47 protein-coding genes and 1 tRNA gene are annotated in these 57671 nt (G+C 58.8%); 22 read left to right on the top strand and 26 right to left on the bottom strand.

From position 1 onward, the window contains the following. Window positions 1–23 precede the first annotated feature (23 nt). Complete coding sequence (locus ACR0CA_RS11480; protein WP_480899127.1) at window positions 24–1601, top strand: DUF5928 domain-containing protein; 1578 nt, start codon at window positions 24–26, stop codon at window positions 1599–1601. A gap of 37 nt (window positions 1602–1638) precedes the next feature. Here ACR0CA_RS11480 and amaB read toward each other — a convergent pair whose 3' ends face one another. Beyond that, a complete protein-coding gene (amaB, locus tag ACR0CA_RS11475) occupies window positions 1639–3135 on the bottom strand; it encodes an L-piperidine-6-carboxylate dehydrogenase (RefSeq protein WP_480899125.1) in 1497 nt (498 codons plus the stop codon). An 18-nt stretch (window positions 3136–3153) separates the two neighbouring features. Next, entirely contained in the window at window positions 3154–4260 is a 1107-nt protein-coding gene (locus ACR0CA_RS11470; protein WP_480899123.1) for a saccharopine dehydrogenase family protein, read from the bottom strand. 357 nt (window positions 4261–4617) lie between these two features. On the opposite strand from ACR0CA_RS11470, the gene ACR0CA_RS11465 reads away from it, so the two are divergent. After that, on the top strand, window positions 4618–8247 hold the full coding sequence (locus tag ACR0CA_RS11465; RefSeq protein WP_480899121.1) for a flavoprotein: 3630 nt from the start codon (window positions 4618–4620) through the stop codon (window positions 8245–8247). Here ACR0CA_RS11465 and ACR0CA_RS11460 read toward each other — a convergent pair. From ACR0CA_RS11460 to ACR0CA_RS11425, 8 genes are all read right to left on the bottom strand, one after another. Beyond that, a complete protein-coding gene (locus tag ACR0CA_RS11460) occupies window positions 8240–9403 on the bottom strand; it encodes a hypothetical protein (protein ID WP_170771131.1) in 1164 nt (387 codons plus the stop codon). The genes ACR0CA_RS11465 and ACR0CA_RS11460 overlap by 8 nt on opposite strands. A 12-nt stretch (window positions 9404–9415) precedes the next feature. Beyond that, window positions 9416–12682, bottom strand: a complete 3267-nt coding sequence (locus ACR0CA_RS11455) for an adenylate/guanylate cyclase domain-containing protein (protein ID WP_480899119.1) — start codon at window positions 12680–12682, stop codon at window positions 9416–9418. Between the two features lie 117 nt (window positions 12683–12799). Beyond that, a complete protein-coding gene (locus tag ACR0CA_RS11450) occupies window positions 12800–14509 on the bottom strand; it encodes an ABC transporter ATP-binding protein (protein WP_480504229.1) in 1710 nt (569 codons plus the stop codon). Window positions 14510–14513: 4 nt separating this feature from the next. Further along, window positions 14514–15464 carry an ABC transporter permease gene (locus tag ACR0CA_RS11445; protein WP_170790138.1) on the bottom strand — a complete coding sequence of 317 codons (951 nt, stop codon included), beginning with the start codon at window positions 15462–15464 and terminating at the stop codon, window positions 14514–14516. Beyond that, window positions 15461–16438: an ABC transporter permease gene (locus ACR0CA_RS11440; RefSeq protein WP_170790139.1), complete on the bottom strand. Its 978-nt coding sequence runs from the start codon at window positions 16436–16438 to the stop codon at window positions 15461–15463. The genes ACR0CA_RS11445 and ACR0CA_RS11440 overlap by 4 nt, the downstream gene beginning before the upstream one ends. Window positions 16439–16486: 48 nt before the next feature. Beyond that, window positions 16487–17434: a glutathione S-transferase family protein gene (locus tag ACR0CA_RS11435; RefSeq protein WP_480899116.1), complete on the bottom strand. Its 948-nt coding sequence runs from the start codon at window positions 17432–17434 to the stop codon at window positions 16487–16489. A 4-nt stretch (window positions 17435–17438) separates the two neighbouring features. After that, complete coding sequence (locus tag ACR0CA_RS11430) at window positions 17439–19004, bottom strand: ABC transporter substrate-binding protein (RefSeq protein ID WP_480899114.1); 1566 nt, start codon at window positions 19002–19004, stop codon at window positions 17439–17441. Between the two features lie 127 nt (window positions 19005–19131). After that, the gene (locus tag ACR0CA_RS11425) at window positions 19132–20712 is read right to left on the bottom strand and encodes an ABC transporter substrate-binding protein (protein ID WP_480899113.1); all 1581 of its coding nucleotides are present in this window, start codon (window positions 20710–20712) and stop codon (window positions 19132–19134) included. Window positions 20713–21069: 357 nt separating this feature from the next. On the opposite strand from ACR0CA_RS11425, the gene ACR0CA_RS11420 reads away from it, so the two are divergent. The 7 genes from ACR0CA_RS11420 (at window position 21070) to ACR0CA_RS11390 (ending at window position 28340) form a co-directional block, all read left to right on the top strand. Then, on the top strand, window positions 21070–22026 hold the full coding sequence (locus tag ACR0CA_RS11420; RefSeq protein ID WP_480899111.1) for an alpha/beta fold hydrolase: 957 nt from the start codon (window positions 21070–21072) through the stop codon (window positions 22024–22026). Beyond that, a complete protein-coding gene (locus ACR0CA_RS11415) occupies window positions 22023–23510 on the top strand; it encodes an FAD-binding oxidoreductase (protein ID WP_480899109.1) in 1488 nt (495 codons plus the stop codon). The genes ACR0CA_RS11420 and ACR0CA_RS11415 overlap by 4 nt, the downstream gene beginning before the upstream one ends. Further along, window positions 23507–23917, top strand: a complete 411-nt coding sequence (locus ACR0CA_RS11410; RefSeq protein WP_170771151.1) for a hypothetical protein — start codon at window positions 23507–23509, stop codon at window positions 23915–23917. Before ACR0CA_RS11415 ends, ACR0CA_RS11410 begins: the two co-directional genes overlap by 4 nt. Further along, complete coding sequence (locus ACR0CA_RS11405) at window positions 23914–24960, top strand: hypothetical protein (protein ID WP_480899107.1); 1047 nt, start codon at window positions 23914–23916, stop codon at window positions 24958–24960. The genes ACR0CA_RS11410 and ACR0CA_RS11405 overlap by 4 nt, the downstream gene beginning before the upstream one ends. Beyond that, the gene (locus ACR0CA_RS11400) at window positions 24950–25240 is read left to right on the top strand and encodes a hypothetical protein (protein WP_170771156.1); all 291 of its coding nucleotides are present in this window, start codon (window positions 24950–24952) and stop codon (window positions 25238–25240) included. Before ACR0CA_RS11405 ends, ACR0CA_RS11400 begins: the two co-directional genes overlap by 11 nt. 205 nt (window positions 25241–25445) lie before the next feature. Next, window positions 25446–26132: a sugar transferase gene (locus tag ACR0CA_RS11395; RefSeq protein ID WP_170771160.1), complete on the top strand. Its 687-nt coding sequence runs from the start codon at window positions 25446–25448 to the stop codon at window positions 26130–26132. 90 nt (window positions 26133–26222) lie between these two features. After that, window positions 26223–28340, top strand: coding sequence for a polysaccharide biosynthesis tyrosine autokinase (locus ACR0CA_RS11390; RefSeq protein WP_480899105.1), 2118 nt, complete (start codon window positions 26223–26225; stop codon window positions 28338–28340). 27 nt (window positions 28341–28367) lie between these two features. Here the strand turns inward: ACR0CA_RS11390 and ACR0CA_RS11385 are convergent, their stop codons facing one another. Continuing rightward, entirely contained in the window at window positions 28368–28619 is a 252-nt protein-coding gene (locus ACR0CA_RS11385; RefSeq protein WP_170771165.1) for a hypothetical protein, read from the bottom strand. 311 nt (window positions 28620–28930) lie between these two features. Here ACR0CA_RS11385 and ACR0CA_RS11380 point away from each other — a divergent pair, with 311 nt between their 5' ends. From ACR0CA_RS11380 to ACR0CA_RS11355, 6 genes are read left to right on the top strand one after another with little or no spacing between them, the layout of a single operon-like run. Beyond that, complete coding sequence (locus ACR0CA_RS11380; RefSeq protein ID WP_480899103.1) at window positions 28931–31000, top strand: YjbH domain-containing protein; 2070 nt, start codon at window positions 28931–28933, stop codon at window positions 30998–31000. Then, on the top strand, window positions 30997–31638 hold the full coding sequence (locus ACR0CA_RS11375) for a YjbF family lipoprotein (RefSeq protein ID WP_170790150.1): 642 nt from the start codon (window positions 30997–30999) through the stop codon (window positions 31636–31638). The genes ACR0CA_RS11380 and ACR0CA_RS11375 overlap by 4 nt, the downstream gene beginning before the upstream one ends. Before the next feature lie 25 nt (window positions 31639–31663). Further along, window positions 31664–33043, top strand: a complete 1380-nt coding sequence (locus tag ACR0CA_RS11370) for a polysaccharide biosynthesis/export family protein (protein WP_480899101.1) — start codon at window positions 31664–31666, stop codon at window positions 33041–33043. A 57-nt stretch (window positions 33044–33100) separates the two neighbouring features. Then, window positions 33101–34381: a lipopolysaccharide biosynthesis protein gene (locus ACR0CA_RS11365; RefSeq protein ID WP_480899099.1), complete on the top strand. Its 1281-nt coding sequence runs from the start codon at window positions 33101–33103 to the stop codon at window positions 34379–34381. Next, complete coding sequence (locus ACR0CA_RS11360; protein ID WP_480899097.1) at window positions 34378–35580, top strand: glycosyltransferase; 1203 nt, start codon at window positions 34378–34380, stop codon at window positions 35578–35580. Before ACR0CA_RS11365 ends, ACR0CA_RS11360 begins: the two co-directional genes overlap by 4 nt. Continuing rightward, complete coding sequence (locus ACR0CA_RS11355) at window positions 35573–36463, top strand: sulfotransferase (RefSeq protein ID WP_170790154.1); 891 nt, start codon at window positions 35573–35575, stop codon at window positions 36461–36463. Before ACR0CA_RS11360 ends, ACR0CA_RS11355 begins: the two co-directional genes overlap by 8 nt. Here ACR0CA_RS11355 and ACR0CA_RS11350 read toward each other — a convergent pair. The 7 genes from ACR0CA_RS11350 to ACR0CA_RS11320 form a co-directional block, all read right to left on the bottom strand. Further along, a complete protein-coding gene (locus tag ACR0CA_RS11350) occupies window positions 36414–37730 on the bottom strand; it encodes a hypothetical protein (protein ID WP_480899095.1) in 1317 nt (438 codons plus the stop codon). The genes ACR0CA_RS11355 and ACR0CA_RS11350 overlap by 50 nt on opposite strands. A gap of 151 nt (window positions 37731–37881) precedes the next feature. Further along, entirely contained in the window at window positions 37882–38769 is an 888-nt protein-coding gene (locus ACR0CA_RS11345; RefSeq protein WP_480899093.1) for a phage head spike fiber domain-containing protein, read from the bottom strand. Beyond that, a complete protein-coding gene (locus ACR0CA_RS11340) occupies window positions 38766–39035 on the bottom strand; it encodes a spike base protein, RCAP_Rcc01079 family (RefSeq protein WP_170771188.1) in 270 nt (89 codons plus the stop codon). The genes ACR0CA_RS11345 and ACR0CA_RS11340 overlap by 4 nt, the downstream gene beginning before the upstream one ends. A gap of 90 nt (window positions 39036–39125) precedes the next feature. Continuing rightward, window positions 39126–40184 (bottom strand): glycosyltransferase, encoded by a 1059-nt coding sequence (locus ACR0CA_RS11335; protein ID WP_480899091.1) that lies wholly within the window; start codon window positions 40182–40184, stop codon window positions 39126–39128. A 302-nt stretch (window positions 40185–40486) separates the two neighbouring features. Then, window positions 40487–41218, bottom strand: coding sequence for a metallophosphoesterase (locus tag ACR0CA_RS11330; RefSeq protein WP_480899089.1), 732 nt, complete (start codon window positions 41216–41218; stop codon window positions 40487–40489). A gap of 103 nt (window positions 41219–41321) precedes the next feature. Beyond that, window positions 41322–41810: a hypothetical protein gene (locus ACR0CA_RS11325; RefSeq protein ID WP_480899087.1), complete on the bottom strand. Its 489-nt coding sequence runs from the start codon at window positions 41808–41810 to the stop codon at window positions 41322–41324. 417 nt (window positions 41811–42227) lie between these two features. Beyond that, window positions 42228–42304: transfer RNA gene (locus tag ACR0CA_RS11320), tRNA-Arg, on the bottom strand. A gap of 114 nt (window positions 42305–42418) precedes the next feature. Here ACR0CA_RS11320 and ACR0CA_RS11315 point away from each other — a divergent pair. After that, the gene (locus ACR0CA_RS11315; RefSeq protein ID WP_170790159.1) at window positions 42419–43444 is read left to right on the top strand and encodes a LacI family DNA-binding transcriptional regulator; all 1026 of its coding nucleotides are present in this window, start codon (window positions 42419–42421) and stop codon (window positions 43442–43444) included. Window positions 43445–43448: 4 nt separating this feature from the next. Then, the gene (locus ACR0CA_RS11310) at window positions 43449–44660 is read left to right on the top strand and encodes a winged helix-turn-helix domain-containing protein (protein WP_480899086.1); all 1212 of its coding nucleotides are present in this window, start codon (window positions 43449–43451) and stop codon (window positions 44658–44660) included. Window positions 44661–44663: 3 nt separating this feature from the next. On the opposite strand, the gene ACR0CA_RS11305 is transcribed toward ACR0CA_RS11310, so the two are convergent. Together ACR0CA_RS11305 and hpaR are read right to left on the bottom strand one after the other, a co-directional pair. Further along, the gene (locus ACR0CA_RS11305) at window positions 44664–45362 is read right to left on the bottom strand and encodes a fumarylacetoacetate hydrolase family protein (RefSeq protein ID WP_480551512.1); all 699 of its coding nucleotides are present in this window, start codon (window positions 45360–45362) and stop codon (window positions 44664–44666) included. A 458-nt stretch (window positions 45363–45820) separates the two neighbouring features. Further along, on the bottom strand, window positions 45821–46255 hold the full coding sequence (hpaR, locus tag ACR0CA_RS11300) for a homoprotocatechuate degradation operon regulator HpaR (RefSeq protein WP_170771204.1): 435 nt from the start codon (window positions 46253–46255) through the stop codon (window positions 45821–45823). A gap of 205 nt (window positions 46256–46460) precedes the next feature. Here hpaR and ACR0CA_RS11295 point away from each other — a divergent pair, with 205 nt between their 5' ends. Then, window positions 46461–47873: a pyridoxal phosphate-dependent decarboxylase family protein gene (locus tag ACR0CA_RS11295; RefSeq protein ID WP_480551832.1), complete on the top strand. Its 1413-nt coding sequence runs from the start codon at window positions 46461–46463 to the stop codon at window positions 47871–47873. A 10-nt stretch (window positions 47874–47883) separates the two neighbouring features. Then, a complete protein-coding gene (locus ACR0CA_RS11290) occupies window positions 47884–48654 on the top strand; it encodes an HpcH/HpaI aldolase family protein (protein WP_480899083.1) in 771 nt (256 codons plus the stop codon). 4 nt (window positions 48655–48658) lie between these two features. Here ACR0CA_RS11290 and ACR0CA_RS11285 read toward each other — a convergent pair whose 3' ends face one another. Continuing rightward, complete coding sequence (locus ACR0CA_RS11285; protein WP_170771209.1) at window positions 48659–49801, bottom strand: DUF3095 domain-containing protein; 1143 nt, start codon at window positions 49799–49801, stop codon at window positions 48659–48661. 141 nt (window positions 49802–49942) lie between these two features. On the opposite strand from ACR0CA_RS11285, the gene ACR0CA_RS11280 reads away from it, so the two are divergent. The 3 genes from ACR0CA_RS11280 to ACR0CA_RS11270 all read left to right on the top strand — a co-directional run bounded on the left by ACR0CA_RS11280 (window position 49943) and on the right by ACR0CA_RS11270 (window position 53306). Continuing rightward, the gene (locus tag ACR0CA_RS11280) at window positions 49943–51115 is read left to right on the top strand and encodes an MFS transporter (RefSeq protein WP_170790163.1); all 1173 of its coding nucleotides are present in this window, start codon (window positions 49943–49945) and stop codon (window positions 51113–51115) included. A 22-nt stretch (window positions 51116–51137) separates the two neighbouring features. Beyond that, on the top strand, window positions 51138–52172 hold the full coding sequence (locus ACR0CA_RS11275; RefSeq protein ID WP_480899081.1) for a glycosyltransferase family 4 protein: 1035 nt from the start codon (window positions 51138–51140) through the stop codon (window positions 52170–52172). 111 nt (window positions 52173–52283) lie between these two features. Next, complete coding sequence (locus ACR0CA_RS11270; protein WP_170771216.1) at window positions 52284–53306, top strand: aspartate-semialdehyde dehydrogenase; 1023 nt, start codon at window positions 52284–52286, stop codon at window positions 53304–53306. 72 nt (window positions 53307–53378) lie between these two features. Here ACR0CA_RS11270 and ACR0CA_RS11265 read toward each other — a convergent pair whose 3' ends face one another. The 5 genes from ACR0CA_RS11265 to ACR0CA_RS11245 all read right to left on the bottom strand — a co-directional run bounded on the left by ACR0CA_RS11265 (window position 53379) and on the right by ACR0CA_RS11245 (window position 57612). After that, window positions 53379–53987, bottom strand: coding sequence for an imm11 family protein (locus ACR0CA_RS11265; protein ID WP_480899079.1), 609 nt, complete (start codon window positions 53985–53987; stop codon window positions 53379–53381). A 232-nt stretch (window positions 53988–54219) separates the two neighbouring features. Beyond that, window positions 54220–54672: an SRPBCC family protein gene (locus tag ACR0CA_RS11260; RefSeq protein ID WP_480899078.1), complete on the bottom strand. Its 453-nt coding sequence runs from the start codon at window positions 54670–54672 to the stop codon at window positions 54220–54222. A gap of 97 nt (window positions 54673–54769) precedes the next feature. Beyond that, a complete protein-coding gene (locus ACR0CA_RS11255; RefSeq protein ID WP_480899076.1) occupies window positions 54770–55546 on the bottom strand; it encodes an XdhC family protein in 777 nt (258 codons plus the stop codon). Window positions 55547–55558: 12 nt separating this feature from the next. Continuing rightward, window positions 55559–56698, bottom strand: a complete 1140-nt coding sequence (locus ACR0CA_RS11250; protein WP_480899075.1) for a vWA domain-containing protein — start codon at window positions 56696–56698, stop codon at window positions 55559–55561. A 47-nt stretch (window positions 56699–56745) separates the two neighbouring features. Further along, window positions 56746–57612, bottom strand: coding sequence for an AAA family ATPase (locus ACR0CA_RS11245; protein ID WP_480899243.1), 867 nt, complete (start codon window positions 57610–57612; stop codon window positions 56746–56748). Window positions 57613–57671 lie beyond the last annotated feature (59 nt).

Genomic DNA, 57671 nt, shown 5'->3' with positions numbered 1-57671 from the left:
CAGAAACGGAAATTGTGAAACAAATGGCAAAGATTGCCTATATTTTGCTGTGCCACAAAGACCCTGATGCGATCATCGCGCAGGCTGAACAACTGACGGCCGCAGGCGATTGCATGGCGATCCATTTCGACGCGCGCGCCAGCAAGGACGCCTTTCAGCGCATTCAAGACGCGTTAAAGGGCAACCCGAACGTCACCTTTGCCAAAAAGCGCATCAAATGCGGCTGGGGGGAATGGTCGTTGGTTCAAGCCACCCTCAATGCGATCGAAGCCGCCGTTACAGCCTTTCCACGCGTCACGCATTTCTACATGGTCTCGGGCGATTGCATGGCGATCAAGACGGCCGAGTACACGCACAACTTTCTGGACGAACGCGACCACGACTTTGTTGAAAGTCACGATTTCTTTGACAGCAACTGGATCAAGACCGGGATGAAGGAAGACCGGCTGATCTATCGTCATTTCTTCAACGAACGCACGCAAAGCTGGTCGTTCTACACCTCATACGAATTGCAGAAACGCTTTGGCCTGACCCGCGATGTTCCGGCAGACATCCAAGTGATGATCGGCAGTCAATGGTGGTGCCTGCGCCGCCGCACGATTGAGATGATCCTGGAATTCCTGCGCCAGCGGCCGGACGTGAAACGGTTCTTCTCGACCACATGGATTCCGGATGAGACCTTCTTTCAGACCCTCGTCCGCCACCTGGTTCCCCGCGACGAGATCGAGAACAGAACGCCCACTTTCCTGATGTTTTCGGACTACGGGATGCCGGTCACGTTCTACAACGACCACTATGACATGTTGCTGGGGCAGGATTACCTGTTTGCCCGCAAAATTAGCCCCGAGGCGCATGAGCTGAAGGACCGGCTTGGCGCGCTCTACGCGGCTGAGGGGGTGGAGTTTCAGATCTCGGATGAGGGGCGCAATCTCTACGGCTTCCTGACCGGGCGTGGCCGGGTCGGACGCCGCCACGGCCAAAGGTTCTGGGAGGCCGCCAATACGCTAGGCCCGGATCGTGACCTGTACCTGGTGGTGTGCAAAAAGTGGCACGTGGCCAAGCGGTTGATTGATCAGATCGCCTCGGAAACTGACATGGCCTGCGTCGAATATCTGTTCAACGAACAAGACACTGCGTTACCTGATCTGGGCGGGATCGAGACCACTTTGCTGAAACGCTCTCGCCACAGGAGGGCGGTTGTGGGTATGCTGTTCGACAGTTTCGACACTGACAGGCTGGTTCTGTGTGTTGACCCAGCCAATCTGGACATCGTTCAGGACTTCTGCGCCGATCAAGCGCGTACCCATGTGCTTGAGGTCGAGTGCGAGTATTCCAACGATTACTTGATCGGGCACGCCCGTCGGGTCGGTTTGGCAGGCGCGCAAAGCCCCGAACAGACGGTCGCGCCCCTGATCCCCACTCTGCGCCATTCGCTGGCCTACGAATCCGAAATGATCCGCGCGGCTGCCTCGGACGATTATTTCCGCATTCGTGAAACCAATACAAAAGACGAGAATGCGGTGGCTGTTGCCGGGTTTTTGAACGCCACGACGGACATTGCGGAACGCATTCTGCGTCTGGACTACCTGTTTGCAGATTAATCCCGGCGACACTCCGAAAAGGCCGCCGGGACAACGATCAGATGTCGAATTTCACACCCTGCGCCAGCGGCAGTTCGGCCGAGTAATTCACCGTATTGGTCTGGCGCCGCATATAGGCCTTCCACGCGTCCGATCCGCTTTCACGCCCGCCGCCGGTTTCTTTTTCACCACCAAAGGCTCCGCCAATCTCGGCCCCAGACGGACCGATATTGACGTTGGCAATACCGCAATCTGATCCGGCTGCGGTCAGGAACTGTTCCGCTTCGCGCATGTTCAGGGTGAACACGCAAGACGACAGGCCTTGCGGCACATCGTTCTGGATCTCGATGGCGTTATCAAAATCGTCGTAGCCCATCACATAGAGGATCGGCGCAAAGGTCTCGGTCTTTACGGTGGCCGTCTGGTCGGGCATCTCAACAATGGCGGGCTGCATATAGACGCCATCCGGCACGCCCTCGGTGACGCGCTGACCGCCAAAGACCGCGCCGCCCTCGGCCTCAGCTGCCTTCAGCGCGGCAGTCATAGCTGCGCCCGAGGCCTCATCGACCAGCGGGCCAATCAGCGTGCCCTCGGTCAGCGGGTTGCCGATGGGCAGACCGGCATAGGCCTTTTTCAAGCGACCCACCAGTTCCTCACGGATCGAGTTATGCACGATCAGGCGGCGCAGCGTGGTGCAGCGTTGACCGGCTGTTCCCACGGCTGAGAAGACAATTGCGCGAACCGCCATTTCCAGATCGGCCGAGGGGCCAACGATCATCGCGTTGTTGCCGCCCAGTTCCAGAATACACTTGCCAAAGCGGGATGCCACCACAGGAGCCACTGCGCGACCCATGCGGGTGGAACCGGTCGCCGAGATCACCGGCACATCTTCGCTGGCCACCAACGCCTCGCCCAGCGCGGCACCGCCGACCAGGGTTTGCAGCAGGTGATCCGGCGCATCACCGAACCGGGCCAGTGCCCGTTCGAAAATCTTCTGGCAAGCCATCGCGGTCAGAGGTGTCTTTTCGGATGGTTTCCAGATCACCGTATCGCCACAAACCAGCGCGATCGCCGCGTTCCACGACCAAACCGCAACCGGGAAGTTGAAGGCCGAGATCACGCCGACTGGCCCCGCCGGGTGCCATGTCTCCATCATCCGGTGTCCGGGGCGCTCGGATGCGATGGTCAGACCGTATAGCTGGCGCGACAGGCCCACGGCAAAGTCGCAGATGTCGATCATCTCTTGCACTTCGCCCAGCCCTTCGGAGGTGATCTTGCCCGCCTCCCAACTCACTAGCGCGCCCAGATCTTCTTTGGCGGCGCGTAGTTCCTCGCCAAGCAGACGGATCAATTCACCCCGGCGCGGAGCGGGTACGGTGCGCCAGGCATTGAATGCCGTTTTGGCATTGGCAAACACAGTCTCCATGTCGCCCGCCGGGGTTTCATGCACCTCGGCCAGCAGGCTGCCGTCGATGGGCGAGCGCACGGTCAGCGAGCCGCCGGTCAGCTCAGCCGCTGTCAGGTCCAGATTGGCAAGGGTGGTTTGCGCAGTCATCACGATGTCTTTCATATCTTAGGCCGCCTTGTTTTGTTGGGTTGCATCGCCAGCGCGAAAAAGCTGGCCAAATTCGGTGTTCAGGAAATCGGACAGGGCCACTTGTTCCTGCCGGACAAAGCCCTTGGCAGGCAGCGCACCGGTGCGCATCAGATCGACCACGCCCAATACGCCTGCAGCAGTGGTGACTTGAATGGCGCTCCAGACCTGTCCGTTGATCTTGCGGGCATAGCTTTTGTTGATCAGGGATTTCTCGCGGAAGCTTCCTTCGATCATGCCTTTGGCTGTGCAATAGACCAGCACTACGTCTTGATCCGTGCGCGGAAGGGCGGTCTCGAAAATATCCTTGAGCAGATCGCGCCGGCGTTCCAGCCCCAGATCCTTGAGCAGCAGCTTCAGGATATCGCAATGGCCGGGATACCGGATCGAGCGATAGGACACCGCGCGCGCCTTGCCCTCCAGCGTTTCGGGCAAAGTGCCCAAGCCGCCCGAGGTGTTGAAACACTCATATTCCACCCCGTCGTGGCCCAGCAGTTCGTAATCTTCCAGCGGCGCGGTCTTGATCCGCTCACCATTCACGATGGCGTCGCAAGGGTTGCAATACTCGTTGATCAACCCGTCGGTGGACCATGTGAGGTTATATTTCAACGCATTGGTCGGGAACAGAGGCAACGCCCCCACCCGCATATGCAAACTGTCCAGCGTGTCGAATTCGGCCGCCAGTGCAGCCCCAGCGATGCCGACAAAACCGGGTGCCAGACCACATTGCGGCATGAACGCGGTTTCGCTGCCGTCGGCCAGTTCGCGCACGGCATTGGTGGCCGCCACATCCTCGGTCAAGTCAAAGTAATGCACCCCTGCCGCTTTGGCCGCCTTGGCGATCTGCGGGGTCAAAAAAAACGGCGCGGCCGAGATCACGGCATCAATCCCCGCCAAGCCCTGCGCCAATTGCGTTTCATCGCCGACGTCGATCTGCCGGGTCGAGATACCTTGTCTGTTCAGCACCGAAAGGGCCGACAAGTCGCGGTCGGCCACGGTGACCGAATAGTTGGATGACGATTTCAGCAGGGCGGCGATCATATGACCGATCTTGCCTGCTCCGATGACACAGATATTCCAGCTCATAGTGCGCCTCCTCAAGTGTTTTGGAAAAGTATGAAGGCGCGGTTGTTCGATCCGCAGAGGCAATCTTGACGAAATAGCCAATTGATCCGTCATAATGTCGGTTTTTTCGTCTTTTAGACGGACCACACGAATACCGAGTAGATATGCAACTATCCAAATACTTCCGTGATTTTCCACCTTACCTGAGGTAAAGTGCAGGTTATTGGGCCATTTTGTCCGCGCCAATTCCGCGTCACGCGTGGCCCTGACCCTGTCGGGAAACGCATTGCGCCCAATTACCGGACCAATGCGCCTGTTTTGGTTGATCCCGACATCGGTCCTGAAATGCATTGAAGCCAACGTTCAGGGGGGACAGGCGTGCCTAAAGATCCGATTGAGAATTTCCGTACATTCAATCCATCCGAGTCCGACTGGTCAGTGATCTATGCGATCCTGTCCGCATCGGAAGACAAACCCATCAAACCGCATTTCGAGTGCTTCGAGGTTGAGGCCGACACCATCCTGCCACCCGAAGGCATGTATGTGGTTCTGTCCGGTCTGGTCCAGTTGCAGCAGGATGAGGTGGTTTTGGCCACAGCTGACGCCGGTGACTATTTCTATGAAGAACATCTTGAGATTTTCGATATCCCCGTCAGCCTTCAGGCACTGGCGACGGCGGGGACCAAGCTGGCCTATTTGTCCAGCAGCCAATGGCTGGAAATCCCGATTGCGATCCGCAAGCACTGTTACGACACCCTGTTTGGGGATCTGGTCAGCGTGCATCTTCACAACTTTCAGCAACCCATCAACTGTTGCAGCGTGACAGCCGCAGCGCTGAGCATGTCGGCGTTGGGGTTCAGCTACGAGGTCAACGACATCTTCCGCGAATGCGCCTTGCCCACATCCTTTGTGGTCAATGACGGGATTTCGCTGGGCGAGCTTTACGACGTCGCTTGCACATTCATCAACACGCAGGACCTGCGTGAGAAGATACAGGTTCAGGCCTATTTCATGGATGAGGCCACAACCTCGGTCGAGTTGCTGTTGCAGGCGATTGATGAATCCAACCGGGTGGGCGGCGACAACGACATTCTGGTGGCCAATTTTCAGGTTGGCGTGGCCCATGGCAAACAGAACATGCCGGGCGGGCATTTTGCGATCATCGCCAAATGCAACCCCAGCACCGGTCTGGTGCATATGATGGATGTCCACCCCGAGAAATACGGCAAGCTTTGGGTCACGACGATTGACCGACTATGGGCGGGCATGTCCGACCGTGACGGAACCTCGATGCGGTCACGGGGGATTTTGCGGTTCTCGGCGCTTGAGGCTGTGAAGACAACGCTGCAAACGCTGCAACAGGATTGCAACTATGTGGACAGCACCGAATATCTGGCGAAAGATCCCAAGAAACGCCGCAACCTGTTCCGCCGGGCCAGCCCGAACATGAACTCGCTGGGTGTGCTGGCGGAAAGCCTCAACATCCTAGGCGACGAGCAGGTGGATGAAGACAAGCTGTTGATCGCCACGCAGACCAATCTGACCGACAAACTCAACCGGGTGTCCACGGCCAAGGAAATGCACTTGCTGGCGCAGCGCTATCTGGGACAATCCCCCGATGTGCATTTGGGCAGCACTTTCCGCAGCTTTGCCGAACACCCCGGAAAGGGGAACCCAACGCCGGAAGAGTGGTTTCGCGCTCAATTGCATAGTCTGAACATCGAAAAAGACCGGCATTTGATGATCAATATCGACTTCAACCGCGTGCTGGGGTTCGAAGTGATCCGCCCCCCTGCGAATGTGTATCGCGAGACCGCGCTGCTGGAAGAATTCTGGTGCCTGTGCATCGCCTATGATGAGGCAACCGATCTGGTGACCGTGGTGGATATGAGCCCAGCGACCTCGCAAGTCTGGCAAGCGCCGCGCGGGCATTTGTTCCGCGGCCTACGCGACCTGTCAAACCCTGCGATGCTGGTGATCGAGGAACACGAGCCGCCCGAGGACCCCACTGATGTGGAACGGATCGTACGGGAGAATCCGATCGTCCTGTTCTACGCGGATGAGGACCCGTGGTCCTATATGCTGCGCAGTATGCTGGCCAATATCGGCATCACCACTGCCCGTCTGATCGACATCGAAGGCCACGGAGCCAACGTGATGAAGATGCGGCGGCAATTGACGATGATGACCGGCAAGGAAACCGCGCCCTACCTGTTCTTTCAGGGCGAATGTCTGGGGCGGCGCAAGGATATCGTCGATGTTGTTCTGGATGGCAGTTTTCAGCAAAGCGTCAAAGATGCCGGGCTGCCGGTGTTGCTGCGCCATGAATCCCCCAGCCTCGACAAGAATATCTTCGGCTATCCCAAAGGCGGGCTGACCGATGCGCCCAGCGAAAAGCGCAATGTACTGCTGTGTGCCTGCGGGTCCTCGGCGGCGGATAAGGTGCCGGATCTGGTCAAACGGATCAAGGATGCGGGCCATAACGTCAAGCTGATCCCATCCGTCTCGGCCGAGAAATTCTTTCGCGATATCGAGGTCGAGGACGAAACAGACGGCCCCAGAACCATGCGCCCCAAAACGATCGAGGATTACATCTCGCATCATGATTACTACCGCGACGATGATGAGTGGAATTTCCGCTATACCGAGTTCGGAATGCCCCTGCGGGCCTCGCATCTGGCGCTGTGCGACTGGGCAGATTGCGTGATCGTGGCGCCGGTGACGTGCAACACGATGGGCAAGATCGCTAATGGTATTGCTGACAATCTGCTGACCTCGGTCTTTGTGGCGTGGCAGTACCGGAACAAGCCGGTGATCCTCTGCCCTGCTTGCAACACGAATATGTGGAACAATGTCACAACCCAGAACAATGTCGAAAAGTTGCGGGATCTGGGGGTCGATATCGTCGGACCGCGCCGGGGACGGCTTTCGAACGGCATGATGGGGATCGGCATGATGGCCACCCCGGATCAGATCATGGAGGTCCTGGACGAAGCCTTCGAAGAACTAGCCGATCAGGAGCACAATATCTGCAAATGGGCGCAGGAGGCCGCAGCCTCGGACGAGTTCGCCCAATGGGGGCGCGTCTTTGATGCCATCGACCGAGGCATGGCTGGGATAGACATCGTCGATGACAGCAATGGCGACACGCTGCTGCACTATGCGGCCGGTGGTGAGGGCGAGTTGCACGAGAACGGGCAAGACCTTGGCAAGCCCGACCTTGAAGCAGCGCAAGAGCTGATAGATCGCGGGATCGACGTCAACGCCACCAACGATCACGGCTTTACCAGCCTACATGTGGCGGTAATGAACAACTCGGCCAAGATGGTGAAGGTTCTACTGGGCGCGCCGGGGATCGACGCCAGTTCCTGCATCAATTTCCTGCGCGATCCCAAGAACGCAAGGGACGTGCGGAAGGTAAAGCCCGAGATTGCGGCGATGCTGGACGATTGGGCCAATGCGCACACGGTCATCGCCCCCGAAGAGGTGGACGAAGACGATCTGATCGACGACCGCGAGCGGACTTATCTGTATTTCACCTACGGGTCGCTGAAGAAAGGCTTCCCCAACCACGACGCCCATGCCGAAGTGCTGGATGATTTCGTCGGGCAGGCGGTGACGCGGCAACGGATGCCACTGATCGTTCCGCACGAACCCCATTGCGACAATCCCAATTGCGGCTATCTGCACCGGATGGCCACGCTGGTCGATCAGAAAGGCCGAGGCGAACCGATCCAGGGCGAAGTTTATCGCGTGTCATCCTCGGGGTTGAAGGATCTGGACAAGCTCGAAGGCTATCACGGCCCCGGCTCGCCCGAGAATGTCTATGTCCGCAAGCGGATCAATGTGCTGCTGGATGGGGTGAAGAAACCCGCCTATGTCTATGTGATCGCGCATCCGACCAAATATCTGGACCAATGGGCCGATGGGTCTGCCGGGGTGGTGGCGGAATACACGCTGGATATGGCGACCGGCACGCCAAAGCCGGGTTTTACGCCCCCTAGTTAAGCATCTCGATCACGGCCTCATCCTCGGGGTCCGCCTTGAGGCTGAGGTTGTAGGCCGTGATCGCCACCATGCACAGCAGAACAAAGGGCCAGAACGCGGCCTTGGGGATCAGGTTGTCCTTGTAGTGAATGAACCGCAGGGATGGCACGGCCTCGGACGCAAACAGATAGGTGTTCACCGACACGGCCAGCAGCAGGAAATACATCAGGAAAAAGAACGACTCCATGTAGATTACCGGCGAACCGGCAAAGCCTTCGCGTAGTTGCACATGGGCCAGCAGGATCACGAAGAACAGAACCGAGCAGGTACCGATCACGCTGGAGGTACTGAAATCATGCCTCTCGACCAATTCGGGGCGACGGGTCACGGTCATCACCGCGCCAAACAGCAGCATCGTCACCACGATCAGCGGTATCATATGCACGATGAACGCGTTGCCGAAATTGCGCTTGATGACAAAGTTATAATGCAGCTCGGGCAGGTTGGTCTGAAAGTCGATATCCTTCAGGCCCATCGTGGTGCCCAGATCGGACAGGCGATAATCGAAATAGGTATTCTCACGCTCCCACGTGCCCATGACGATGCGCTTGTCGATGCCGAAAATATCCCTGGGCCCTGTGGCGGGATAGGCGTCGAAATCGGGGATTAGCGCCACGGCAGTGTCGAAACTGGCGGGCCAGAACCGCACCCAGACGGTTTTGTGGTCGAACGGATAGCTGGTGTAATCGAAACTCTGTCTTAGGGTCTGTTCAAAATACCAGCCAATCAGCTCTTCGTCGCCCTGATCAATGCGATACGCCTCTTCAATCGTCCCGCTGGCCGCGTCCGAGGCATCGGGCAAAACAAACCCGACATCGTCCTTGGCCGGTTTGATCGCATCATGCACGCCATCCTTGTAGTGCTGCCAAACATAGCCGGTCACATGAACGTCGCTGGCACCGGTAAAGACAAAGGACTTGATGAATATCCCGGTTTTAACGCGATATTCGGGCACGGTCTCAAGGTCTTTCAGATAATCCTCGACCGAAGCCTGATCGGGCAATTGCGTCGGATCGCCTTCGAAATGGTTCAGCGCGTTCCAAAGTACGATCAGCAAAACGGACAACAGAACCGTCAATACACCTGAGATGCGCCAGACTTTGCGTTCGATACTCATTCAACCCCTTACCTAATCGTCCAGCCGCCCGACCAGCGTCTGCGTGATGCCCATGTCGCGGAACCCGGCGCGCAGGGCCTCCAGCCCTTCATGTGCGGTTAGCGGAATGCCCCACGCACCGCATTCCGCCAGCGTTTTGGTTTGCTGAATGGACAGGTCCACCATTGGCAACGGCTCTTTCGCGGTGAAGGCGGCCAGGGCATCGGCATAGGCCGTGGCCCGGTCCCATTCCTGCCGGTTCAACATCACCGCGCTGGCATCGGTGTAGAAATGCAGGTGGCTGTGGCCGACGCAGCCCTCGGCGATGATCTCGGCCCCCAGTTTCAGATGACGATCCTGCGCAACAGCGTCCGGCTCGGCCATGGCCAGTGCCGAAAGCGCCTTGGGGCCCACAAAGTTTCGACCGTGTTCCAGCGCGATCTCGACCGCATGCTGGCCCGTCTTCCGGGCCTGATCCAGTTGCCCGGTATAAACCTGTGTGCGGGCCAGATGCTCTAGCGCCTGCGCCTCAAGCCGTTTGGCCCCGACCCGATTGGCAATCTCCGCGGAAACCGAGAAGGCCTCGGACGCCTGATCCAGCTCACCCAGAAAGGTATGCGCCACGCCAAGACAGGTTTGAGCCACGCATTCCGGCACAAAGGCAAAATACTTTTGCGACACCTCGATGGCTTCTTGCGCGTCCATCTTGCCCTGCGCCACATCGCCGGAATAGCTGCGCGCAACGCTGAGGTTGTGCAGGTTCGCCGCAAGGTCCCGAACAAGGCCCTTCTCACGCGCCCGCTCTACTGCCTGCGTATAGAACCCGACCGCCGTCTGCATCGTGGCGCTCATGAAATTGGCATCGCCAAAACCGCTGAGCGCACCAACCTCAAGTCGTACCGAATCCAGCTTGCGCGCCAGTGTTAGAGCCGTTTCATTGCTGGCCAGCGCCTTGTCGACCTGCCCCAGCGGGAAATAGACATTGCCGCGCACATAGTTGATCTGGGCGATGTCCCGATCCGAGCCACAGCGCTCGGCGGCGGCCTCAGCTGTCGCCAGACTTTCCAAAGCCTCGGTATACCGGCTGGCCTGACGCGCGGCCTGCGCCAACCCGATATGGGCGCGGCAGGTCTGTTCGTCGGTATCGGCCAGCGATGCTGCCTCGTGGAACTCGCGCAGGGCCTCGTCAGACAAGCCCTGCAGGCGGTGCGTCTCCCCCCGCGCGCAAAGCAGATCAAACCGCACTCCGGCCGGTGCAGGCAGTTCCAGTGCCCGTTCAATCAGCGGGCTGGCATCGTCGAATTGGAAGGCCTGGATCAGCTTGTCCGCAGCCTCAAGATAGGCTTGCGCAGCGTTATTAGCCCCGGCCCGGTCCAGATGTTGCGCGCGTAGGGTGGCGTCGCGATCCTCGAACCATTTTGCTGCCTGCCGATGCAGCCGCGCACGTTCGGATTTGACCAGCGTGGCGTAAGACCCGTCGCGGATCAGAGCATGGGCAAACATCAGATCCTGCCCCGCCTCGCGGATCAGGGCCGAGCGGATCAGGGTGGACACATCCAGATGCCCCTCACCCAGCACGAAATTCAGCACCTCGGGCGAGAACCGCTGCCCCAGGACCGAGGCCGCCTGAATTGCCGCCCGGTTCTTGCGGTCCAGTGAATCCAGCCGCGACTGAACGATGCCCTGTATGCTGCCGGGCACGGATTCGCGTTTCAGCACGTCGATATTGCGCAGAAGCTGCTCAAGAAACAGCGGGTTGCCACCGGCCCGTTCTACGCAGGCCTCCAGCAATTCAGGGTCTATTCCGGTGAATTCCTCGACCAATTGCCGCGCCTGATCATCTCCCATCGGCGCCAGTTCCAGCTTGGAGATCAAGGCACCCTCCGTGCCCATCTGCCATTCCCGGTCGATCGGGTCGCCTTCAACGCGGCTTGTCATCAATAGTACACAGGGCAAGTCACGCGTCGCCGCCGCCATATGCGCGCATGCGGTCAGGATATCTGGCGCGGCCCAGTGGATATCCTCGATCTGGATCAATAGCGGGTTGTCCCGGCTGCGCCCGGCGATCAACTCATCGATCACACTACGCCGCCCGCGCAGGCGCGTGGTGTTGTCCATCACGGCATAAACTTCCGCCAGACCGGGGTCCTGTTCCAGCTCAAGCAAGGCATTCAGATGCGCGGCATTGGAGGGCGACACCCACCCTTTCGCAACTGCCCGCTTGGCAGCGTCGGCGCTGGTGGCGGCATCGGCGCTAGGCTCTAATCCCAGAATGCTCCGCGCGACGGATTGAATGGCGGAATGCCCCTCGCGCGCGCCGAAATCCATCACGACGCCTGTATGCGTGGAATAAGACAGCCCACTGGCCAGCTCGGACACCTGTTCCGACAAATGTGTTTTGCCGATACCGGGTTCGCCCAGAATGATATGCACCTCGCCCTTGCCGTGGCGCTTGCACCGGTCGAATGTGGCCTCGAAGATGGACATCTCGCGCTCGCGCCCGACAAAGCGGTGACGGCGCGACCGGATGTTTTGCGCCAGACGCTCCAGCCGCCACAGCTCGACCGCGTCATTCAGACCCTTGATCGCCTTCTCGCCCATCGACTCGCCCACGAACAAGGGCCCCAGCGCGCGCTGAATGTCGTGGGACACCAGCGTCTCGCCAACCCCCGCCATATCTGTCACGCGCGAGGCCAGGTTCACCCCATCTCCCGTCACCGTGTATTCCGTATGCGCTTCGCTGCCGGTCGTGCTGGCGATCACCTGCCCCGAGGCGATGCCGATATGGCAAGTCAAAGGCCGCGTCAGGCTGGGCAGGACCGCGTGAATTTCCAACGCCGCCCGCGCCGCCCGTTCGGTGTCGTTGGTGTGCGAGATCGGCGCGCCAAACACGGCCATGACCGCGTCGCCGATGTGTTTGTCGATCCGCCCGCCGTATTTCTCGACCACGTGATCGACCTTTTGAAAGAACTCGTTCAGCAGCGCGTGCATGTCTTCTGCATCCAACTCGCTGGACAGGCGCGTGAATCCGGTCAGGTCCGCGAACATGACGGTGACTTGCCGCTTGGCAGGCTCGAGCGGGGCCTGCGGCGTGTAGGCCGAGACCATTTCGGCCACGTCCAGTTCCGAAATCGCACGCAGAAGCCGTCGGCGATCACCGACTGCGGTCACTCCGATTTCGATCAAGTCTTCGCCCGTTAGATCGGGCAAAATGGCGAAATCAATTTTGTTATCCAAAAAGGCTTGCGCATAGTCAGACAATCCAAGCGCGCTCAGCCAGTCCCTAAGGTCCTGAGACATGTCGCCCCTCTGAAGCCCCCAACTCCAAAGGTGAGACTAGCACGGCAGACACGCCCGAGTCTGCAATGGTTAACGAATTTAATGTTTATTTTCGCATATTTGCACGGATTGCGAGAGTTAGGTTTCGGCGTTCAACCCTTCCGTGGACAGATCGTCCAGTTTGGGCATCAACCGCAACAGCTCGCTCGCATATTCGGTCTGTGGATTGGCGAACAGGTCGTTGGTCTCTTGCAGCTCGACCACCTTGCCCTGTTTCATCACGGCCACCCGGTCGCACATCTGGCGCACAACTGGCAAATCGTGACTGATGAACAGCAAGGTCAGACCCAGATGCTCCTGCAAATCCTTCAGGATGTTCAGGATTTGGGCCTGAATTGACACGTCCAGCGCGCTGGTCGGTTCGTCACAGATCAAAAAGCGGGGCTGCGTGGCAAGCGCGCGTGCAATGGAAATCCGCTGACGCTGACCGCCCGAGAATTCATGCGGGTATTTCAGCCCGGCCTCATGACCCAGCCCAACCTGATCCAGCAATTCATCCACGCGGCGCTTGATATCAGCCCCGTCCATCAGCTTGTGATGGCGGATCGGCTCTGCCACGATTTCATCCACGCGCATCCGGGGGTTGAGAGAGGAATAGGGGTCCTGAAAGATCATCTGGATGTTCTTGCGATACGCATCCAGCGCGGCTTTGTTGGTCAGATCGCTGACTGTCTGCCCTTCGAATGTGATCGTGCCGCCATCAACCGGATAGAGCCCCGCAATCATCCGCGCGACGGTGGACTTGCCCGAGCCGGACTCCCCCACGACGCCAAACACCTCGCCCGCGCGGATGTCAAAGCTGACATCGTCCACAGCGGTGAAATAGGTGCGGTCCCACGGCAGAAGCCCACGCTTTTGCAGGAACTTCTTGGTCAGGTTGCGGATTTCAAACACCGGTTTGCTGGTGTCATTGTCCACTTTGGGCCAGTGGCGGGCCATGTCTTCGATCGCAAAGCGGGTCTCGCGCCCGCCATAGCTGATTTGCGGAAAGCGATGCAGTTTGAGTGTTGGGCGCGGTACGGCGGCGATCAGGGACTTGGTGTATTCGTGGGTCGGCTGGCCCATGACCTGAGACGTAGGGCCGCTTTCGACCACTTTACCCGCATACATCACCGTCACCTTGTCGGTGGTGTCGGCAATCACGCCCATGTCGTGGGTAATTAGGATAACCCCTACCTGCCGCTCGGTCGCCAGCTCTTTGATCAGGTCCAGAATCTGCGCTTGAACGGATACATCCAAGGCTGTCGTCGGTTCATCCGCGATGATCACGTCGGGCTCGGTACACAACGCCAAAGCAATCACCACACGCTGCCGCATCCCGCCCGAGAACTGGTGCGGGTACTGGTCCAGCCGTGTATCGGGGTCAGGGATACCTACACGGTCAATCAGATCGCGGGCGCGTTTGTTGGCCTCACTATCTGAACCACCCAGATGCGCCTGAATGGTCTCGACCAGTTGCTCGCGCACGGTGAACAGCGGGTTCAGCGAGGTCAGCGGGTCCTGAAAGATCATCGAGATCTTTTTGCCGCGCAGCCCACGCATCGCCTCGGCGTCGATACCGCTGATCTGGTCACCGCTCAGCTTGATCGTACCGCTGGCGATACGGCCGGGTCGGTCGAGCAGACCCATAATGGCGGCTCCGATGGTGGATTTACCGGCCCCGGATTCGCCCACAAGACCGTGGATTTCGCCGGGCTCCACCGACAGGTCCACATGGTCCACGGCAGTGAACAGTTTGCGGCGGGTCGGGAATTCGACCGTCAGGTCATTGATCGTCAGAAGGCTCATGAAATCACCGCAGCTTGGGGTTCAGCGCGTCGCGCAGCCAGTCGCCCAGCAGGTTCACAGACAAGGCCAACGCCAGAAGGGTGCAGGCCGGGAAAAACAGAATCCACCACTCACCCGAGAACAGGAAGCCCTGCCCGATGCGGATCAGTGTCCCCAGAGAAGGCTGGGTCGGTGGGGCGCCCACGCCGAGGAAGCTGAGCGTCGCCTCGGCAATGATCGCCAAAGCCAGCGAGATCGTGGCGATCACAAGAACCGGGCTGAGGACATTGGGTAGGATGTGACGGAACATGATCGGAAAGGATCCGCGCCCGATCAGACGGGCGGCCTGGACGTATTCCTTGTTTTTCTCGACCAACGCCGCACCACGCACCACACGGGCGAACTGGACCCAGTCAGATAGCGCAATGGCGACGATCAGGACGTAGATCGCCATCTCATCGCGGTATTCCGGCGGGGTGACGCCTTTGGCGATACCAAAGATCAACATGGCGACCAGAATGGCCGGGAAAGTCAGCTGCACATCGGCGACCCGCATGATCAGCGTTTCAATCCAGCCGCCGAAATAAGCCGCGACCAGCCCAAGAACGATGCCGATGATCAAGGCCAACAGCACGGCAGATGCGCCCACGAACAGGGAAACGCGCATCCCGTACAGGATGGTCGAGAATACGTCGCGCCCCTGATCGTCGGTGCCCAGCAGGAAGGTCTCCTGCGTGAAGGCGTTGGGTGTTCCGGGCGGCGTGAACCCGTTCATCAGGTTCAGCGAGGCCGGATCGAAAGGGTTATAGGGTGCAATCAGCGGTGCAAAGATCGCGGACAGCACCAGAACAACCACAACCAGCGTTGCAATGATGGCCACGGGCGAATGCCGGAATGACCACGCGAAATCGCTGTCCCAGAACTTGGCGAACCGCGACTTTTCCGGCGCTTTGGGGGTATCGAGAATATCGGTCATGTGGCCCTCGCGTCGACACGCAGGCGCGGGTCAATGGCATAGTAAAGAAGATCGACAATCAGGTTGATCGTCACGAACATGACCGAAATCAGCATCAGATAAGCGGCCATGACGGGGATATCGACAAACTGGATCGCGTTGATGAACAGCAGGCCAACGCCCGGCCACTGGAACACCGTCTCGGTGATGATGGCGAAAGCAATGATCGAGCCCAATTGCAAACCGGTGATGGTGATCACCGGTACCAGCGTGTTCTTCAGCGCGTGGCGGAAGTTGATCACCCGGTCCGACAACCCGCGGGCACGGGCAAAACGAACGTAATCGGCGCGCAACACTTCCAGCATCTCGGACCGGACCAGCCGCATGATCAAGGTCATCTGATACAGGCCCAGCGTGATCGCCGGAAGGATCAACGCCTTTAGTCCCGACGACGTCAAAAAGCCCGTAGACCAGTTGCCAATCATAACGGTTTCGCCCCTCCCGAAGCTGGGAAGAAGGTCAAGCTCGACCGAGAAGATATAGATCAGCAATATCCCGATCAGGAAGGTGGGCAGGGACACCCCGATCAGACTGGCGGTCATGATCACATTCGCCGCAACCCCTTGTCGTCGGATCGCGGTAAAGACGCCCAGCGCAATACCCGCCGCAATCGCCAGAAAGCCCGACACAAAAGCCAGTTCAAGCGTCGCGGGCGCGCGCTCGGCGATGATGGTCGAGACTGGGCGGCCCTGACGGTACGAGACACCGAAATTGCCTCGAACGGCCCCTTGAAGGAACTTGAAATACTGAACCGGGAAGGGCTTGTCCAACCCAAGCTCGGTGCGCAGGCGGTCGATATCAGCCTGCGTGCGTTCCTGCCCCAGCATGTTGTCGATCGGATCGCCGACAAATCGGAACATGGAAAATGCTACCAGACCCACGACCAGCAACACGATCACGGATTGGAACATCCTTCGGACGATATATGCGAACATTTAGTTTCCCCGTTGATCTGCTTCTCTACGCATGCCTCGCCCGAATGGTCAAGATGTCGCAGAGGCCAAGCTGGCCCGATCCTGCGGCTCAGCCCAGTTTATCTGCGGTCCCAACGGCACGATCCCCAGCGGGTTTCGCAGCTCGGAGGGTGAAAAATACCCGGCCTTGTAGATCTCAGGCTTCACTGTCCGGGCAATCTTCGGTCGAGAATACAGATCCCGCGCATAGCCCCACAGATGCGGATAGTCGACCAAACGCCGCAAATTACAGCGGAAGGCATAGTGATAGGCCACATCGAACCGCGCCAGGGTCGGAAACAGGCGCAGGTCGGCCTCGGTCAGATCATCGCCGCACAGGTATCGGTTGGTGGCCAGATGCGCCTCGATCTCGTCCAGCATGGTGAAGACATCGTGAAACCCGGCCTCATACGCCTCTTGCGTGCGGGCGAACCCGGCGCGATAGACGCCATTGTTCAGGCGCGGATAGATTTTGTCGTTCCAGGCATCGATCTGATCCAATTTGTCTGGCGGGGCCAGATTGGGGCCATAGCCTTCTAACGTGCCCAGCATACGCACGAGATCGGCGGATTCATTCGACACCGCGCGGTTTTCGGCGCGATCCCACAACAAAGGCACGGTGATGCGCCCGGTATAAGCAGGATCAACCTTTGCATAGGCTTGATGCAACGCGGTGACACCGAACAGACGATCGGCATAGTCACCATCGGTGTCGTAAACCCAACCGTCCGGCGTGCGGCGCGGGCGGGCATAGGCGACGGTTATCAACTCCTCCAATCCCTTAACGGCGCGCGTCAGCAGGACCCGATGCGCCCAAGGGCAATTCCACGCGGCATACAGGTGGAACCGCCCTGGCTCATAAGGCCCGTTTGGCAGAGCGTTGCGGATGGTCGACGCTTGACGACGGTATGCGCCGTCAAGCGATGTGTCGGGGGCGGGGTCGTCCACGTGGTAGACCCCGGCAATCATGACGCCCATGCGGTCAGTTCACCGTGACCCAACGCAGGATGAAGAAGTTATCCGGGCGTTGTGTCAGGTCGATATTGCTGCCGGTCCCCCAAACCAGAGGCTGAACATACATCGGCACATAGACATGATCGTCCTGATAGATGGCCGTCACCTCATCCAGCATGGCCTGACGCTTCGTCGCGTCCAGCTCGGATTGGATCATCGGCAACAGTTCATCCACCCGTTCGTTCGAGTAGCCGCCGAAATTCCAGCTGCCCAGCTTTTTCTCCTCGTTCGGCGTGGCTACCAGAAAGCGAACGGGATGTTCGGCGTCGAATGTGCCGGGGCTCCAGCCCAGCATATACATGTCGTAGTTATCCTCGCGCAGCTCTGGCCAGTAGTTGCGGACGGGCATGGCATCCAGTTCCGCCGTGATCCCAATCTGCGCGAGCATGGTGACGACGGCCTGACAGACCGGTTCGTCATTCAGATAGCGGTCATTGGGGCACTTCAGCCCGAAAGAGAACCCATCGCCATAGCCTGCCTCGGCCAGCAGCGCCTTGGCGCCTTCGACATCAAAGGCGGGGCGGTCTGCATTGGCTGCAGAATAGCCGCTCATGGCCGGGCTGACCAGTTGCGAAGCGGCTTCGGCGTTGCCACGCATGATCGTGGCCAGAATAGCGTCCACATTGATCGCCTGCGCAACTGCCTGACGGACCCGCACATCACGGAACGGGTTCGGTTTGCCCGCATCATCGGTGTATTTCAGCGTCTCGGCTTCATGATCGAAACCCAGCATGATCACGCGCGCCTCGATCCCCTGAATGACGTCCACGTCGGCGTTTTCCTTCAGACGTGCAACGTCTTGGATCGGGACAGGATTGATCATGTCCACATCACCCGACAGCAGCGCCGCAACAGCAGTCGCTGGGTTCTGGATCGGGTTGAACTCGGCGCGGGTAATGTTGTGTTCGACCTCGCCCCACCAGTCGCCATGCGGCTCTAACACGGTCTTAAGCCCCGGTTCGCGGGCCGTCACCTTGAACGCGCCGGTGCCGTTGGCATTGATCGTGGCGTAGTTGCCGGTTTCCTTGTCGGGCACCACGGCGTCATTCGCCTCGGTCCAGCCTTGATCCATGATCATCCAGTTGGCGATCGAGGACGGGAACAGCGGGTTCGGCGCCGAGGTCATGATATCGACCGTATAGTCATCGACTATGATCACTTCACTGACCGGCGCAAACCAGCTGCGCGTATCTGCCGCCTCGCCTGAGGCCCGCTGATAGCTGAACAGCACGTCTTGCGCATCAAAGGTGCTGCCGTCGTGAAAGGTCACGTCCTCACGCAGCTTGAATCGCCAGCCTTCACCCTCTCCGATCGGCTCCCAGCTTACGGCCAGCGCGGGTTCGACCGTCATGTCTTTGCCGCGGCGCACCAGCCCTTCGTAGACATTGTTGAGAAAACCCAGAACCGGGGCCGAGTTGACGGCGTGCGGGTCCATGGTCTGCGGATCGGTGGTCGAGGCCCATTTGAACTCGACCGCCTGAACACTGGTCGCAGCCAGCAGGGCCAGGCCAATGGCACTGTTTCTAAGGATCATTTTTATCTCTCCCTGTTCTCTGCGCCTGAGTTTTCTTGGTTTTTCGCTTGCACGCAAGGAAATCTCAGGGCGAAACAAAAAACAGGGCGCGAAATCCGCGCCCTGCCTTGTTCGCAATCGAACCGATTTAGTTCATGGTGAAGTATTTGACCTTCGGCTGGTCTTCCGCATCCACTTCGATGCCCACGCCATCAGCCATACCCCAGTTCAGAACCTGGTGGTGGATCGGGATGTACAGCGCTTCGTCCTGCACCACGCGCCAGATGTCGGCGATGTCAGCGTTCCGCGCATCAAGATCGGTGTTCGAGGCCAGCGACTTGATCTTCGCATCCAGCGCATCGTCCTGATAGCCGGTGCCGTTCCACGTTCCGATATCGTCCTCGCGACCATGGACCAGGAAGTTGAAGATGTATTCCGAGTCATATGTCGGCACACCCCAACCCAGCATGTAGAAGTCGGTCTTGCTGTCGGTGATCAGCGGGAAATGCTGTGCCTTGGGCTTGGCGTCCAGATTCACAGTCACGCCGATCTGGCCCAGCATACCGACAGCCGCCTGACAGATCGCCTCATCGTTGATGTAGCGGTCATTCGGGCAGTCCAGCCGCAGCGAGAAACCGTCGCCATAGCCTGCCTCGGCCATCAGGGCCTTGGCTTTTTCCAGGTCGGTCGAGGATTCGCCGTCCATATCAGCAGTCCAACCGTTGACAAAGGGCGGTGCGATCATGCCCGCAGGCTGCGACTGGCCGCGCATCACGACCTGCTTGATCGCATCGCGGTTGATCGCCATCGACATGGCCTGACGCACACGCACATCGGCCAATGGGTTCTTGCCGTCCACGTTATCCGCTTCGATGTCATCTGCACCCTGGTTCATACCAAAGAAGATCACACGGTTCTGCGGCGCCTGCTTGACCATCAGGCCATCGGCACTGTTGACGCGCTCAATATCCTGCACCGGCATATCCTGAAGGAAGTTCACTTCACCCGACAGCATCGCGGCCACACGCGTTGCAGCGTTCTGGATCGGGGTATAGATGATCTCGGTCACTTCCATCGGGAACTGGTCGATGCCCCAATAGTCATCATTGCGCACCATCACGGTTTTCACGTCAGGCTCGCGGCTTTGCAGCTTATATGGCCCCGTGCCGTTGGCGTTGGTGGTGGCATAGGTAATCTCGCCGCCCTCAAAATCCTGAACGTTGACGGTGTTGTTCGCCTCGGCCCAGCCTTTGTCCAGAATGAACAGGTTGGTCAGGTTCGACGGCAGGATCGGGTTCGGACCATCGGTGACGATCTCGACGGTGTAATCGTCAACCGCGCGCACTTCGGTGATCGAGCCAATCAGCTCTTTCATGTCCGAGTTCGGCTGCTTGGCGCGCTCAAAGCTGAACACCACGTCTTCTGCGTTGAAATCCGCGCCATCGTGGAACTTCACACCTTCGCGCAGCTTGAAGACCCAGACGTTCGGATCATCGGCCTTTGGTCCCCACTCGGTCGCTAGCGCGGGTTCAAACGCGCCGGTCACGTCGCGGATGATCAGCGGCTCGTACATCTGGTGGCGAATGGTGTGCGACGGACCTTCGTTTTGCGAATGCGGGTCCAACGTCAGCGCGTCACCCGCGCGCGCCCAGCGCAGAGTTTCAGCCGATGCACCTGCCGCCATCATTGCGGTCGCACTGGCGGCAATCATCAGATTTCTTAGGATCATTATAATCTCCCCGTTTATTGTTAGCGCCGCCATCCCAGACGGCAGGCCGTTGTCGCGGCCTTGGTGGTCCTGATCATCCAGATCATTTTCACAGTTGCAACACTAGATTGTGAGCCAACTGAAATGTTTATCTCGACTCTTGGTTTTCCCATTGATTAGAGACTGTTTTGTATAGAAATTAGTTGACCGCTTGGTCAAGTTTAGAGCGCTGAATGCAGTGTCATCACCCGGATTCTGCTGTGCGTCCGAATTGCAGCACCCTTGCCCGGTAAGGATTTCCGGCGGTTGCATTTCCGTCTAGCGCGCACAACTATCCGGGCAATGGAGGTATTTTTCAGGTTCATTTTTTCAGCTCTGTTGCTTGTCACTGTTGTGCTGACCGGGTTTTGGGTGGCAGCCAGCAACCGTGAGACTGTTCCGGTGGGCCACTTGCCTGATGACACAGGCCGGATGATCGAAACCTCTGAGGGTGCGATCTTTGCTTTGGACGTCGGCGACCCTTCGGCGCCGCCGGTTCTGTTTGCACATGGAACAGCGGCGTGGTCGGGTTTGTGGCGACCCACGCTTTCCCACATGTCCGACGCCGGGTTTCGCGCGATCGCCTTTGACATGCCGCCTTTCGGCTGGTCGGAACCAGCACAGGATGAGGACTACAGTCGGACGCGTCAGGCCGAACGCATTATCGCCCTTCTCGAAGAGCTGGACAGCCCTCCGATCGCCGTCGCGCATTCCATCGGCGCAGGTCCCGTGGCCGAGGCTGTTATGCTGCGTCCCGATTTGGTGTCCGGGTTGGTCATAGTTTGTGGGGCGATTGCGCTTGAGGCGCATGAATCTCCAACTTCTGAGCCCATTTACCTGCGAAATGGACTGCTGCGACAGGGTATAGCCGCCACAACAGTCTCTAATCCACTGCTAACGCGCCATTTCCTTCGCGCGTTTTTGCATGTGAAACAGGCTGCAACGCCTGAAATCGTCTCGATATTGCGCAATCCAATGGCCCGCGAAGGATATACCAAGGCCGTTGCGGACTGGTTGCCGCACCTGCTTGTGCCGCCGCAGAACGCGCGCAGCACACGGGCAGAAAGCTGGCGTACGCTCGACCTGCCGGTCGCATTGATCTGGGGCGCGGAAGATACCGTGACCCCGGTCGCGCAAGCCCACGCCTTGTACGCGCTGCTATCCGAAGCACCGCTGATCGTCTTGCCCGATGTAGGTCACATCCCGCAAATCGAGGACCCAGAGCAGTTTCAAACCGCATTAATTGACGTGCTGAAGGCCATGCCCGGGCCGACGCTATCAAAGGAAGACGTATGACGATTTTCACCAGACGCGCCGCACTTTTCGCCGCCGGTGGAGTGGCGGGCTGGGGATTGTCTCGTTGGTTGGGACCAGACCTGCCCGTTTATGACGGCACCCGCTACACGCCTGCCGTGTCGGATGCCACGATCCTGAATGACGCCAGCGGATTGTCACCGACGCCGGTACACAAGCATCTGGTGATGACCGAGAATGCTGATGAAGCCCTGATCACGGCCATCCGTCAGGAACTGGCGCAGGCACAGGCCGAGGGCCGCCCGGTGAATGTCGGTGCCGCGCGCCATTCGATGGGGGCGCAAGCCATCCCGCGCGATGGCACAGCGATCACCTTTGACAACGGCTCGGTCGAGATTGACAGCGCAGCGCAGAAATACCGCGCCCATGCCGGGGCACGCTGGTCTCAGGTCATTGCGGCGTTGGACCCTGCAGGATGGTCGCCCAAGGTGATGCAATCGAACCACGATTTCGGCGTCGCCGCGACCTATTCCGTCAACGCCCATGGCTGGCCGGTTCCGTTCGGACCAATGGGCGCAACCGTGCGATCCCTGCGCATGATCCTACCGGACGGAGAGCTTGTGACATGCTCGCCCACGGAAAACGCCGACCTGTTCAATCTGGGCATGGGAGGCTATGGGCTGATCGGCATCATCGTCGATCTAGAAGTCGAAATGGTCTCTAATACACGGCTATCACCTACTTTCAAATTGATGGAAGCCAGCGCCTTTGCCAACGCTTTCCGCCAGGCCGTGGCTGACCCGGCTGTGTCGATGGCCTATGGCAGGCTCAATGTCGAAAGGGCGTCCTTCTTTGAAAAAGCCTTGCTGATCACCTACCGCGAGACCGAGGATCAATCGGACCTGCCGCCGGCATCCGGCTCTGGATGGATGTCGCATGCCGCCAGTCGTCTCTACCGCGCGCAGCTAGGCAACGAGGCGTTCAAGTCCTTTCGCTGGTGGAACGAAACCACGCTAGGCCCAGCCTTGGGCGGGGGTGAGGCAACGCGGAATTCCCTGATCAACGAACCGGTTGTCACGCTGGACGACCGCAACCCGGACCGCACCGATATCCTGCACGAATATTTCGTGGGCTTCGACGCCTTTGACGATTTCCTGACCGCCTGCCGCGAGGTGATCCCGGCCTCGTATCAGGAGTTTCTGAACGTGACCCTGCGCTATGTGGCGCAGGACGATCAGGCCGTTCTGTCCTTCGCCTCGGAACCACGCATCGCCGCCGTTATGTCTTTCAGTCAGGAGATGACCGCCCGCGCCGAGGCCGACATGGCCCGCATGACGCAAGAGCTGATCGACCGGATCACCGCGATCGGCGGGGCTTATTACCTGCCGTATCGCCCGCACGCACGGCTGGATCAACTGAACGCCGCCTATCCGCGCGCGCGGGAATTTGCGCAGGCCAAACGCGCGTTAGATCCGCAACTGGTGTTAAGAAACAACCTTTGGGACAGCTATTTGGGGCAGCTATGACCAATCTTCAAAAACTCTGTATGGGGTATTTTGTGGCACTGATGATTGCCGCGTCGCTGAATTACATACCCGGTCTGACGGATGAAAACGGTCTGGCTTTTGGCATCTTTGCCCTGGATATCTATGACGACGCGCTGCATGTGGCGTCGGCCTTCTGGGCGCTGATTGCCGGGCTTTGGTCCCATCGCGCGGCGCGCACCTTTCTGATCCTGTTCGGGCTGGCCTATCTGGGCGACGGAGTTTTCGGGTTCTTCACTGGCTATGGCTATCTGGATCTGGGGATCTTCACGAACGACTCTGCCGGGATGGACCTGTCCCTCGGGCGCGTGCTGGCAAACCTGCCGCATCTGGCGCTGGGAGGGGTGGCCGCCTGGGCCGGTCTGCGTGACGCACGGAGGACGACATGAGATTTCTGCTGAGATGGCTGCGCAGGCTGGTTCTGCTGTTGGTGCTGGTCGGGATCGGCTTGGCCGCACCGATCATCTATGTCGAAACAAGCTGCAAGGGTACCGCGCAGGCGCAACCCTACGACGCCCTGCTACCGGCCGAGCATCACCGCCCCAAAACCCGCAGCCTGATGACCTATCCTGAGTGGCACATTGTCCACGCTTATGAGGATTATGCCGAGGTTCTGCGCCAAGGCGACCCGCATGACTACGGCTTCTGGCAGGGGATCACGGGGTTCTGGAGCTCGCTCTGCGCGCTGACCGAAGCAGCCGCTGCCCATGGCGAGATTGACGGTGAGACCAAGCAGACGATCTATGTGATCGGGGCCAGTTTCACAGCGGAGCTGGCGTTGAAGGCACTGTATGAAGAGACAGTCGGCCGCCTGTTTACCGCCCTGCGCGGCCCGGAACGGGCTCCGCTGGATGAACTGTCGGCGCAGCAGGCATCAGATTACTCTGAATTCCTGCAACAGGTGCCATGGTACAAGTGGCGCTTTGACGACGATGCCCAAAGCTTGATTGACCAGTCCAGCGGCTCGATCCGCGACACCGAACGCGCAATAGCTCTGGGTCTGGAATACACCGCCAAGGGTGGCTATGCCGGGGTGATTGAACAGGCCGTTGAGCAGGTCGGTCAGGATGAGCTGACCCTTCGCATGATCGTCACCTCAGAGGACGAGTTGCCCGCCTATCCCGACGTGCAAGTCATCACCGAGCGTCCCGAAGGGATTGAGATCGAGACGCCACGCTACCGCGCCCTGACCAATCTGCTGGTGCAGATGGCCGGTGACGGTGTGAACGTGGTCGAGATCGCAGGCAATGACGACATCCTGTTTACCGCAATTTCGGATCAGCCCACGCGGGCGGACGCGATCTACAGCGCGCCTCGGCAAGGGTTCGGCGACCACCGACATCTGATCGTCGCCAAAGTGTCCGATCTGGCCGAACGTCTGCGCCAACTTCCGGGGTCAGGCCTGGCACTGGAACATATCCATGACTATTAGGGCGGTTCTGATTGCCCTGCCGCTGATGTTTCTGGGGTGGCTGTCCACGCTTGTTGTTGTGGCTTTGCTGACAGACGACGCCCCGGCCTATGTGGTTGTCTTGCCCAAAACGCAGATGCTTGAGGCGCTGCCCGGCGACGTCTCGGTCCTTGCGGCCTCGCCCTTCAGCCTGACCGTCGCGTCAGAAAGCGAGGGATTTGTAAAATCCCTATATAATATGGGCGCTCGCCTGGTGCTCCCTGCGGGCCTGCCGGGCTGTCTGCCACTGCCCAAGGCCTGACATCTCGGTCTCGTGCCTTCCTCCATGCTAAAAACCCACGTTTGATCAGGCTGCTTTGCGTATACGCCTGCGCCATCGAGTTTTCTGCAAGTTGGTCAACAAAAATTTGCTGCACTCAGCTCTTATCAACCTTTCATTAACTAATTTTCGCTTTCTACACCTAAAAGTTGTAGCTCAACATTTGGGAACCGGGGTTTTTTTTTGGATGCTGGATTTTGGCGCAGCAACAGTTGCCGAGGATGCCGCGGCCCCCTCATCCGTCCCGCCTGATACACCATCGGGGATCTATTCCGGGTTGGGCAAACGCGCTTTTGATATCTGCCTTGCGCTGCTACTGCTGCCAGTTGTAACGCCGGTCGTTCTGGTCCTTTGGGCCTTGATGCGCTGCGAGGGCGGTCCAGGTTTCTTTGGGCAAAAACGCGTTGGCAAGAACGGAACGTTGTTCAAATGCTGGAAGATCCGAACCATGTGCGTCGATGCCGAGGCACAGCTACGTGCTTATCTTCAGGCCAACCCACAGGCTGCGATTGAATGGGAAAGAGACCGCAAACTCACCCATGATCCACGCATCAACCGGCTGGGTCATCTTCTACGCCGGACCAGTCTGGATGAGTTGCCGCAAATCTGGAACGTCCTGAAAGGCGAGATGAGCTTTGTCGGCCCACGCCCCGTCGTCACCGTCGAGTTGGTGAAATACGGCGCCGCCGCTTCGGCCTATGTGGCGCAGAAACCGGGCATTACAGGGCTGTGGCAAGTTTCGGGGCGCAATGATGTCAGCTATGACGCACGGATCGCGATGGACGTGGCCTATCTGGCTCAGCGCAGTTTTCGAAAAGATATCAGCATCCTTTTCCGAACAGTCTCAGCCGTGGTCATGCGAACGGGACGATAAACGCACTGTCAGGGTTTATTCTACCCTTACGTGTCTATATGGTTCCTAAAACGCGCATAGAATGCATTTCGAGCAGACGACCAAACTCTGATGAAGCAATTCACTGTTCCAAACCCGCCCCTGACCGCTCCGCGGCCCACTGGCGCTGACTCATTTGATGGCGAGATCGTTGACCTGAGCGCCCTTTTCGCAACCCTTTGGTGCGGGAAATGGGTGATCGCCGCCGCCACAGCGCTGACTGTGATGGCAACGCTCGCCTACCTGATCTTCGCGGCGGTGCCGATGTACCGGTCCAGCGCCGTTGTGATGCTTGAGACGCAACAGCAGAGCATTGTCGACCTCCAGTCTGTTGTCGGCGGTTTGTCCGGCGAGTCGACCGAGGTGAATTCCGAGCTTGAGGTTCTCAGATCCCGTGGACTGATTGGCAAGGTCGTCGACAGGCTGGACCTGACCTCCGATCCGGAATTCAACGCTGCGCTGCTGCCTAAAACGCTGAGGGACAAAATCAAGGATGGTTTAGGCCTGTCACCGCAGCCCGCGCCTTTGCCGGATGAAATCAGCGCCCAAATCACCCGCGATAGCGTGATCACCGCGCTGTTGCAGAAAACTTCGATCCGAAACCTGCCCCAAAGCCTTGTGTTCCGCGTGACGGTCGAGACTGAATCGGCCCGCAAATCAGCCCTGATCGCGGATACGATCGTTAACCTTTATGTGCGCGACCAGATCGAAGTAAAATTCGCAGCGACCGAGCAGGCCACCGCCTGGCTGACCGACCGAGTGGCTGAGTTGCAGCAGGAATTGGAAGCGTCAGAGGCCAAGTTGAGTGCCTTTGACACGTCAACCGCTTTGGTATCTGCCGAGGCGTTGCAGCTTCAGGAAGTCCAGCTCAAGGATTTGCGTGACCGGGGCGAAACCGCTGCGGCTGCGCAAATCGCGGCGCAAGCAAGGTTTGATCGCCTGACCGCCGCGACCACCCGCGCGGAACAGGCGCAGGAGGCGGGTGATCCGCAACTGGACCGGTTGTTTGCGCAATTGGCGGGTGGCCAAACGACTGAGTTCGACACAGCCTTCGAAAGTCTTTTGGCCCGCACCGCGCTTGAGGCCCGGCGCGCCGCGCAACAGGCGCAGGCTTTGACCCAATCTGCGCAAGACCTGTCCGAACAGATCACTCAGCAGAATGCGGACCTCATCGCATTACAGCAACTCACCCGAGAAGCCGAGGCTGTTCGTCTGCTGTACGAGTATTTCCTGACCCGTCTTAAGGAGACCTCGGCGCAGGAGGGGATACAGAAGGCTGACAGTCGCCAAATCTCGCGCGCCGTTATTCCGACGGACCCGTCGCGCCCGAGAAAACCGCTGATGCTGGTTTTGGCCGCAATCCTTGGTCTGATCGTGGGTACCGCCATTGTCTTTGTACTGGAGGCGCGGAGAAAAGGGTATCGTTCAGCGCCCGAGGTTGAGCGCAAGACCGGCTACAGCGTTCTGGGTCAAATCCCGACCTTTCCAGCCCGCGACCGGCGCAAGGTTTTGGACTATCTCGCCGCCAAGCCCGCCTCCGCAACGGCTGAGGCGGTGCGCAATCTGCGAACCTCTCTGATGTTGTCCAACGTGGATCGCCCGCCGCAGGTTATTGTCATGACGTCATCGCTGCCTGGCGAAGGCAAAACCACCAACACCATGGCATTGGCGCAGAACTTTGTCGGGATTGGTAAAAAAGTCCTGTTGGTCGAGGGAGATATCCGCCGCCTGACCATGACCGACCAATTGCGCGATGTGCCGAATACCGGGATCGTTTCGGTTCTGGCCGGAGATGTTGCTGCCACGGATGCAATCTTTCAAGACCCGCTGATCGGGTGCGATATCCTGGCAGGTCAGAAAACAGCGACCAATGCGGCGGATCTGTTCGCCTCGGATCGCTTCCGACAGTTTCTGGAGGATACGCGCAAGTTCTATGATGTCATCCTGATCGACACACCGCCCACGCTACTGGTGTCAGATGCCCGACTGATCGCGCGCAATGCCGACGCCGTTTTGCTGACTATTAAGTGGAATGCCACAGCAGAACAGGATGTGACCGAGGCCATTCGGCTGTTCCACATGGACAATCAACGCCTAACGGGGATCGTCATGGGGCAGATCAATATGCGCAGCGCCAAGCAATATGGCTATGCCTATGGCCGCTACGGCGCATCCTACTATAGCAACTAGGCGCGCCATTTTTGGCGGGGTCAAGGATCAGTTGGTGCTGACCGTGCTGGTCGTTGTGGTCGACGACCCACCCCCGGCAGCCGCCAAACCCACAGCGGCGGCAGCAGCACCCAGCGCAGGGGCGACCAGAGGGACAAAGCCCGTTACACCCGCCTCTTCAGCGGCTTCGGCGGCTGTGACTGTATCCTCGACGTCTTCCGTGGCGTCGGTGTTTTCTGCCTGTTGAGCAACTACACCTGTGGTTGATAGAAAAAGAACCAATGCTGAAGTTCTGAACATCCGAAAGCTCCTGAAGCGAAACCTGTGCCGCCTATACCACACCTGAGAAATTACACTGTCTTTATAGCGTCAATGGTGAACGATGTATTAAAAAAATCAACATGTATTTCAATAAATTGAATGACTTTCAGCGGTAAATGAAATACGCCCCAGAATTTTCGACCCAATTACCGACCTTTCATCCCAAAGGAAATTCAGCTACCGGGAATTCAAAACTGTTTTTCTCCTATAGGGTGAGTATTACTTGGTGCTGACTACAATCCACATTCCTGTGTCGGGATCGCTCGGAAAGTTTGAAGTGACAAGGTGACGTGACGAACCAAACGGGAATACGAGGCTGGACAATTGCGATGGCTGTGATCGGCGCAACTCTGGCAGGCATAGTACAGGCGCAGACCGTGTCCACATACGGAACGCCGGGCCTGATCGAGTTGCCCACCGCCGAGATGTTCGATGATGGCGCGCTGGTTTTTACCGCATCCGCCTTTCGGGACACCGCGCGCGCAACCATGACCTTTCAGATGCTGCCCTGGGTTCATGGCAGCTTCCGCTACGCCGTCCTGAAAGGCTTTGATGGAGAGCGCGGTGATCGCTATGACCGCAGCTTCGACATCCATTTCCGCCTGCGCGAAGAAAGCCGTCGGGCGCCCGCCATCGTGCTGGGATTGCGGGATTTCGGCGGGACCGGGCTTTATGCCTCGGAATATATCGTTGCGACCAAAACGATCCGCGACCGGTTCAAGCTGACCGGAGGCATCGGCTGGGGGCGCCTGGCCGGACGTGGCAGCTTTGCCAACCCGCTGGGCCTGATCAGCAGCCGCTTTGACGAGCGCAGCGATCCTCGCGCCGGTGACATTTCGGAGACCGGACGTCTGGACTTCGGCAACTGGTTTCAGGGCGACGCCGCCCTGTTCGCCGGGGGCAGTTGGCAATATAACGACCGGCTAACCTTTTTGGCAGAATACTCCCCCGATCTTTATGATGTGGAGCGCGACCGGATCGGGTTCGACATCCGCACCCCGTTCAACATCGCCGCACAGTATCGGTTTCGGAACGGATCGCAACTGACCACTTCGGTGCTGTACGGAACCACGCTGGGGCTGACCTATAGCTATTTCATCGACCCGCGGCAGACGCCCGCGCCGGGGGGGCAAGGGGCCTCGCCCCCGCCATTGCGCGCACCCGGTGACAACCAAGGGGACGTCCGCACCGCGCTGGACCGCGAGGGGCTGCGGCTGGTCTACCTGTCGCAGGACCGCGATGCTGTCACGGTCGGGGTCGAGAACGAAACCTATGGACAGGCGGCGCAGGCCTTGGGCCGCACCGCTCGGGTTCTGGCCAATACCGAGCCGCCGCGGACGCAGACCTTTAACATTGCGCTGATGTCCAACGGCGCGCCACTGGGTGCGGTGCAGGTGGACCGCAACGATCTGTACGAATCGGAGCATGACCCGGACAACGCATGGCGCAGCCTCGCGCGGGTCGAGATTTCGGACACGATCCCGATCTTTCAAGGCGGCGTACTGCGCGACGCCTATCCGCATTTTTCCTATCGGTTCGGGCCTTATCTGAACTTTTCCTTCTTCGATCCCGACGACCCATTGCGGTATGAAATCGGCGCCGCGTTGGGGTTGGACTATACGCTGAGGCCGGGCCTGACCCTGTCCACCGGGCTGCGCCAACCAGTTCTGAGCACGCTGGACGACAGCACGCGCGTTTCGGATTCCACCCTGCCGCGTGTTCGGTCGGACTGGGCGATCTATGCCCGCGAATCCAACCTGCGGGTCGAGCATATGACCGCCGAATACCTGTGGAGACCACGCACCGATTTCTACGCCCGCACCACGCTGGGATATCTGGAGACCATGTTTGGCGGGGTGTCGGCCGAGCTTCTGTGGTACCCGACCAACAGTCGCCTCGCCTTGGGGGTCGAGGCGAATTACGTGGCGCAGCGTGATTTTGACGTGCTGTTCGGCTTTCAGGATTATTCCGTCGCCACAGGCCATGTCTCAGCCTATTACGACCTGCCAGGGGACTATCATGCCCAGATCGACGCAGGCCGCTATCTGGCAGGGGACTATGGCGCGACGTTCTCGTTGGATCGGGAATTTACCAACGGGTTCACGGTAGGTGCTTTCTTTACCCTGACCACGGTAGGGTTCGAAGAGTTCGGCGAAGGCTCATTCGACAAGGGCATTCGGCTTGAGATCCCGATCTCATGGCTGACGGGTCGCCCATCGCGCAACAAGATCAGACAAACCATCCGCCCCGTCCTGCGCGACGGTGGCGCGCGGCTGAATGTGCGCAATCGGCTATATGGCGTCACCCGCGAGGCGCGAGCGCAGGAATTGTCGCGCGGCTGGGGTAGGTTCTGGCGATGAGAGTTTTCGCGCTCCTCTGCCTTGCCCTCTCGCTGGCCGCCTGTGGCGAGGCGCGGGATGAGTTCGACCTTTTGCGCGGCGCGCTGCGTCCCGATGCGCCCCGCTTTCACCCCCGTGCCGATGCGCTGGCCGCACAACGCCCGATCCCACCCCGGCTTGAGGTCGCCTTTCCGTCGCGCGACCTGAGCGGTGTGATGCTGTTAGAGGTGACACGGGACGACGTGCAAACCTGGTTGACGGCAGATGGGGCAACCATCACGCTGGAACAGGGTTTTCTGACCTCGACCAAAGGGTTCGGCTCTGGCATGACTGGGTCGGACATCCGGCACAGCGCCGGGTTGATCCTGAGCGGTCAGGAAGGGCGCGCCGAGCGGTTTCACAGCTTTCTCAACGGCAATGATGAGATCGAGCTGCATGCTTATGACTGCCGGATCACAGCGCTTGGGCCGGATACCATCGTGCAGCAAGGTAATCCTGTGGCCACGCGCAAGTGGCAAGAACAGTGCTTTGGCACCGCGCAGAGTTTCACCAATACATATTGGCTGCGAAATGGCAGCCAAACCATCATCCAGTCCTCGCAATGGACCGGCGATTTCCTCGGCAACCTGTTCATGAAGGCGGTGCCGGATGCGAGTTAGAATTATACATGGCAGGAGGCTAACCATGCGCCGAATTCCACTTTTCGTCCTTGCGCTGGCCGTGGGCGGCCTGATCTCGGGCTGTTCGACGATCTATCGCAGCCCCTCGGTTACGGCGGGTGTGTCCGACAGCGGCAAGGTGCGGGTGGTGCCGGTGACACCGGAAACCGTGATGGTCGCCAATCGCGCACCTTATGCGCCCAAAACCCTGCCATCGGTGTTTCGAACTTCGGCGGGGTCCGGCGCGGGCACCAGCCAGCGGGGACTGGGTCCGCTGCCCGATGCCCCCTCAACTCAAGATGGGTCGCGCAGCGGGTTGCGGCTGGACCCACCGCCCGATGTCACGCCGGGGCCCTATACGATCGGCACCGGGGATGTGCTGGTGCTGTCGACCCCCTCGACCCAGGGCACAGCCGGAGAACTATCTGGCCTGCTGGCCGCCCAAAACAGCCGCAACGGCTATACGGTGCAGGATGACGGAGCGATCAACATCCCCGATGTCGGCCGCGTGCGCCTTGAAGGTCTGACCGTGGACGAGGCCGAAGCCGTGCTGTTCCAGCGCCTTGTCGAAAACCAGATCGACCCCACGTTCAGCCTGGAAATTGCCGAGTTCAACGCCCGCCGCGTCTCGGTCGGGGGGGCGGTCGGACAGCCCGGCGTGCAACCCATCACCCTGACGCAACTAACGCTGGGCGAGGCGCTCTCTGCCGCCGGGTCGGTCAAGGTCAGCGATATCGACAACAGCTCGGTCCGCGTTTACCGCAACGGGCAGATGTACCAGATCCCGCTTGAGGACCTTTATGCGCGCCCGGATTTGCAGAACCTGACCCTGATCGCTGATGACTCGGTCTTTGTGGATACAGATTACGATCTGGACCGGGCCGAGCGGTATTTTGCGCAGCAAATCCAGCTGCGCGAAACGGTGCTGGAGGGTCGCCAGACCGCCCTGCAGGAACTGTCGACCGCTGTTACCCTACGCCGGGACGAGTTGAACGAGCGGCGCGAGACATTCCTGCAAACCATCGAGTTGGACGCGGTGGACCGGGACTATGTCTATCTCAGCGGCGAGGTCCGCAATCAGGGCCGCTATGCCCTGCCCTTCGAGCGCACGGCCACGCTGGCGGACGCGCTGTTTGACACGGGCGGCGGGATCGCCAAGAAAACCGGGGACGCGTCTGAGGTTTATGTGCTGCGCGCGTCCGAAGATATCCGCGAATTCGGCGCGGTGACGGCCTGGCATCTGGACATCCGCAACGCCGCGCACCTGACGCTGGCAGCTCGGTTCCAGCTGCGCCGCAACGATATCATCTTCATCGCCGAAAACCCGGTTACGCGCTGGGGCCGCACGATCGACCAGATCACCCCGTCTCTGATCACCGCGCCGATTGTGGCGGTGGGAAGCTAGGGGACCCGTGTAACTCCGCCGATGCCAGACAAGTCCAGCCCCATAAGACAGCGCCTGATGAAAGGCGGACTTGCTGCCCTTGTCATCAAGGTTGGGGCCGCAGGCCTGCAATTTGCCATGTTTCTGGTATTGGCGCAGGCGTTGGATGCCTCGACCTATGGCACCTTCGGTTTTGGATTTTCGCTGGCGGTATTGCTGGCGGCGGCGGGCAGTTTCGGGCAACGGATGCTGAGCCTGCGCTATGTCTCGATCTACGCAGCGCAAGGTCAGAACAGGCTTGCAACGGGCCGGATACGCGACGGATTCTGGATTGTCTCGTTGGGCACCGTAGCTATGGCGAGCGTGTCTGCCCCGGTCTTAGTGGGACTGCAACCCAAGCTTGGATGGCCTTTCATTGCGGCCACGGGGGTATTCGCGCTGACAATGGCCTGGGCGGAATATTTTGCCTTTGTCCTGCGTGCCTATGACCGGATGAGTCTGGCCCTTGCGCCTCGGGATGTGATCTGGCGCGGGATGGTGATCCTGTCGGCGATCCCCCTGATCCTGCTCTGGCCAGGGCAGAGCAGTGCTGCGCAGATCACCTGGTTGCTGACCGCGCTGCTTGTGGCCACGGTATTGGTTCAGCTCCATCTGCATCCGGCGACCCGGCCCAAGGCCTTGTTTCTGGCTCCAGCTGCCTATGACCGGGCCACATGGCGGCCACGCATGTGGGGTCTTTGGGGTGTATCCGTCCTGCAAATCGCCGCTCCGAACCTTGTCGTGGTTCTGCTGGGACTGATGCTGAGCCCGGCGGACACCGGACCGACCTTTGCCGCGCTGCGCATTGCGCTGTTGATGAACCTCGTCTTGCTGGCCGCCAACATGGTCGTCTCACCCACAATCTCGCGCCTGCATCACAACGGCAAAACCCGTGCGTTGCAACGCACATGCTCCACCGTCGCCGCCATCGCTGGGGGATCAGCCTTGCTGATATTCCTCGGGCTGATCCTGTTTGGTGTCTGGCTGTTGTCTTTGTTCGGAACCGGGTTCGAAACCGGCTACAATGTTCTGTTAATCGTGGCAGGTTCCTATGCGGTGAATGCGCTGACCGGACCGACCTCGGTCCTGCTTGAGCTTACGGGCCATGACCGAGCGGCCTTTCGGCTGCTGGCGCGGATGAACTTGATAGCAATGGCGGCGATGATCCCAATGATCTGGGCCTTCGGCCCGGTAGGGGCTGCGCTGTGTCTGGCTCTGTCTGTCGCTGGCTGGAACCTTGAGGCCGTAAGATACACCCGGCGCGAGATGGGCATTGACCCTTCGGTTCTGGGTCTCATGCGTCAAGGGCAGCTCTCATGAAGATCGCCATTCAGTGTTTTAACTATGCCCCCAACGAGCTGGGCGGGTCCGAGCGATCAGCACGGGACATCGCGCGCAGCTTAAAGGCACGCGGGCATGACGTGCGGGTTGTGGTCTCGGACGGGTCGCGCCCATATCCGGATCATGTCGATAACATCCCCATTGAAGTCGTTCAGGGCCTGCCGATCGGCAAAAGCCCCCTGCATGGCGTGCGCCACTTTGCCACCCGCATGGCTTGGATCTTGCGCAGCGAAATAGACCCCGTCCTGTTCCTGCGCACTCTGCAATGGCTGCGGCGCAACTGTCCAGATGTGGTGCTGATGAATAACCCTGCCGGACATGGGTCGGCTTTCATGCTGGCTTGTCTGCTGACCCGCACCGCCTGTGTCCCGGTCATCCGCGACTACGGCTGGTTTTGCGCCTTTGGCACGATGGAGCATGGCGGCGCAGGCTGCAATTCCGCCCTCAGCCCGTGTTTCTACGCCACTGGCCTGCGCCGGTTGATCCTGCGACGACAAAAACACGTCGTGGCGATTTCCAATCACGTGGCGCGGATTTACGAAACCATGCTGGGATATGCGCCAACCGTCATCTACAACGCGGTGCCGGACAGATTTCTGCAAGCACCGCGCGCACCTGCGCCGGATGCGGGCACGCCCCTGACCTTTGGTTATCTGGGCCGCCTTCACCCCAGCAAAGGCGTGGCCGAGCTGATCACCGCATGGCAAAACACTGACCTCGCGCAGAACGGGCACCGATTGCTTCTGGCCGGGGACAATCAGGGCATCGCCCTGCCGGATGACCCCGCTGCCGCCGGGATCTGTCTGACCGGTCGACAGGAGGCCATCGCATTTCTCGACAGGCTCGACGTGCTTTTTCTGCCTGCGCTTTGGGCCGAACCTTTTGGGCGCACCGTGATCGAGGCCATGGCGCGCGGCTTGTTCGTGGTCGGCAGCCCAAATGGCGGCATACCGGAACTGATCCCACCCCATCGCGGCCTGACCCCCGAACAAATCGACGCCCCGACGCTCTCAGCGATTTTCAACGACCTTGCCCAAAATCCCGACCGGGTGCGCGCGACACGCATGCAAGACCCTGAACCCAATCTTGCCCCGTTTCGCACGACGCGGATGATCGACGCCTACGAGGACCTGCTGTATCGCGCCACCGGTCTGCCGAAGGAGACCCGCGATGACTGAGCGCCCCCACCGCCTGCCCGATCTGTTCATCTGCGGCTTCACCAAATGCGCCACCAGTTCGCTGCATGACTGGTTGGTTCAGCATCCGCAAATCTCGGGCGGTGTGCGCAAAGAGCTGGAGTTCCTCTATGACCGCGACAGCCACTTTTTTCGACCCGAACACAGCGTTTTTACCCAGGGTCTTGCGGGATATGCTGCGCTGTTTCCCGATGCGCCCGACAATGCGTTGTGGCTGGATTCAACACCTGCCTATGCGCATCACGAAACCGCCCGTAAAACCATCGCCGCGATGGCGCACCGGCCGCCGGTCATCTTCATCACACGTGACCCGGTGGATCAGATCACCTCGACCTATCACTACTTCTCGAACAACAAGAGCTATATCGACGCGTCAATTTCGATCGAGATGTTTTTCGAGATGGTTCTGGACGGGCGTGCATCCAGCCATTTTCCTCAGGATCACCTGCGCAACGCTCTGGACTGGGCCGCGTTCGGCTATTGGTTGGCCTTGTGGCGGCGGGATCTGGGGCCGGAACGCGTCATCCATCTTGAGATGCGCCATATGTTGTCCGACCCTGCAAATACTGTAGCTGCGTTGCTTGGGCGGTTGGGGCTTGAAACGAATGTGCCGCTGTTCTTTGACGGGTCGAACGAAACCTATTTTGTCCGTAACCGGTTGCTGCAATCTTTGAACACGGCGATCCGGGGTAAACTGCCCAAAGGCGCTCTGTATGAGACAGCGCGCCGAGTGTACCGAAGGCTCAACACAACCCCGCACAAGCCCGGCCAAAGCGCCCGCGAGGTTGAACTGCGCGCAGCTCTGGCCCAAGCCATCAGCGACCGGGAAACGGCACTTTTGGAACGCTTGCAACCGGAGCTCTGAGCCGCATTCTTGCCGCCCAAACAACCAGCCAAATCGGTATACACCACAGCACAACCCTTGGCAGTAGTTGAATGGGCGAGCCTTCGGGCACCACGATCAGCACCAACACAACCGACAGCATGACCGACAAGGGCTGATCCGCACCCATCTTGCGATAGCCCGAATGGATCACTGTCAGCATCACGCCAAACACGATCCCGCCTAGAATGACACCCGCCAACCCGAAGTTCACCAGATACTCGCCCGGTCCCCCGACCGTCCAACCGTTGACCGCGTTCGGCTCATACCATTGCCGGAACCACTGGCCGATCAACAGTTGCGAAGGTTTGTCTGGCCACAGAGCGCGCGGGATGACCATGATCAGACCGTTGTAAAAGTCTTCTCCGACCCGCGTGTGAAGCCCCGAAGTAAAATCCTGCACCACCAGCATCAGGGAATCGAACCGCGTCATATGCATGGACACCGCGGTCGTCGTGGTCAAATCGCGGGAAAAGGCGACCTCCCAACTGCCGGACAATTGCGCAAGGCGGTAGATGTACAACACTGTCGCACCAAACAGCAGGCAAAACCCCCAGACCGAGAATTTCATGATACCCCACAGGTCGATCTGCCCCGCGCGCGAGGTCAAGACCAGCAGTGTACCGGACAGCAGTACGAACGCTTCCAGCCGAGTGCCCCACAGGGAAAAGACAAACAGATTGATACCAAAACAGAGGCTAAATATGGCCGTTTTGCCGATACGCCTGTCGCGCAAGCTGATCAACAAGGCGACCGAAGAAAAGAATGCACCCAGCCCTACAAGGGACCTGAGCCCAAAAGTGCCCGCCAGATCCTTGGTGATCTTCGCGGCAAAAAGGATTGCCTGAAGCGACCCGAATTTCAGAAAAAGCTGTACGCCGATTCCCATTGCAACGATGGTCAGAAGAATGGCCACAAGCGCCGAAACGGTATCGACGCGTGACGACATTTCGGGGAACAGACCGGCACCTAATCCGGGACGCACGGCACTCAAGATCACAACCGTGACCAGCGCCGCAGACAGATACAAGACCGCGTAGATCAACGCGAAAGCACCCAGCTCGGCTGTGTCATTGAACAGCGCAGGATTCACCAGATTTGCCCCAAGCATGATCATTGCGGGACGGATGCAATAGATCAGGGCGAAGAACATCAGGCTCAGCACAATCGGAGCTGACCGCAACGACAGGGCCACCCAAAAGAACAGCCCCAGCACAGCGCATATCAGCATCCAAGCCAGAAAGAACATCGCAGGAGGACCGCCCTATTGCCGAACCCGAAAGACCATATGCAAATCTATCCGCTCGCTTGGCAAGAAACAATCTTAAGTTGTTTTTTGAATGCCGAAATGCCGTAGACCAAACACAGATCCACGGCATTTCAGGTGGATGCAGGCCCCATCAGCTCAGCACGATGGACTTGACTCTGGGCTGCGACAGCACGGGCCACCAGCCGTCGGTGACGGTCTGATTGGTCATCACGTCCTGACTGTCATCCTCGTATGTGACAGTGACCTCAAACGCTCCGGTCAAACCGGTCAACCCAGCTTGATCGGCTGCGCGCGTGACCTCGGCCCCGTTTGTGGCGATATTGCTTGTCAGTGTGTTGCCGGTTTCTGCCTGCGCGCCCCAGATAAAGAGGTCAATATCGCTGTTGATGGCCTCATACAGGATAAAGATCCGGTTCTGATTGTTGGGCAACAGATCCGTGTGACTGAACCGTTGCCATTGGGTCGTGACGTTAATCGTTTTTGATGTCTTGTCCGACTGCCCGAACCGCATGGTCAAAGGTACGCTGGCACGCAACCAGATACTGACCGTCGCCATGCCCGACGCCCCAGGATAGGGGATAAGTACCCCACCTCGGTTCAGGTCCGGGCCGCCCGTGGTATCCGCGCAATTCCACGTCAGGGCCGAAGCCGTCCCGTCCGGCGCAAGCTGCCCGCCGACGAAACTGGGCTTACGCGCATATCCGTTCCAGTAGGAATGGGTAAAGTCATCTGAATAGTGCAGCAGATTGGTGGCCTGACCTTCGAACAAGGCCCCCCGGAACGCTCCGGTTCCGACCACATGATCTCGCCGCAATACGCCAATGCCCACCGTCTCGATCATGCCCGAGGCCCCGGCCTGCCGGGCCGAAGAGGCACGCGCGAAGGTCATCGCCTCGCTCAACGCGATGGGGCGCCCGAACCGCCGGTACTCCTGCCGCTCGAAATCAAGTGACAGGGCTGGGCCAGATACCCGGCGCGCAGGGTGCGACGTAACAGAAAGGTCGCGGGTCAGCTTCATGCCAGCACCATTGCATGGATTCCACTGGCCGTTGTGCCCGTGGCATGCACACGGCTGACGCCCACTGGCAGGATCGAAAAGTCCAGAACCTGCACCGTGCGGATTTCCCCGCGAACAGTCGTCAACACAATCGTCCCGCCCGATTCAACGTATAGCCCGATCGCCACATCAGGCAGGTCCGCAGTATCCGAAGGCGTCACGGGTGCAATATCTCGGGCAGGACCGGACAGGCTGGATACTCGGTTTACGAAAGGATTGGTGGTCATGGGTCAGGACTCGCTGTCTGTGTGTCAATCAGCGGCACGTTAGGAAAAACCGCTTAATGACCTACAAGTCCTGCGTGCGTTGCGTCCGCGTCAGGCGTTTGCCCGCGCGTCAGCGATTAGTGCCCATATCTTTTGCTTGAAGACCTCAACATCGAATGTATCCGCCAACGCCCTGATCGTCGCTGGATCCTTCACCAAATCCGGGTTCTTCTCGAACCGGTCGATGGCCAGGTTTAGGGCTTCGGCGGTCTGTTCATGAAATAAAACACCGCTGACACCCTCGATGACGGTGTCCAATGCCCCACCGCGCCCATATGCGATCACCGGTCGTCCGCTGGCCATCACTTCGACCGGAACTATGCCAAAGTCCTCCTCACCGGGGAAAATCAGCGCGCGACAGGTGGCGAATTGACGCTTTAGCTCGGCATTATCAACCCGGCCAAGAAAAGTGATATTGGGGCAGGATTTCTTTTCCAACACGCCGCGCATCTCACCATCACCAACAACCACCAGTTTACGGCCAGAGGCGTTGAACGCATCAATCGCCAGATCGGCCCGTTTGTAAGAAACCATCTCACCTGCAAGCAGGTAGTGGTTTTCAACATGGTTCGATATCTGAAACGCCTGCGTCTCGACCGGAGGAAAAATAACCTCTGCTTCGCGCCGATAATAGGTTTGGATTCGGTCACGAATGAAGGACGAATTGGCCACGAAACGATCCACGCGAGCAGCAGTCGTGACATCCCAAACGCGCAGCCTATGCGCTAGGAAGGGCATCGCTATCCGCGCAACACCCCCCGCCTGTTGCCGATAGCTGTGATAGTGATCCCAAATATAGCGCATCGGTGAATGACAATAGCAGACATGCAACGCATCGGGGCGCGGCACGATCCCCTTTGCCGGACCGGATTCGCTGGACAGAATCAGATCAAATTCCTGCATGTCCATCTGTTCAAGCGCCAGGGGCATAAGGGGCAGGTATTTCTGATAGTGCTTTCGCGCACCGGGCAAGCGCCCGATAAAGGTCTCTCGCACCTCGTGTTTTCTGACCTTGGCGCTGACCTTTTCGCGGTCATAGACATGAGTCACAATCACTGCGCCCGGAAATAGATCCAGCAGCGCCTCCAAGACTTTTTCACCGCCGCGCATTCCCACTAGCCAATAATGTACGATGGCAACTTTCAATCTGCCCAACACTCCGCTGTCACCGCGGGCCTGATTTCTAAGCCCGTGTTGCCACCACCCCGCAATGCCATGAGGCCCAAGTCATCTCCTGAAGGGTGCAGCCGACGTCCAGTTTGCAGAACGCCGTAAAATGGGATCCGAAGGGTGCACATGAATCGCTCGAAAAACCTAATTATCTCAGGTTTAATTCACTCTCTTTTCGCGAAACAATATTTCGACGCATTCTGCCTTAGATTGTTTTTTCAGTGTTGCAAAAACAACCAATACTAACCAAGCGCCGTCAGAAACTCTGGCTCAGAACCGTCCAGATAGACTGCGCTGAGCACGCCGGTCGCGAACGCGCCCGTGTCGACAGCAATTCGGCCGCCCCGAACCGCAGCGCGACTCACGATTGTATGGCCATGGACAACCCACTGACCGTCTTTCCTGTCTTTGGTCTGAAAATGTTTGTTGCCCCAAAGCAGGTCGTGCTCAGATTGCTGGTCAAGCCGACGTGTGGGGTCTGCCCCAGCATGCGAGACAAAGATATTCCCACTATGGAAACTGGTCTTCAAATCTGCGATCCAGCCAACAAGTTCATCACCCATAGCGCGCCGCAAACTATCCCGACACTTGGTCAGTTCCTCGGAAGTCATTTCTGGCCGAGCGGCTGGGATGCGAAACGACGCCAGTGTCTGCAAGCCCCCATTTTGTAGCCACTGACGACCGTGTTTCTTCGGATCGGCCAGGAAACGCAGTAGCATTTGCTCATGATTTCCCATCAAACACATAAATTCGGGGCAGGCTTGCATCATCCGCAAAACCTCCGAGCTGTATTCGCCTCGGTCAATGTAATCTCCAACCAGAATGATCTGGGCGTCATGCGGTACTTGGGACAAGAGCTTTTCCAAAAGCCCGATGCAGCCATGGACATCCCCTACGACGCAGATCGGCTTTGTCGGCGCAGGAGCTCTGCGCGCTTTGCCCCCATGAATTCGATGAAGGAGTCCCGAAATCAACCAGACTAATTTCCTATGCAAGGCTACCCGTCAAAGCACACGCTATGATTGTGCTCACACAATACACTCATACCTATCTAGAGGTTTGAAGACAAGCGCGACGCTACGCCGTGCGGCAAGCAAGAACACCCAATCGAATAAGCTCTGCACCCTTGATTTTGTGTACGCCGCGAATTCGGTTTCGTCCTGTTTCCATGAACCAAGTCTTGATGGGCTCGGGGTAGAACTCCGCCATCACTTCGCTGAAATACTGAAAATCTGAGGCACTGAGCGGCCTGCCATGACGCGACGGACCATGAAATCCAAATATTGTGTCCGGTGTTACACATGTCCCTGGCAGGCCAAGAAACATCGTACAGGTCGAATAACAGATCCGCCCGCGCAGCTCGACACGTATGCCATTTCTTTGAAGGTTCTCCAATTCGACCAAACGATCATGCAAGAAACCGCCTCGATCACTGCCAACCACCAAAGGTTGTTCCGAGTATCCGGCGCCAGGCACTGCAAGCACGCATAACAGGACAGAAAGCCCCATCACATAACCTGCAAACCGTCTCTTCCATTTGCAGAGCCTCAAACTCAGAAATTGCATTAGCCGCACTCCATTCCCGTTGGTAGTTGGGAACAGTGCTAAGGAGGGACATCGTCGTCTTGACGTGTGGCCTGGGGCGTAAATGTGCCTTTTGCGGACAAGTTATCGCGATTTTGTCTAAACGCTTTGTAACCATTCAGTGCTGTCGATTTCTGATCAGGTCCAATTTGGCAGTTCGGTTCAATTGTTGGCAAAAAGACCGGCCTTTAGCCTAGTTGGGCGACAATTTCTGGTGTGGAGCCATCTTGATCGAAAGACGCATGAACTGGCTCGCCAAAAAAGCAGCTGGCCTCCAAATCATGCCTGGCAATCTCGGCCGCTAAGTCCGGTTACACTGCAGTCTCCGAAGGTTTTTCAATGCTCGCTCATCACGCGAAATCATCCAAAGCGAGAGGTATGTTCGTTCATAATACTGGCTGGCGACCCCGGCAGGATTCGAACCTGCAACCTGCCCCTTAGGAGGGGGCTGCTCTATCCAGTTGAGCCACGGGGCCGCGCAAGCCTCTCTCTAGCTTGGTTTTTCGGGGTTGTCATGGGCTTTGATGGGCAGTTGAAAATTGCGCCCTGTTCACGCTACCATTCTTCAAAACAACGACGCAGGTGCCCTCGTGACAACAGAAACAAAACGCCCGCTTACCCTTCGTGATGTCTCAGAAGCGTCGGGGGTGTCAGAGATGACGGTCAGCCGGGTTCTGCGCAACCGGGGCGATGTGTCCGATGCAACCCGCACCCGCGTTCTGGCTGCGGCGAAAGAGTTGGGGTACGTGCCCAACAAAATCGCGGGCGCGCTGGCCTCTAGCCGGGTGAATCTGGTGGCAGTGATCATCCCCTCGCTGTCGAACATGGTATTCCCCGAGGTGCTGACAGGGATCAACCAGGTGCTGGAAGATACCGAGTTGCAGCCTGTTGTCGGCGTCACGGATTATCTGCCCGAGAAAGAAGAAAAAGTACTGTACGAGATGCTCTCGTGGCGACCTTCGGGCGTGATCATTGCAGGGCTGGAACATACAGAGGCAGCCCGCGCGATGTTGGATTCTGCGGGGATTCCGGTTGTTGAAATCATGGATACCGACGGTAAGCCCGTAGATGCGATGGTGGGTATTTCCCATCGGCGTGCAGGGCGCGAGATGGCGCAGGCGATCCTGAAGGCGGGGTATGAACATATCGGATTTATGGGCACCAAGATGCCGCTGGACCACCGCGCCCGCAAACGGTTCGAAGGCTTCACTGAAGTGCTGGGCAAGAACGGAATCGAGATTGAAGACCGCGAGTTCTATTCAGGTGGTTCGGCTCTGGCCAAGGGCCGCGAGATGACGCAAACAATGCTGGAACGCTCACCCGAGCTAGATTTTCTGTACTATTCCAACGACATGATCGGCGCGGGCGGGTTGCTATACCTGCTGGATCAGGGCATCGACGTGCCAGGGCAGATCGGGCTGGCCGGGTTCAACAATGTCGAACTGTTGCAGGGCCTGCCACGCAAGCTGGCCACGATGGATGCCTGCCGGCTTGAGATCGGGCGCAAAGCTGCCGAAATCATCGCCTCGCAACTGGCTGATCCAGAGGCTGACGTTGAAACCCGTGTGACCCTGACCCCCAAGATCAGCTTTGGCGACACTCTGAAGCGGCGCTGACGCCGTGGCGTTGCGACGGCTGGACAACCGCGCAGCGCGGGCGCTGTTCATGGATCGGCACGCATTGCTGGAACGGCCCTCGGGCAATGCCAAGGGTGCGGGCCTGCTGGAGTTGATCCAGCGTCTGGGCTTTGTGCAACTGGACAGCATCAACACCGTCGCACGCGCCCATGACATGATCCTGTTCTCGCGCAGGCCCAGCTATCGGGCGCGCAACCTCAGTCGGCTGTATGAACAAGATCGTGCCCTGTTTGAGCACTGGACCCATGACGCCGCCGTAATTCCGATGGCGTTCTACCCCCATTGGCACCTGCGGTTTCAACGTGACGCAGCCCTGTTGAAATCGCGCTGGAGGAACTGGCGGCGGGATGGTTTCGAGCAACAGTTTGAATCGGTGCTGACCCATATCCGCAACCACGGGCCAGTTTCGTCCTCGGATGTCGGCAAGGACGAGAAAAAAGGCTCGGGCGGATGGTGGGACTGGCACCCCTCGAAAACGGCGCTGGAATTCCTGTGGCGGTCCGGCGCACTGGCCGTTGTGGGCCGTCAGGGGTTTCAGAAGCGCTATGATCTGACTGAGCGGGTGATCGAAACCCATCTTTGTCCTGGCAACCTGCCTTGTGACGCAGAGCAGACCATCGACTGGTTGTGCAACGCCGCGCTGGACCGATTGGGCTTTGCGACATCCGGGGAACTGGCTGCATTCTGGGATACGGTCAGCGCGTCTGAGGCTCGGGAATGGGTCAAACAGGCTCTAATCAAAGGCCATGCTGAGGAAATCGAAGTCACTTGCGCCGACGGGCGCGCGCGCAAAGTGATAACACGGCCAGAATGGCCCGATCCAACAAACCTGCCCCCGGCCCCTGGTCGGATGCGGGTTCTCAGCCCGTTTGATCCAATGTTACGGGATCGCAACCGGGCTGAGCGACTGTTTGATTTTCACTATCGGATCGAGGTTTTCGTGCCTGCCCCCAAACGCAAATATGGCTATTACGTCTTTCCCCTGCTTGAAGGGGACAGGATGGTGGGTCGGATCGATATGAAAGCTCATCGGGATCAGGATGTCCTGCGCGTCACCGCGCTGTGGCCGGAACGTGGCGTGCGTTGGACGGATGCGCGCACCCGACGCCTTGAGGCCGAGTTGGACAGAGTGCGCAGATTTACCGGTCTGACGCGGATCGAGTTTGTCGGTAAATGGCTGAAAGACCCTGTTTAGGGTCTATTCTGCCTCAGTTAGCGTTAGGCGGATTGGATGCAGCCCGTCAATGCCGCCCTCCAGCACGTCGCCTGCCTGAACTGGTCCTACCCCTGCCGGTGTTCCGGTCATGATCAAATCACCTGGGCGCAGATGGTAGTAACCGGAAAGATGGCTGATGATCTCGTCGATCTTCCAGATCAGCTCATGCAGTGTGGCATCCTGACGGGTTTCGCCGTTGACGTTCAGATGGATCCGCTTGTCATCGCTGGGCGACCAGTCCGTGGCGCGGGTCAGAGGGGCAAACACCGAGCCGTTTTCTAGGTCCTTGCCCAAATCCCAAGGGCGCTGCTTGTTCCGCTCCCGGATTTGCAGGTCACGCCGCGTCATATCCAGCGCGCATCCATAGGCATAGACCGCCTCGGTCGCTTGGGATTTCGACGCTTGAAACACGGGCGCGCCAATGGCGACCGCCAATTCCATCTCATGATGGAAATTCTCAGTTCCCGGTGGATATGGCACGGTTGCGCCGGTCAGGATCGCGTTTGCCGCGGATTTGGTGAAATAGAACGGTGCCTCACGATCCACTTCATGGCCCATCTCTGCGGCATGGGCGGCATAATTGCGCCCCACGCAGAATATCCGGCCAACAGGATAGGGGGTGGAAAGCCCCTGAACCGGTATAACAACCGGCTTGGGCAGGGAAAACAAAGTATCGGCCATATGAGTCTCGGGTCTGCTTGGTTTCGGGCATAATAGGCGACCCCACGCGCAGGGCAACCAGATGACTGCCGTCAACTCAACCCGGTTCACAATCCGGTTTCACATCTTGGAAATCCGCCGAGATAGGCTAGATTATGCGTATAAACGCATGACATCAATACGATGCGCCTGAGCGCCGCGCTATGGGATGAGCGGGTCTCGCGCAACACAAGATCACCGCACTAACACATTTGCGGTAGACTAGTTTCGGATCGCCTCGGTCAGAGGCTACTCACCCAAGGGTCTCAGGACCGTACGTACACCTTTTTCTAGGTTGGCAGGTTATCCGAAACACAAGCCGATCGCCCGGCTCGTCCCGGGGCATCTGCTTGTGGGCCAGACACGCAGTCCAGTCTTGGTCTGGCCAACCCCGCCAGAGGGCGCCCCCCATACCTCTGGCGGGACTGCGTTTTTTGAGGTCAGGATTTCAGATCGTGCAGGTCGTTCAACAAGTCCAGCAAAGCCTCATGGCGCTCGGGGCCAAGTTGGATGCGAATGCCTTCGGCCTCTTGCAGGATGAGGTTGATATTGTCCTGGATGATCTTATCCCCAGCAGCCGTGATCTCTACAATCTGGCGGCGTTTGTCGACAGGGTGCACGTGTCGACGGATCAGCCCTTTGGCCTCAAGCTTCTGCAGGATGCGGGTCAGGCTGGGCAGAAGAAGACAGGCTCGCTCGGCGATATGGGTTGGTTCTTGCGGGCCATCTTCCTTGAGAACACGCAACACACGCCATTGTTGCTCGGTCACGCCGACATCCGCCAACATGCGACGGATCGGCCCCATGACCCTTTCACGCGCCCGAAGCAGCGCAATCGGCAAAGAGCGGGAAGTCAGTGGCAAATCTCTGGACATATGAAATCTTGAACGAAATTCCCAAAAACTGCAACCAAACTCAATAATTAAGATGATTGAATTTATTTGCAAACTCCACTCTCGACGAAAAGTTCGCAACCCTTTTTTCGGCGATTTGGATTGACCTTTTTCGCCCGATAGCCACCACTGGCATGGCGGGTTTTCCGACGAAAACCCAAAGATGATACATCACATGGGGCAGGACATGGATTGGGATTCCTTTGCAGAGTGGGGCGAGAAAGCCGCCAGATGGGCGCAGGACTATCACCAAACCGTCAAAGATAAGCCAGTACGCGCGCAGACCGAGCCAGGCGACATCCTGAATGCCTTGCCAGAACTTCCGCCCGAGCAAGCGCAGCCTATCGAGGACATCTTTCAGGACTTCGAACAGATCGTCATGCCGGGCATCACACATTGGCAACATCCCCGGTTTTTCGCATATTTCAACGCGAACACTTCTCCGCCCTCGGTGCTGGCCGAGTTTCTGACCAGCGCGATCGCAGCGCAATGCATGCTGTGGCAGACTTCACCCGCGGCGACCGAGATGGAAACGCGGATGATGGAATGGCTGCGTCACGCGCTGGACCTGCCCACAGGGTTCGCCGGCGTGATCCAGGACTCCGCCTCATCCGCGACGCTGGCTGCGGTGCTGACCATGCGCGAAAAGGCCCTGTCGTGGCAGGGCAATCAACAGGGGCTGTTTGCACAGAAACCCTTGCGCGTTTATTGCTCGGCCGAGGTGCATACCTCGATTGACCGGGCGATCTGGGTCGCAGGGATCGGGCAGCAGAATTTGGTGCGCGTCCTGACCAAAGGTGACTGGCGCGGCATGGATCCTGTGGCGTTGGAACAGGCGATTCAATCTGATTTAGACTCCGGTTTGCATCCGGCGGGGGTCATTCTGTCGGTTGGCGGCACCAGTGTCGGCGGTACCGACCCGGTCGAAGAATGCCTGAAGGTCGCCGCCAAATACGGGCTCTACACCCATGTAGATGCGGCGTGGGCGGGGTCGGCGATGATCTGCCCGGAATACCGCCACTATTGGCAGGGGGTCGAGCGCGCCGATAGCATCGTGTTCAACCCGCATAAATGGCTGGGCGTCCAATTCGACTGCTGCGCGCATTTTCTGAAGAACCCCGAAGATCTGGTGCAGACCTTGGCGATCAGCCCAGAATTTCTGAAAACCCACGGCAAGGACGGGATCATCAACTATTCGGAATGGTCGGTGCCTTTGGGGCGGCGATTCCGGGCGCTGAAGCTTTGGTTCGTGATCCGCGCCTATGGGCTTGAGGGGTTGCGCACCCGACTGCGCAATCATGTAAACTGGTCTGTGGACTTGCATGACCGTCTGGCCACCGAGCCGGATTTCGAAATCACCACGAAACCGATGTGGTCGCTATGGACCTTTCGTTATGCCCCGGACGGTGCGGTTGATCTGGACGATCTGAACCTGCGGCTTGTAAACGCCATCAATGACGACGGTCGTATTTACCTGACCCAAACCCGAGTGGACGGCAACCTGACCATCCGGTTCCAAGCCGGACAGTTTGAAACGACCGAAGATGATGTACGCGTGGCCTACGATGTCATCACCGAAATCGCCCGCTCTCTGACCTAAAGGATTGATCATGCCCGCACCGTTAAATTCGTTCAAACAGGCTCTCATTAACGGCGAAAGGTTGATCGGCTGCTGGACCAGTTTTGCCGAGGCCGTCACCGCCGAGATCATGGGAAGCGCCGAGTTCGACTGGCTGGTCATCGATGGCGAGCACGCGCCCAACGATATCCGGTCCATCCGGGATCAGTTGATGGCCCTGTCCGCCAGCCCGACCCATCCTGTGGTTCGTGTTCCGGTTGGGGATGCCGCCTTGATCAAGATGGTGCTGGATGCGGGGGCGCAAACAATGCTGGTGCCGATGGTCGAAAGCGCCGAACAGGCACGGGACCTGGTACGCGCCTGCCGCTATCCACCCGAGGGCGTGCGCGGCGTTGGTGCCATGGCCTCGCGCGCGACGATGTATGGGACGATCCCGGACTACATTCCCACCGCAGATGCCCAGATCTGCCTGCTGGTTCAGGTTGAAACCCGCGCGGGTCTGGCCGCCTTGGACGATATTCTGAAGGTCGACGGTATTGATGGGGTCTTTATTGGCCCAGCCGATCTGTCCACCGACATGGGCTATCAGGGCAACAGTGCCGCGCCCGAGGTGCGGGCGGCGATTGCGGATGCGATTGCGCGAACGCGTGCAGCAGGCAAAGCCCCGGGGATTCTGGGAGTTACGGACGAGTCGTCTCAGGCATTTCAGGACATGGGCGCGCAGTTTCAGGCGGTTGGCATAGACGTGATGCTACTGACGCAAGCCGCGCGGGCGCTTTCAGCCAAGTGGAAAGCGAAGTAACCCTTCAGCCCTGCATCGCAGCCGTCGCCTGTGCATAGCCGCCCGAAGCACCATCCACGAAGTGCACGTGGTCGTCGCGGGTGGCCGACGGCACAAAACAGGTCATCATCGCCTCATCCTGCGCATGCAGGCCGTATTTGATCTTTCCCTGGCCACGCGCCTGCTCCAGCATCGTGCGAATTTGCGCCAGCGTGGCCGGGTCGCAATCCAGCGTCATTTTCAGCCCGTCATCAAACTTGCGAAAATCCGCGTTGCTGCTGACCATGTTGCGATAGTGGACAGGCTCGAAATTTCCCAGCGGCTTGCCGCGCCGGAACAAAAGCGCGATCAGCAGGTTTTGGACCAACAGAAGCAGCTTTTGCACAGCTACATTCCGCCCAGCCCGTGAAACATGCGCGTCCAGGTCCAAACCCGGAGGTGGCCAGCGCATTGGCGGTCCCCCGACCGGGACGGGATGGCCCGCCCGTTCCAACTCTTCCGAGGCACGCAGCACCGATTGCGCCAGATCGGCAAAATCGCTCTCGGTAGCCTGCGCCGTGGGTTCGACCACCAAAGACACGATCTGCCCGTTCTGCGACCGTACATTCGACCATCGACAGGACAAGCCGTTCAAATCGGGCAGCGCGCCCGGCCCGGACGGGTCGACGGAAGAGGACCCGGATTTCATCTGCGTCTCGGCCCAGGCCAGCCCGCCGCCCGAGAACATGGCGTAATCCACCCCGCTGGACGGGGCATAGCGGGCGACGCGCAACTCTTTCCCCGCCTGCCGGATTTCGGCGACCGTCGTCAACGCAGCGCGCAACTTGATCCCAAACTCATCCTCGGCCCAGCGGCGCAAGTCTGCCAGTGCTTGCCGCGCATCATCCATCGCACTTGCGGGCACGGCGAATCCGGCCCCGTCGCCGCCAAACACATAAGGGAACTCAGCGCCTTTCATGGCGTTGATCATGGCCGAAATCACAGCCGCGCCAACCATATTCACCGTCTTATAGCGGCCTTTGGCGATCTCAGCCGTCGAGTCGACAATGTCCGCAACCCCCACAACCCAATCATCAGGCAGCGCCGAGAACTGCGCGGGATCGGTCAGCCGTGAAAAATCGCGCAAAAGGGGTAGGCTGTCATAGAAGGCGGCCTGGGCGTCTTTCATGAATACCTCGGTCTCAAATCATGATTTAACATAGCCCGAATGCGGCCCAAGTCCCGCGAAATCGTCAAGACACACGTGCTTGTGCGCAGCGGTATCCCGTGCCAAGCATGTCCGGTCAGATGATGGCAAAAGGGGCATTTCATGAAGGCAGGTTTGGTCGTGTTGTGTCTGGGCTATGTGCTCAGCCAGTTTTTTCGTGCCTTTTTGGCCGTACTCAGCGTCGATCTGGGTCGTGATATCGGCGCCACGCCAGAGGACCTCGCTTTTGCCTCGGGCCTTTGGTTTCTGGTCTTTGCCGCCATGCAACTCCCGGTTGGCTGGGCGCTGGATCGGGTCGGGCCGCGGCTGACCTCGACCGTTTTGTTGCTGGTCGGTGGCGCAGGCGGCGCACTGATCTTTGCCGTGGCCAGCACGCCTTTTCATGTCGCCGTGGCCATGGGGCTGATCGGAGTGGGATGCTCGCCGATCCTGATGGCCTCGTACTTTATCTTCGCCCGTGAATACCCTCCGGCCCGTTTTGCCACGCTGGCCGCCCTGATGCTGGGTGTTGGGTCGGTTGGCAATTTGGTCGCCTCCTACCCCACTGCGCTGGCCGTTGAGCTGATGGGTTGGCGCGCTACGATGGTCACTTTGGCCCTGTTTTCGGGCGTGATCGCCATCGGCATTCTGTTCACAGTTCATGATCCCAAACGCGTTGAAACCGACCACAAGGGATCGGTTCTGGATCTGCTGAAGCAGCCCGCACTCTGGGCCATCTTGCCCCTGATGTTGGTGGCCTATGCACCGTCGGCTGCGACCCGCGGCCTTTGGGCCGGACCATATCTGAGTGATATCTTCGCCCTCAGCACCACACAGATCGGAACCGCCACTCTGATCATGGGCGCGTCGATGATTGCGGGCACCTTCGCTTATGGGCCGCTTGACCGGATATTGGGGACGCGGAAATGGGTGATCTTTGGCGGCAACGCGCTGGGCGTGGTCGCCCTGACCCTGTTGTGTCTGTGGATCGACAATGCGGTCTGGCTATCGGTGGTACTGATCTCGGTCATCGGGTTCACCGGGGCCAGCTTTCCTGTCATCATGGCCCACGGCCGTGCCTTTGTCCCTCCACACCTAGTGGGCCGAGGCGTGACCCTGTTGAACCTGTTCGGGATCGGAGGCGTCGGCCTTGCCCAATTCGTCACCGGCCGCGTCCATGCAGCCACGGTAGACATCAGCCCCTCTGCGCCCTACACAGCGATATTCGGCTTTTTTGCCATCTCGCTTGCCATTGGCTGCGTGATCTATCTATTCAGCCGGGACAGCGTCGACTGACGCTAACCCGTCAGGAGAGCCCATGTCTGACCCACGCGTCATTGCCCCCAATCTCAAACGCAGGCTTTCGGGCGTGACGGCAACGATTGCGCGGTTGGTGCCGTTGCAGGTGCAATGGATCGACATTGCAGCCACTGGTCCGGGCCTGCCTGCCGATATCCCGCATATCCCGCTTGGCCGCCTGCCCTTTCTGTCGCGCAAAACCCTGCGCGTCTGGCACGCCCGCCGCAATACCGAGATGCTGTTGGGTCTGTTCCTGCGCAACATCCTGCGGTTGCGACTGAAACTGCTGTTCACCAGCGCGTCGCAGCGGGCGCATACGGGCTATACCAAATGGCTGATCGACAAGATGGACGCCGTGGTCGCCACCTCGCGCAAAACCGCCGGGTATCTGGAGCGGGACGCACAGGTGATCATGCATGGCATCAACCTGCAGGATTTTACCCCGCCCGAGGATAAAGCAGCCGTTCGCGCCCGGCTGGGCCTGCCTGATGGGTTGCTGCTGGGCTGCTATGGCCGCATCCGCCACCAGAAGGGCACTGACGCCTTTGTGGATGCAATGATCGATCTGTGTGGCCGCTTTGACGATGTGCATGGCATCGTCATGGGCCGCGCTACGGAACAACACACCACCTTTCTGTCCGAATTGAAAGACAAGGTCGCGGTGGCGGGCCTGTCCGACCGCATCCTCTTCATGCCCGAGGTCACAGTCGACCAGATCGCCGAATGGTATCAGGTTCTGGACCTCTTCATCGCGCCCCAGCGGTGGGAAGGCTTCGGCCTGACCCCGCTAGAGGCGATGGCCTGTGGCGTACCCGTCGTGGCCACCGATGTCGGTGCGTTCTCTGAGATCGTCACCGATCCGTCATTGGGCCATGTTGTGGAGCCCGGCGATATCCCGGCCTTGGCCGATGCCGCCGCCCGGATGCTGGACAACCGCGATTCCCTTGCGCAATCCGGCCTCGCCGCCCGTACGTATGTCGAGCAGAATTTCGACATCCATCGCGAAGCAAAGACCCTTGTCGCCCTCTACGAGCGGCTTTTGACCGACACCTGAGGCGATGCGCCGCGTCAAATCGGTGTCATCGGGCGGAATCCGACCCAAAAACCCTTTTTTCTTTGCCGCAACGCAGCTATGAACGCGCGTCCTTAACTTTGGAGACATGAAATGGGCTATCGCGTCGTTGTCGCCGGCGCCACGGGTAACGTGGGCCGCGAAATGCTGAACATTCTGGCGGAACGCCAGTTCCCCGTCGATGAACTTGCCGTGCTGGCAAGCCGTCGTTCGCTGGGCACCGAAGTAAGCTTTGGCGACAAGACACTAACCACCCAGGACATCGATACCTTCGACTTCACCGGCTGGGACATGGCGCTGTTCGCCATCGGCTCGGACGCAACCAAAGTCTACGCGCCCAAGGCGGCTGCGGCGGGTTGTGTGGTGATCGATAACTCGTCGCTCTATCGCTACGACCCCGACATTCCGCTGATCGTGCCGGAATGTAACCCGCAGGCGATCCACGACTATAAGAACAAGAACATCATCGCCAACCCCAACTGCTCGACCGCGCAAATGGTTGTCGCTCTGAAGCCGCTGCACGACCGCGCCAAGATCAAGCGCGTTGTCGTCTCGACCTATCAGTCGGTCTCGGGCGCGGGCAAAGAGGGCATGGATGAGCTGTGGGATCAGACCAAAGCGGTCTACAATCCCACAACCGAGGTTGAACCCAAGAAGTTCCAGAAGCAGATCGCCTTCAACGTCATCCCGCAGATCGACGTCTTCATGGAAGACGGCTCGACCAAGGAAGAGTGGAAGATGGTGGTCGAGACCAAAAAGATCGTCGATCCGTCGATCAAGGTCACAGCCACCTGCGTCCGCGTTCCCGTGTTCGTCGGCCATTCCGAGGCCGTGAATATCGAGTTCGAGGAATTCCTGGACGAGGACGAAGCCCGCGACATCCTGCGCGAGGCCCCCGGCATCATGGTGATCGACAAGCGCGAACCCGGCGGCTACGTCTCGCCCATCGAATGCGCGGGTGACTTCGCCACCTTCATCAGCCGCATCCGTCAGGATTCGACAATCGAGAACGGCATCAACCTGTGGTGCGTGTCCGATAACCTGCGCAAAGGCGCAGCCCTGAATGCGGTGCAGATCGCTGAGTTGCTGGGCCGTGAGGTTCTGAAAAAGGGCTGAGGTCAGTATGCTGTCACAGAGAAACCCCGCTGTTGATGCAGCGGGGTTTTTTGTTCCGACGCACCTTTTGCGTCACAATACGCCAACAGGGCAGCGGACTAAACCCCAACCGTCATCGACTCCGGCTGCCTTCAAAGCTGAGACGAGACGTTCAGAGAGGAACAGGAGTTCGGGAACTTTTGGGTCGATCCAGATGTCGGGCCCGCCAAGTGCTTCGGGGACAACGACCAGTTTATGTTCCGACCCTTTTCTCGGGAGAAACCTTTTACCATATTTGTTGTTCAAAGGGGCTGTCAGATCCCCCTCGGGCCCCAGAGCTTCGTAGTTCCCCATCGACCGTTTGTTGCACACATTCAGGATGAAATACGGCTCATCCGTTGTCGCATGGCCCGCCGGGGCCTGCAATCTGATCGAGTGGAAATAGGTCTCGCCCAGATCGAACTGTTCCAGAACCGCTTTGGCCGAATCCGACAGCACCGGCAATCCGCCCCCATTCATGAAGCTTGGTGCAGGATTGCCGTCCTGCGAACCATAGTACCAGACATCACCGATTTCTTCTGCCGTCAGCACCTCGCCCTTTGGAACTTTGTAATACGTTCGTTGGAGCAATTCGCTGTATTTTTCGCCGATTTCTTTGGGCTGACCTGCGCGCCAATGTCGTTCATACTCCCTCCGTGTCATCGGAGTTACGCCTGACTTGTTGTTCCAAGTCGTAGAAATCCAGACGTGGGAATCCCGCCCCGAAGGGTCATTTTCATCAATCACTTTCACCGCCAAGTTGCTTAACTTTGCACATAAAACATCAAGCTAACTTAGCGGCTCGCAACAAGTGCGCAAAGATCAAAGCTTTTCGCGCGGCATCAATTCACACCGCAAAATTCGGGCCAGTCCGGAAACCGGCCCGAAGAAATGATCAGGACACAGCCTGTTCAGCCACGATCTCACCAAAGCGGGTGAAGAACTTGCCCGACAGCTTTTTGGCCGTTCCTGCAATCAAACGGCTACCAAGCTGGGCGATCTTGCCGCCTACATCGACCTTGGCGGTATAGGCCAGAACTGTCTCGGCCCCATCCTCGGTCAGCGTAACCTCGGCACCGCCCTTGGCGAACCCGGCTGCACCGCCTTTGCCTTCACCGGTCAGGGAAAACCCGCCTGGAGCGTTGGAGTTGTCCAAGGTGACCTGCCCGGCAAATTTCGCTTTGACCGGGCCGATTTTCAGAACCACCTTAGCCTCAAGATCCTCGGGTGAATTCTGGATCAGCTCTTCACAACCCGGAATGCATTCCTGCAAAATCTCGGGCGTATTCAGCGCCTTGTAGACCACGTGGCGCGGGGCGGCGATGCGGATTTCGTCACTCAGTTCCATTCATGTTTCCTTTGTTCAACAGCATTTCGGAAAGACCAAAAGCGCGGTTTCCGTCGCCTGTTCCGGTGTTTGTTTCGGACGCGCCGGCCATAGGCGCTTAAGCAAGTTTTTCATCCTGAGAGACCTCCGTCGATTTGTCCGTGTTTCGCCACATCACGATCTCGGCCAGGATCGACAGGGCGATTTCGTGCGGATCAATGGCATGAATGTCCAGCCCGGCTGGGGATTTCAGACGCGCCGCGCGGGCTGGGTCCAAACCCTGTCCAATCAGCTTTTCCGTGAGTGTTTCAGCTTTGCGGCGGCTGGCCACCATCGACACCCGCGCGGCTTGCGTGTTCAGCGCGGCCCCAAGGGCTGCGCCGTCTCCTTGACCTTGCGAGGCCACGACAACAAAGTCGCGCGCCTCGATACCCAAGTCTTCGACCGTCTCGGGCGTGCTGCTCGTCACCCGAAACCCAGCCAGCGTCCCGTGTTCGCCCAGCGCCTTGGCAATCAACGAGGTGCCAAAGATCACCAATCTTGGCGCGTGCTGATACGGTTCAACCAGCAAATCCACCGTCCCGCCCGAGGGGCAACCGCTTTTGAAGGTTTGCACGCCATCCGGCTCCGTCATATCGACCACCTTGTCCGAGGGTTTCACGCGGATCATCTGCGGCGCACCGCTGGTCAGCGCTTGTGTCGCTGAACTGCGCACCGCGCGCTGCACACAGGCACCACCCAGATGGCCCAAAATTCGCCCGTCGCGGGTAATGGCCGCCTTGCCCCCCGCCTTGGCCGAGGTCGCATCCGCTGTCCGCAACACCGTGGCGACACAGAACGGCTCACCGGTTTGGCGCAGGGTTTCGATCGTGTCGAATATGTCGAAATTTGCCATATCAGACTCCTTTCACAACTTGCGAAACTGCGGCTCAAGCGCTGCCAGCGCCTCGAGCGTGTTGGCAGGCAAATGCGCGTCCAAATGGGGTTCGGCCGCCTGCATCGCCGCTGCGATGGGTTGGTAGTCTTTCCATCCCTTCAACGGGTTCAACCAGACGATGCGCCGTGACTTGCGCCGGATCCGCGCCAGGACTGCGCCCAACGCTTGCGGGTCGGAACTGCAATAGCCGTCTGACAGGATCAGCACGATGGTCCGCCCGTTCAAAGCACGCGCGCCATAGCCGTTCAGAAAGCTCTCTAGGCTCCCTGAAATGTCGGTGCCGCCGCCAAACCCCTCAGCCATCAAGGACAACCGCCCAGCCGCGCGGATAGAGTCGTGATCGCGCAAAGCGTCTGTGACCCGCATCAGGCGCGTGTGGAACAGATAAGCATCCGCTTCGGTCCCGCTGCCGATCAGACCTTTGAGAAAGGCCAGAAACACCCGCGAATACACAGTCATCGAGCCGCTGACATCGCACAGCGCCACGATCCGCATAGGACGCGGCGGTTTCGCCCGTCGGTACAGATCCATCGGCTCACCACCGCGCGCCAGACTGGCGCGCTGGATCCGTCGCATGTCCAGTGCTGGCCCGCGCAATGCCCGTTTCCGCCGACGCGAGCGTCGATCCCGAATGGCGCGTGCCAAAGTCATTGCAGCCTTTTCGGCCTCCATCAGAGCCTGTTCATCCATCAGCTCCCGCAAATCCCTGCGCGATAGATTGGTAGTGCGCGTTGCGACGAGCTGGCCGTCTTTGCCTTCTGCTTCACCGTCACCCGAATCCGGTGACCCATCCTGATCCGAGCCATTTCCGGCCTCGGTTTCCGTTTGCGTTTCCTGCTGCCAGATCATCGGTTTTGCCGACTGCACCCGCACATGGCTGGTTTCCGCCACACCGCCCCGCTGTTTGCCGGTGTTGAACCAATAGGCATCAAACAGATCGTCGAACCGACGCCAATCCTCAGCATCCCCCGTCAACAAAACGCACAGAGCCTGCCTTGCCTGCCGCGCATCCGTCGCGCGTACCGCGGTCAAGGCGGCCAATGCATCGCCTGTCTCAGCCGGACCAACCCGCAATCCGTTCGATCGCAAATGCGTAATGAAGTCAGACATCCGATCTGCCAACCCATCGGCCCGAGAAGGAAACCGCGTGACCTGCATCACGCCACCTTCCCGATCAACCGGTCCATCACCTCGGGCGGGGCGGCGTCATAGTCGGCGGCGGTTTTCAACAAGCACACAAGCGTTGCCTGCACAGCGTCGCGCGATTGCGCCATGTCGTTGACGCCCAAACCTGACAGCGCCGCAGCCCAATCCAACATCTCTGCAATGCCCGGCGTCTTTTCCAAATCTTCCTTGCGCAACGCCTGTACGACCTCAATGATCTGCCGCGCCAGCACGCCTTCGACCTCGGGCATCCGCGCCCGAAGGATCGCCATTTCAACCTCTTTCGAGGGGTAATCAAGGAAACTGTAAAGACACCGCCGCCGCAAAGCATCTGACAAATCCCGTGTCCCATTGGCGGTCAGGATCACAATGGGCCGAGTCTTTGCCTCGACCGTCCCAAGCTCAGGGATGGTGATTTGAAAGTCAGACAGGATTTCCAGCAAATATGCTTCGAATTCCTCATCAGCCCGATCAATCTCATCAATCAACAAAACCGGAGGAGCATCCTGTGAAATAGCCTCTAACAAAGGCCGTTTCAGCAAATACGTATCGGAAAACAACTGCGCCTCGCCAACTCCTCCCTGCGCCTCCGACGCCCGGATCGCCAGCAGTTGCCGCTGATAGTTCCACTCATAAATCGCGTGACTGGAATCCAGCCCTTCATAGCACTGCAACCGGATCAATCTGGCATCCCGCCAAGCCGCCATCGCCTTGGCCACCTCGGTTTTACCAACTCCTGCCGGCCCTTCCAGCAGCAAAGGTCGCCCCAGCGCCTGCGCCAAATGCAACGCCATCGCCAACCGATCATCAGCAACATAACCTTGCGCGGCCAATCCGTTCTGCACATCACTCAAAGTCAAAACCAGGATCCATTCTTCATCTGGCCAAAAATATCCCGGGGGTCCAAGGGGGCAGAGCC

The organism is Ruegeria sp. F12 (genome assembly GCF_056533885.1).
This window is presented reverse-complemented; position numbering and strand designations above follow the sequence as displayed.

Bases quoted from the DNA above. Each gene is read 5' to 3' on its own strand.
- ACR0CA_RS11345 (WP_480899093.1), bottom strand. From the start codon at position 38,769: ATGAAGCTGACCCGCGACCTTTCTGTTACGTCGCACCCTGCGCGCCGG.
- ACR0CA_RS11305 (WP_480551512.1), bottom strand. From the start codon at position 45,362: ATGGCCGATACTTTGTTTTCCCTGCCCAAGCCGGTTGTTATACCGGTT.
- ACR0CA_RS11280 (WP_170790163.1), top strand. From the start codon at position 49,943: ATGAAGGCAGGTTTGGTCGTGTTGTGTCTGGGCTATGTGCTCAGCCAG.
- hpaR (WP_170771204.1), bottom strand. From the start codon at position 46,255: ATGTCCAGAGATTTGCCACTGACTTCCCGCTCTTTGCCGATTGCGCTG.
- ACR0CA_RS11360 (WP_480899097.1), top strand. From the start codon at position 34,378: ATGAAGATCGCCATTCAGTGTTTTAACTATGCCCCCAACGAGCTGGGC.
- ACR0CA_RS11460 (WP_170771131.1), bottom strand. From the start codon at position 9,403: ATGAGTATCGAACGCAAAGTCTGGCGCATCTCAGGTGTATTGACGGTT.
- ACR0CA_RS11445 (WP_170790138.1), bottom strand. From the start codon at position 15,464: ATGACCGATATTCTCGATACCCCCAAAGCGCCGGAAAAGTCGCGGTTC.
- ACR0CA_RS11415 (WP_480899109.1), top strand. From the start codon at position 22,023: ATGACGATTTTCACCAGACGCGCCGCACTTTTCGCCGCCGGTGGAGTG.
- ACR0CA_RS11285 (WP_170771209.1), bottom strand. From the start codon at position 49,801: ATGAAAGACGCCCAGGCCGCCTTCTATGACAGCCTACCCCTTTTGCGC.
- ACR0CA_RS11265 (WP_480899079.1), bottom strand. From the start codon at position 53,987: ATGACACGGAGGGAGTATGAACGACATTGGCGCGCAGGTCAGCCCAAA.
- ACR0CA_RS11470 (WP_480899123.1), bottom strand. From the start codon at position 4,260: ATGAGCTGGAATATCTGTGTCATCGGAGCAGGCAAGATCGGTCATATG.
- ACR0CA_RS11395 (WP_170771160.1), top strand. From the start codon at position 25,446: ATGCTGGATTTTGGCGCAGCAACAGTTGCCGAGGATGCCGCGGCCCCC.
- ACR0CA_RS11405 (WP_480899107.1), top strand. From the start codon at position 23,914: ATGAGATTTCTGCTGAGATGGCTGCGCAGGCTGGTTCTGCTGTTGGTG.
- ACR0CA_RS11370 (WP_480899101.1), top strand. From the start codon at position 31,664: ATGCGCCGAATTCCACTTTTCGTCCTTGCGCTGGCCGTGGGCGGCCTG.
- ACR0CA_RS11270 (WP_170771216.1), top strand. From the start codon at position 52,284: ATGGGCTATCGCGTCGTTGTCGCCGGCGCCACGGGTAACGTGGGCCGC.
- ACR0CA_RS11295 (WP_480551832.1), top strand. From the start codon at position 46,461: ATGGATTGGGATTCCTTTGCAGAGTGGGGCGAGAAAGCCGCCAGATGG.
- ACR0CA_RS11385 (WP_170771165.1), bottom strand. From the start codon at position 28,619: ATGTTCAGAACTTCAGCATTGGTTCTTTTTCTATCAACCACAGGTGTA.
- ACR0CA_RS11335 (WP_480899091.1), bottom strand. From the start codon at position 40,184: ATGCGCGGCGGTGAAAAAGTCTTGGAGGCGCTGCTGGATCTATTTCCG.
- ACR0CA_RS11455 (WP_480899119.1), bottom strand. From the start codon at position 12,682: ATGTCTCAGGACCTTAGGGACTGGCTGAGCGCGCTTGGATTGTCTGAC.
- ACR0CA_RS11325 (WP_480899087.1), bottom strand. From the start codon at position 41,810: ATGCAATTTCTGAGTTTGAGGCTCTGCAAATGGAAGAGACGGTTTGCA.
- ACR0CA_RS11250 (WP_480899075.1), bottom strand. From the start codon at position 56,698: ATGTCTGACTTCATTACGCATTTGCGATCGAACGGATTGCGGGTTGGT.
- ACR0CA_RS11450 (WP_480504229.1), bottom strand. From the start codon at position 14,509: ATGAGCCTTCTGACGATCAATGACCTGACGGTCGAATTCCCGACCCGC.
- ACR0CA_RS11390 (WP_480899105.1), top strand. From the start codon at position 26,223: ATGAAGCAATTCACTGTTCCAAACCCGCCCCTGACCGCTCCGCGGCCC.
- ACR0CA_RS11435 (WP_480899116.1), bottom strand. From the start codon at position 17,434: ATGGGCGTCATGATTGCCGGGGTCTACCACGTGGACGACCCCGCCCCC.
- ACR0CA_RS11410 (WP_170771151.1), top strand. From the start codon at position 23,507: ATGACCAATCTTCAAAAACTCTGTATGGGGTATTTTGTGGCACTGATG.
- ACR0CA_RS11375 (WP_170790150.1), top strand. From the start codon at position 30,997: ATGAGAGTTTTCGCGCTCCTCTGCCTTGCCCTCTCGCTGGCCGCCTGT.
- ACR0CA_RS11350 (WP_480899095.1), bottom strand. From the start codon at position 37,730: ATGTTCTTTCTGGCTTGGATGCTGATATGCGCTGTGCTGGGGCTGTTC.
- ACR0CA_RS11480 (WP_480899127.1), top strand. From the start codon at position 24: ATGGCAAAGATTGCCTATATTTTGCTGTGCCACAAAGACCCTGATGCG.
- ACR0CA_RS11425 (WP_480899113.1), bottom strand. From the start codon at position 20,712: ATGATCCTAAGAAATCTGATGATTGCCGCCAGTGCGACCGCAATGATG.
- ACR0CA_RS11430 (WP_480899114.1), bottom strand. From the start codon at position 19,004: ATGATCCTTAGAAACAGTGCCATTGGCCTGGCCCTGCTGGCTGCGACC.
- ACR0CA_RS11260 (WP_480899078.1), bottom strand. From the start codon at position 54,672: ATGGAACTGAGTGACGAAATCCGCATCGCCGCCCCGCGCCACGTGGTC.
- amaB (WP_480899125.1), bottom strand. From the start codon at position 3,135: ATGACTGCGCAAACCACCCTTGCCAATCTGGACCTGACAGCGGCTGAG.
- ACR0CA_RS11365 (WP_480899099.1), top strand. From the start codon at position 33,101: ATGAAAGGCGGACTTGCTGCCCTTGTCATCAAGGTTGGGGCCGCAGGC.
- ACR0CA_RS11355 (WP_170790154.1), top strand. From the start codon at position 35,573: ATGACTGAGCGCCCCCACCGCCTGCCCGATCTGTTCATCTGCGGCTTC.
- ACR0CA_RS11440 (WP_170790139.1), bottom strand. From the start codon at position 16,438: ATGTTCGCATATATCGTCCGAAGGATGTTCCAATCCGTGATCGTGTTG.
- ACR0CA_RS11400 (WP_170771156.1), top strand. From the start codon at position 24,950: ATGACTATTAGGGCGGTTCTGATTGCCCTGCCGCTGATGTTTCTGGGG.
- ACR0CA_RS11290 (WP_480899083.1), top strand. From the start codon at position 47,884: ATGCCCGCACCGTTAAATTCGTTCAAACAGGCTCTCATTAACGGCGAA.
- ACR0CA_RS11340 (WP_170771188.1), bottom strand. From the start codon at position 39,035: ATGACCACCAATCCTTTCGTAAACCGAGTATCCAGCCTGTCCGGTCCT.
- ACR0CA_RS11275 (WP_480899081.1), top strand. From the start codon at position 51,138: ATGTCTGACCCACGCGTCATTGCCCCCAATCTCAAACGCAGGCTTTCG.
- ACR0CA_RS11255 (WP_480899076.1), bottom strand. From the start codon at position 55,546: ATGGCAAATTTCGACATATTCGACACGATCGAAACCCTGCGCCAAACC.